We start from the raw sequence: 53,006 nt of genomic DNA on the forward strand, positions 1-53,006 counted from the left end.
ATACATGCCAAGAACCCAAGGTCAAAAGATGGAAGAAATCCTTTCAAAGAGGACAGCCTACCATGGGCAGCATGGATAATTGCCCGTCTACAAGGCTGGTGTGATATGGGTAAGGACACCAGGCCAGGCTACATCACCCTTAAGGAAGGTTTACGAGTATTTGAATACCAAGTAGCCTTCTATACAAGTCTTAAAAAAGATGTGTAGAAAGAGTAGCCCTTCTGGGGAGGGGAAGGGGGAGGGGCCAGCTGGAGAAGGGGGAGCGGCCAGCTGGGGACAGGGGAGGGGCCACCCCCATAAACCAAAAAAGCTGCCACCCGAAAGGGTGGCAGCTCTGTTCCGTTATAATGAGTGCTCACACGAAGGTGAGCTACACTAAATTTACTTTACTTTGTCAACAATAGCCTTAAAAGCTTCCTGATTGTTAACAGCGAGGTCAGCGAGCACCTTACGGTTAATCTCGATACCAGCCTTGTGCAATGCACCCATCAACTGACTGTAACTCATATCATAAAGACGAGCAGCAGCGTTGATACGCTGAATCCACAATGCGCGGAAGTTACGCTTCTTGTTACGGCGGTCACGATAAGCATAAGTCAAACCCTTCTCATAGGTATTCTTTGCTACCGTCCAAACATTTTTACGGGCACCATAGTAACCCTTAGTCTGCTTCAGAATTCTTGTTCTCTTTGCTTTTGAAGCAACATGATTGACTGATCTTGGCATAGTTTTTCTTTCCTTTTAATTTGTTTGACTAATGAATTAACGGAGATTGAGCAAGTCGCGTACCTGCTTCAAGTTTGTACCATCCACGAGCGTCTGGTGAACAAGATTTCTCTTCTGTTTCTTTGTCTTCTTAGTCAGAATGTGACTGTGGTAAGCGTGATGACGTTTGATCTTACCAGTACCGGTGAACGTGAATCTCTTCTTTGCGCCGGAATTTGTCTTCTGTTTTGGCATTTTTGTAAATTTTAAAATTGTTATTTATATTCATCTGTGGCAACGTATATACCAGGACGTTACGCACAGGGTTGCTCATCTTGCCCCTACCCTATCCTTTCAGAAAAGAGCTGGCTCAACAAGCGTTAGTCAATATTCAACTTCTTCAAAGCGTCTGCACCATTCTTGGCATTGGCAAACAGTCCACCGTCGGTTGCAGTCTCTTCAGCAACCTTCTCTGCAGCAGCCTTTACACCAGCCTCAGCCTCCTCACGGTCACGCTTCTGTTGGCTCTTCTTAGCAACGCCGGCCTTCTTAGGTGCAAGATAGAGGAACATCTTCTTGCCCTCAAGTTTTGGGAGTTGCTCCACCTTTGCGAGCTCTTCAAGGTCGTTGGCAAAACGCAACAACAAAACCTCTCCTTGTTCCTTAAACAGAATGGAACGACCACGGAAGAACACGTATGCACGTACCTTATTACCTGCGTTGAGGAACTCTTGTGCGTGCTTGAGCTTGAACTTATAGTCATGCTCATCTGTTTGCGGTCCAAAGCGAATCTCCTTCACCTCCTGTTTCACCTGCTTCTGCTTCATCTCCTTCTGATGTTTCTTCTGCTGGTAGAGGAACTTAGAATAGTCGATGATACGACAAACCGGTGGCTGCGCATTAGGAGATATCTCCACAAGGTCAACTCCTGCTTGATGAGCCAGCTCCAACGCTTTTCGCGTAGGCATAACTTCTGCTCCATCATCACTTACCACACGTACTTCCCGAACGCGAATCTGCTCGTTCACACGGTACTTCATTTTCATTTTGTCATTCTTCATTCAACTATTTTAAAGAGTATAATTTTGCTAAACGAGTGCAAAGTTACTATTTTACAACTGATTAACCAAGGATTTTATTGATATTTTTATCATCGAAGCATGAAAAAAACTTAATCCGAAAGGCTAATCAGTTCAGCTACTCATGAACATTACTTATTAATGGACATAACGAACATCAAATCCCGAAAACAACCTACCGAACGAACTAAAACACAAAGACTGACCTCAAAGAGATTTTGATTTTCCTGTCATATCTGTCATCTATTACGGGCACATAACTAATTAGTTCCCAGTGAGGTTACGTGAAATGTTAAAAGTGACAGCAAACTAAAATAAAAAAAAGTTCTGTATTAAGCCTATAAATAAGGTAAGTGAACATCTGTCATTCCTCTACTTCAATACACCTTGGGAGCAACACCTTTCGCAGAGAGGGATAATGGCATCTATCCGTATTTGCACATGTGCAAAAAACACAAAGGCAACACGAACAAACAAATCTACCTACCACCCTCGTTATTACCTAACAGGTGTATATATAAATACAATCGTTCTCTTAGTTGTTGTACGGTTCTACCATATCTATTCAACAACGTCTTTCTGTAAGTAAAAGGTTTGTTCCTCATTAAATAAAAAGCCCCATACCTTCGTAAGGTCTGGCAATCCTTAATTCAGAAAGAAACCAAAAAGTATCTTTATTCATTGATTGCACCACAATGCGGACACCTTCCTTTTCGATGAAGACGAACGCCACAGTTGCCACAATAATAAGTTTCACTACTCTTACGTAAATAGACACGGAAGGCGTAATAGATATAAACTATGAGAAGTGGATAACCTATATAATATAAGGTGAGCACGGAGAAAACGATATAATTGACGGCACACACAGCTCCTAACCCACAAAGATAAAGTAGGGTTTCGCCCGACTTCAATAATCTTCGGACATCATCAATCGTTGCGATACCAATAATGAGCATGGCCCATACCAATACTAAGAAGATATTAAGTAGGGGAGGCTGCGAGAAAGGATTAAGCGAAGGATGGAAATAGAACTCACGCCACGTCTCTGGTGCAAAGAGCTGTATACTGGCATAGAAGGCTGCGGATAGTGCCACAATAACGGCTAACAGCGTAGGATAAAGCGAACTAATATCATTGAAATGTACGATATGTGCGTTCTTCTTCAATATCTTACGTGCCAGATAGCCAACTCCCATAATGGAGATAACAATCAAGAAGATTAGCAAGTGGATATTTGAGAATGTAGAGATGAACTGGGAGATAGGGTCAGCTGGGTCTACCTGCTTTAAGAGACGGTTCTCATGAACCCACCCAAAGGCATAGTCCTCCGTAGCTATCTGCACCCATACAGAATCCTGCTTATCATTAGGAAGAATACGAATATCAGCCACAACGACCTCCTTTCCTTTCTTCACAGCAAAGGAATCTGTCTCCATCTTGTTGACAGCTTCCTCTGGTTGTTGACGAAGAAGCATCAGAGAATCAGCTGTCACAATAAAGTTAAACCCTTGTGAATAGTGATGTTTCACACGAAAAGACAAGGAGTCTACCCTACTCCGTGTACCACTCCATTCAATGTTATCAGTATCTTTCTCCTTTAAAATAGAGTCGCCCCCAGCCTCTATTCGTCGCGAGATTTGTGCCTCTTGAATACTGTCTGGCAAACGAAAGGAGGATGGAGTTTTCTTATGATAACAACCTGTTAGCAAAAAGCTAAGCAAGAAGAGAAGGAATACCCCCATTAGCCCATATCGTTGTAGGGTACAACTACTTGCCTTTTCTCTCGTAGAAAAGGCAACACGGAGCTCTCTTTTCAGGTTCACTTTATCCATAATCATAATGATTGGTAATGAATAATGACTTTTCATTTAAGTAGCATTTCGAACATTCATCTGACAGTTCTTACAATCAAACTCTAAACGGAAACGTCGCTTATCTGGTAGTTCGAGGAAGAGTGGTTCACGCCATGTGGGTTTCTTTCCCCCTCGTTTCACACAATAGCCGAGCGAATAACGAATACAATGACGACACTGCATCAATAGATGAGAGACGGCGTCTTTATCCCCCCGGATAGAAAACGACTTTCCTGTTGACTCTGAACCATTGTCTACAGAAGGATATTGAATTTCAAAAGCAGGCTCAGCTTTGGTCAGTCCCTGCTGCTCATAGAACTTACGGGCAACATCATTGGAGATGTTATACAGATAAGGCATTTGCTGATACTGGGCAGGATTTACCACTGTTATATGTGGCTTATGGTCAGACACCTTATCCACCGACTTCCGATGAATCGTCATACGCTGCCTATCCAGTATCTGTTTATCAAGTTCCTCTACCACCATACGGCGAAGTTCTGCAAGAATACTGCTTGGAATAAAGTACTTATCAGCCCCGTCAACTATCTCAACCTCTGTACAATCATATACCGTATTGCCCAACTTAGTGAGCTGGCGTATGATGTTATCACGTTGGGGTTTTTGGGCAAGTTGGAGACCTCCCCCATCCCCTCCAAGGGGAGGAGAGAGCCTAACGGGATGTTCGTTGGATATTCGTTTGTTAGATGTTTGCTTTGGAGTAGCACTTCCTATCACCTCTGCTTTTGCCCATATTGTCCCACGACAATCCGTTAGGCCCCCCCCTCCTTCGGAGCGGTTGGGGGAGGCCTCAGGTGAGGCTCCAAACCACATCTTTATCTTAATCTTACGTTCAGCAGTCTTACTGCTCAACTCCTTATCAAAGGCTTGGTCTTGATTACGATACAAACTCATCCCTGCTTTTAGGCCTTTTGGCATCTTAAACGGATAGAGTCGATTACCTACAGCACGGTTCACACGAAATCCCTCCAACCGTGTAGACTGATTGACTGGGTCACGTGAAAGAAAACAGAGTCCGTCACCATTCGCAAAGTTTGCTGTACTGGACACATTAAAGCTGTCTCGTCTTATCTCTTTTACCCTACCAACAAACTCACCCAATGCCTTTGGTGTATCAGGTGAGAAGATATCTGCCTGCCTGCCTTTGAGGAAGTAATTGGTATAACCACGGTTGAATATCTTCTTCAAATCTGGCGTAAACGAATAACGGACACGTCCCAACGAAGCACGACGGAACTCATCAGGATGCTTACTGATTATCTCATCAATGCGCTTACTATAAGCTAACACAACATTCTTCACATAGTTTATATCCTTCAATCGCCCCTCAATCTTAAAGGCACAAGCCCCAGAACGCATCAGCGTCTCAAGGTTATCAATCTGACTCATATCCTTCAATGAAAGAAGATGACGCTGGTGTTCGATGGTCTTTCCATCTGAATCCTTCAAATCAAACGCCAATCGACAGAACTGTGCACAGGCACCACGATTGGCTGAACGACCGAAACTATACTGGGAAACATAACATACACCACTATAACTTACACATAAAGCTCCATGTACGAAGGCTTCTAACTCAAGGTTTGGCAACCGCTTATGAATATCGCTTATCTCTTCAGCAGACAATTCACGAGCAAGTACAACACGATCAAAACCCTGCTGACTCAGCCACTGGGCCTTCTCCCATGTACGTGTATCACATTGTGTACTGGCGTGGAGTGCTACCGTATCAGGCACTATCTCCCTCACCTTACTCATCAGACCCATATCCTGTAGAAGGAAAGCGTCTACCCCAACGTCCACCAACTCACGCACCAAGGCAAGTGTATCGTCGAACTCATCATTATAGATAATCGTATTGATGGTCACATGAACCGTGGCACCATAGCGGTGAGCATATTCGCATAGCTTACCAATATCCTCCACACTATTACCTGCAGACTGACGTGCTCCAAATCGAGAAGCACCAATATATACGGCATCTGCTCCGTGATCAATAGCTGCCATTCCACATTCAAGATTCTTGGCTGGCGCAAGGAGTTCTATAGTAATGGGTGATGGGTGATGGGTGTTGGGTGATGATGATTGCATATTGTTGGGTGATGGGTGTTAATTGTTGGGTGATGATGAAGTGTTTATAGGGTGGTGAGTGATGATTGATAGGTGGTGATTGTTAATTGTTGGGTGATGATGATTACATTTTGTTTGAGTGATAGATGCTAAGCAAAATAACCATTCATCACCACCTATCATTCACCACCTAACACCCAATTTACCCAATTCATAAATAGTAGATTAGCGTGTGAACGCCAAGTGACAAGCGGACCTTTCGCTGGATTATCCTCACGGTAATAATACTTTGGGACTTCAACATCATCACGCTTACCAAGGTCACGGTGATATTCTGTGTCGAGTGTGTTGGGGGCATACTCCAAATGACCAGTGATAAAAAACTCACGTTTACTACGTGATCTTACGATAGAGACTCCACTCTCCTCCGATTCAGCAATGATTTCGAGGTCGGCGACTCGTTCAATATCCTCACGCCTTATCTCTGTATGACGGCTCTGAGGCATACGGAAGACATCATCAAAACCACGGAAGATAGGCAGTTCGGGCTTTAGAGGAATCGTAGGGAAGATACCAAACATCTTCTTTGGTAATGGATACTTAGGGATATCATAGAAATGATAGAGTCCTGCCTGTGCTGCCCAACAGATATAAAGCGTTGAACGCACATTCTCACGAGCCCAATTGAATATCTCTTGTAGCTCTTTCCAATAATCCACCTCCTCGAAAGGCATGTCTTCAACAGGTGCGCCAGTGACTATCAACCCATCAATCTTCTCCTTGCTTAGCTCCTCTAATGTATGATAGAATCGGTCGATGTGTTCCGCTGAAGTATGGCGGGAGACATGACTCTTGAGTTTCATGAAGCTGATATCTAACAGTAGTGGACTATTAGAAAGAAGACGTATGAAATCAGTCTCCGTCGTAGCCTTGAATGGCATAAGATTGAGTATGACAATGCGAAGCGGACGTTTATTATCCTCCTTAGCAAGCATATCCTCTATGTTGATATTCTCACGCTTCAGCATATCAATGGCGGGAAGTCCGTCAGGTAATATCAATGGCATATCCTGTTTCCTTTATCTTTAATGGTCGTATAAGCATACAACCCCACTTTTCTCTACTATAAATAAGCTACAAAGATAGTAATTAATAAGAGATTGCACAAGTCTTATCTACACAAAAGTATGACAACGAATACGAATAGACACCCCACCTATCCTTCCCACAACAATATCTTCCTCTATAAGAATAAACACAAAAGGCTCACGCTAACCATTCCTATCAACATCATATCTGATAAGAATGATTAGTCGTAAACCTTTTATTTTATAGATTTATTGGTATGGGAAATATCGAACGACAGATGTAATAATCAGCTGAGTATCAAGCCATCAACACCCAACAGTCATCACCCATCACCCAATATTCAACACCCATCACCAGCCATTACCACAGCTTCAAGCGTTCATTCTCAGGGATAAAGAGCTTATCACCCTCCTTCACACCGAAGGCCTTATACCATGCATTGATATGAGGAAGAGCACCATTGACACGCCACTCACCAAGAGAGTGTGGGTCACTCTTCACACGACTACGGATTTCAGCCTCAGTGATATTGTTTGCCCATACACCTGCATAAGCGATGAAGAAACGCTGTTCTGGTGTGAAGCCCATAATGACCTTACCCTTCTTTGCCTCTGGTGTCTTCATGAAAGCATTGAAAGCTACCTCGAGACCACCGTGGTCAGCAAGGTTCTCACCTAATGTGAGCTTACCGTTAGCATGAAGGTCTGGCAACACCTTAATAGCACTGAAGAAGTCAGCATACTTACCTGTACGAGCCTCGAAGTTCTTTCCATCCTCTTCAGTCCACCAGTCTGTCATATTACCATCCTTGTCGTAATGGCGTCCTTGGTCATCGAATCCGTGTGTCATCTCATGTCCTATCACCACACCAATGGCTCCATAGTTAAAGGCATCATCCGCCTTCGGGTCGAAGAATGGGTATTGAAGAATACCTGCAGGGAAACAGATTTCATTCGTCGTAGGATTATAATAAGCATTGACAGTCTGTGGTGTCATCAGCCACTTATCCTTATCAACAGGCTTACCAGCCTTCTCCTTGATAGCATCCTCAGCCCAGAACAGCTGACAGTTCTGCACGTTCTCATAATAAGACTTTGTTGGGTCTATCTTAAGTTGGCTCAAGTCCTTCCACTTATTAGGGTAACCCACCTTCACATAGAAGGTTGAAAGCTTTTCAAGAGCAGCCTTCTTAGTAGCCTCACTCATCCAGTCTTGTGCCTTAATACGCTCAGCAAGACTCACCTCAAGGTTCTTGATGAGGTCTTCCATACGTTTCTTACTTGTAGCTGGGAAGTAACGCTCACAATAGATTCGGCCAAGCGCCTCACCCATCTGCTTCTCTACCTGTTGTGTAGCACGTTTCCAACGAGGGTAATCCTCCTTCGTACCACGCATCGTCTTACTGAAGAAGTTGAAATATTCTGCCCGTATGTCATCACTCAGATAGTTAGCTGAAGCAAGGATAGCGCTCCACTCCATACGTGCACGCAGTTCCTCTGTACTCTCTGTAGCCGTTAGTTTGTCAACACCAGCAAGGAAAGCAGGCTGACACACTACCATCGTCTGAATATACTCGCTCTTAATACCTTCGGCATTAGCCAACTGCTCGAGTGAGATATTAGGATATTTCTCCTTAAACTCACCAAGCGTCATCTTATTATAGTTGGCCTCAACGTCACGTAACTCCGTACGGCTCTTTGATATCAAAGCCAACATTGTCTCATAACGCATCACAGCATCACGTTTAGCCGCAGCCTGTGTATCAGAGAAGCCATAGAGGCGGAACATATTAGCGATAAACTGACGGAAGGCATTACGGATGTCTGCCGTAGCCTTGTCATTATCGAGATAGTACTCTTTCTGCCCAAGGCTCAATCCGTCCTGATAGATAAGAAGGATATTCATCTTCGCATTCTTCTCATCAGCCTCAAAGGAATAACCCATTGGAACGCCATAGCCAAAACTTGCATACTTCAACTGCAGAGCACGAAGGTCGGCCAGACTCTTTGCATTCTCCATCTCGTTGAGTAGCGGTTTAACCGGACTTACGCCCTCCTTGTTACGGCGCACTGAGTCCATGGCGAGCTTATAGAAGTCGCCTAACTTTCTCTCTGTCGACCCTTCCTTACCCTGTTTCTTGAGCAAGTCAGTGAGGATCGTGTTGATACGCTTGTTGTTGTTCTCTTGCAACTGGTCGAACGAGCCAAAGCGTGAGAAGGCTCCAGGAAGCGGGTTAAGCTTCTGCCATCCACCCGTGGCAAACGTAAAGAAGTCGTCAGCCGGGCGTACCGACTTGTCGAGATTCTCTGCCTTGATACCTGCCTGACCCTGTGCCATAGCAGTGAAGGGCGCAGATGCAAGGAGCATCATTGGTAAAAGTGATTTAATACGCATAGTAATATATTTAATAAATAATAACCTCCCCCAACCCCTCCGAAGGAGGGGAGTGCAGGAAACAGGCCTGCTTAACGTAGTTGATTTAGGACCTCCCCCAACCCCTCCGAAGGAGGGGAGTGCAGGAAACAGCCCTGCTTATCGTAGTTAATAAATAACTTTAATCTTCTAACAGAGAGTAATGTAGAATACTTATCATCCACAAACTATCGTGAGAATCATCCACTAACTATCGTGAGGAACACCCACAAACTAATGTGAAGTTAACATCCCTATCACAAGTAGCCAACCTATCCAGACGTAGCTGGTTTGGGACCTCCCCCAACCCCTCCGAAGGAGGGGAGTGCAGGAAACAGGCCTGCTCATCATAGTTAATATATAACTTTAACCCTCTATCAGAGAGTAATATAGAAAAATTCTCATCCACAAACTATCGTGAGGAACACCCACAAACTATTAAAAAGATAACATTCCCATCACAAGTAGCCGACCTATCCTGCCATAGCAGGTTTGCGGCTCCCCTCCTTCGGAGGGGCTGGGGGAGGTCCCCTACTCCTTCATCCCCTCCAGCTCTTCCGACAGTATGAGCCATCGGTCGTTCTCCTCATCAAGTTCACGCTGAAGGTTGGTATATTCCGAAACGAGTTCCATATTCGAGGCATTCTCAGGTGCCATAAGGAGCTCGTCGAGTTCGCTCTTACGTGCTTCCAGCTTTGCTATCTTAGCTTCCGAGTCGTCAACTGCGCGTTGCGCCTTACGTATCTTCTTCTGCAGTTCCTTACGTTCAGCGTATGACAAGATCTCGCCTGAGGTCTCAGCTGACCCTTCCGAAGGGTGGGGGGTAGCATTTTTATTATTATTAGATGTCAGTGAGACAGTCTCCGTACCCTCCCCCTTTCGAGCAAGTTGGAGGGATTCACTGGTGCTTCTAAGCCAATCATAGATACCACCCAAATGTTCTCTCACCTTACCACCACCGAACTCATAGACCTTACTTACCAGTCCATCGAGGAACTCACGGTCGTGGCTCACGATGATTGCCGTACCGTCAAAGGCCTTAATAGCTTCCTTCAACACTTCCTTTGAGGCTATGTCGAGGTGGTTGGTAGGCTCATCAAGGATAAGAAGGTTTACTGGTTCAAGCAATAGCTTAATCATCGCTAAGCGCGAACGCTCACCTCCTGAGAGTACTTTAACATACTTCTCTGACGTCTCTCCACCAAACATAAATGCACCGAGGAGGTCGTTTATCCTCAGACGCATGTCTCCTGTAGCCACCCTATCGATAGTTTCATAAATCGTAAGGTTCTCGTCTAACAGTTGTGCCTGGTTCTGTGCGAAATAACCAATTTGCACGTTATGCCCTATCTTCAGCGTACCGTCAAATGGTATCTCACCCATGATACACTTCACGAAGGTAGACTTTCCCTCACCGTTCTTACCGACGAAGGCCACTTTCTCACCTCTTTTAATAATAAGGTCGACACCCTCAAAGACCGTCTGACCCGGTCCGTCACTATGCAGTCTACTTGGATAAGTCTTCCCCAAGCCCTCTGCAATGACTGGATAGTCTCCACTTCTCAGACATGGAGGGAACTTCAGACGCATAGCCGAATTATCCACCTCGTCCACTTCTATGGGTACTATCTTCTCCAACTGACGGATGCGTTGCTGCACCTGTACGGCTTTCGTGGCCTGATAACGGAACCGTTCGATAAACGCCTTGGTGTCGGCAATCTCCTTCTGTTGGTTCTCATAGGCACGAAGCTGCTGTTCGCGGCGTTCTTTCCTAAGGACAAGATACTCGTCATACTTCACCCGATAGTCTTCTACATGGCCACAGGTTATCTCAAGCGTACGGTTCGTTACATTATTAACAAATGCTCGGTCGTGACTAACCAGTACTACAGCCTTAGCACTTTGGGCAAGGAATTGCTCCAACCATTGAATTGACTCAATGTCAAGGTGGTTCGTAGGCTCATCAAGTAAGAGTACGTCTGGACGGCGGAGGAGTATCTTTGCTAACTCAATACGCATACGCCATCCACCAGAGAACTCACGAGTAGGACGGTCGAAATCGTCTCTCGTAAAGCCAAGACCCGTCAGTGTGCGCTCTATCTCAGCCTCATAATTCTCACCTCCCATCATCATATAGCGTTCATGCTCCGTCGTAAAGCGCTCAACGAGTTCGGCATATCCGTCACTCTCATAGTCGGTGCGCTCGGCCATCTCCTGCTCCATCTCCTTGAGTTTGGCCTCCATCTTCGTCTTGTCAGCGAAGGCCTTGCGCGTTTCCTCCTTCACGGTCGTATCGTCAGAAAGCTTCATCACCTGCGGCAGGTAGCCTATTGTCGTATCATTCGGTACAGAAACGGACCCGCTCGTAGGCTTCTGCATCCCACAGAGTATCTTCAGCATGGTTGACTTTCCCGCTCCGTTCTTACCCACTAAGGCTATCCTGTCTCGCTCATTGATGACGAATGAAACATCCTTAAACAATGGCTTCACGCCAAATTCCACCGTCAGTCCGTCTATTGATATCATGTTCTAATCTCTTTCCTAAATGTTCTTTGCAAAGATAAGATTTTATTTTCAATAAGAGAAATCCGTCTTTTGTACATTTCGTTACGCTATTCCGTCTCTCTCATCTCCCATAAAACCTATCGGCATATACCTATTTTGTTTATTTTTCTATGTTATTTTTGCAATTTGACAAAGATAGTAATAATAAACTAAAAAACCAATGAAAAGGTGAATTAATACACAACATTCTCGCTAAAAATACTTTTCTGTACCGATGTACACCTATCCTTCCATGCCATAATACGATTTCTTCTATTATTACACAACGCCTATCGGATGCTTGAAATTATTTTACATTAATCCCAAAAAGAGTCAGTAAACAGCAAGCCAGACACACACTATAATCAAGCTTACAACTAACAGTGATTCAGATGGTTATAAACAGCAATGAAGAAGACGCCCTTCAAGCATTAAGAAGGGCATGTTCAAGGGGCAAGAAGGGCATGTTCAAGGGGCAAGAAGGGCATGTTCTCCAAAGCTAAACATAACATGCTGATTTATTGAAGCTTACTGCTTTAATTATAAGACGTATCATACACCTATCAAGAAAGTGTCAAGCTCATCGCAATGTAATGATTTTTCATACTCTTATAGAGTCTTCTGAAGTGTGGAGTATTTTGTTTTGCTTGCTATCATCTCAGCTTTTTTCATTCATCAGCAGTGGGCTGTTTAGTTACGAAATCATAACACATAGGAGGAAAGACAGCAAACTCCAATGAGACTAATCAACCTACCTTTTGCACCTAATCACTCAAGGTTCGCTTATTATAGCAGTAGAGCAACATTGGTCGAAAGCTCCTTTTTATTCATTAATAATCAACTGCTTGCATGCTATATTCCTAATAAATGAGGATTGCGCCGTGTCTTTTTTCTTCCTACCTTTGCCATCGTTAATTAAATACAAAAATATTAGAAATAAGATTATATGGTTAAGTCTAAATTTGGTATTGCTCTTCTGATGGCGACATCTTTGCCTATGGCAATACAGGCCAACAACATTATCGAGAAAGGAGATACTTCCAGAGTCTATGACATAGACGAGGTTGTCGTCATCGACCAGCCTAAGGAGGCTTTCCGCCTGCGTCAGCAGCCATTGAGTAGCACCTCTTTTAATGGCGATTTGATACGCGACCTCAACGTACAGGATGTACGTAACCTCTCAGTCTTTGTACCTTCATTTGCCATGCCAGAGTATGGAAGCCGTTATACCTCTTCTATCTATATGCGTGGAATAGGCTCACGTGTCTACTCACCTGCCGTGGGTATTTACGTAGATGGTATGCCTATCTTGAACAAGAGTGCCTTTAATTTCCATACGTATGACGTCGACCGTGTTGATGTTCTGCATGGTCCGCAGGGTACACTCTATGGGATGAACACCGAGGGGGGACTGATTCGCCTTTATAGTCGTAATCCTTTCCAGTATCAAGGGACTGATGTTCAACTCTCTATCGGCTCGAAACTCTATCGAAAAGCAGAGGTTAGCCGCTATAAGAAAGTCAATGATAAGATGGCATTCGCCGTTGCTGGCTTCTATGGAGGGCAGAATGGGTTCTTCCGTAATCAGTATGATGGCTCACATGCCGACCTCATCAATGAGTTTGGAGGTAAGGGACGACTCCTGTGGAGACCAACAGACAGACTGAACTTCGACCTCATTGCCGACTATCAATATACTCGCCAAAATGGCTTCCCATACGGTCAGGTGGTCACAGAAGACGAACTTGCTGCTGCTACCATCACCTCTCCTCTCTATGGATTGAAGGCTGGTACGCAACTACCTAACCAAAATCGACAGAGCAATTATCGCCGTAATATCATCAACACAGGACTGGGCATTAAATATGCGGGTAATGGATTTGACATCAATTCGATGACTTCTTGGCAGTACTTACGCGACTACATGCTCATGGATATAGACTATCGTCCACAAGACTTCATGCACCTTACGCAGCGTCAGTTGGGTAACACGGTGACGGAGGAACTGTCTGTTAAGAGCAAAAATGATAGTAAGTGGCATTGGACCTTCGGCGCTTTTGGGTCTTACCAGTGGTTGAAGACGACGGCACCTGTCTACTTTGATCAGGATATGAACAGCTATCTGTCTAAGAAGATTACTGACTATGCCTACAACGGAATGCTTAACGCCATGGCTGCACGTGTGGCTCAAAGGATGATAGCAGGCGGTATGTCAGAGGAACTCGCCAACAAGACGGCACGAGCAAGCGTCGCTGCAATGATTGCTGGGGCTGGTGGTGTCAACATCAACATGACGATGGACCCTGTCCCAGGTGTCTTCCATACGCCAACACTCAACTTAGGTGTCTACCATGAGAGCAACATCGAACTCACTGATCGCCTTATGGCGACCCTTGGTTTACGCTATGATTACTCACGTGTAAACATTGATTACGAGACTTCAGCACGTGTTGCATTGCAGGAGAGTGTGATGGGTGTAACCATCAACCCTGTTATCACCTCTGCTCTGAAGCATAGCGAGCATGACAGCTTCAAGCAGCTTCTTCCAAAAGTGGGCCTGACCTATCGTCTTCAGAACGGTAGTAACGTCTATGCAACATGGTCAAAAGGCTATCGAGCAGGCGGTTATAACTTCGAGATGTTCTCTGATGTGCTGCAGACTGAGACCTCTCAGGCAGCTAACAAGGCTCGTGCTGATGTCGACATCGCACATGATGAGGCTTACTATGAGCGTATCGCAAAGACGATTGAGTATAAACCAGAGACCAGTTGGAACTATGAGGTGGGAGCACACCTAAACCTCTTCAACAACCAAGTACACCTCGATCTCGCTGCTTACTATATGCAGATTCGCAATCAGCAGCTCTCTGTGATGGCGGGTAACTATGGCTTTGGTCGTGTGATGACGAATGCTGGTCGTAGCCATTCTTGCGGCTTGGAGGCAACACTCCGTGGTGTTGCACTCGACAATAAACTAACTTACGGACTCAGCTATGGCTTTACAAGTGCACAGTTCGATGAGTATAAAGACTCTATCGCAGGCGTTGGTATGGTTGATTACAAGGATAAGCGTGTACCTTTCGTACCGCAACATACACTCGGGGCCAATGCTGACTATCGTATAGATGTTGACCCTGCAGCCTTGCTTGATGCGTCTAATCGCTTCCACTTGCGTAGTGTCACGGTGGGAATGAACCTCTCCGCACAGGGTAAGACCTACTGGGATGAGCAGAACACTATCGGTCAGAACTTCTATGCAGTAGTAGGTGCTCATGCCGATGCCGACTTCGGTCCGCTTCATGTCAACCTCTGGGTGCGTAACTTAACAGATACTAAATACAACAGTTTCGCCGTTCAGAGCGCTGCTACTGGTACTCGCTACACCTTCGCACAACTTGGTAATCCGTTCCAAATGGGCGTGGACTTTAGGGTACACTTCTAATGATAAGGGGGTAAAGGGGACCTCCCCCGACCCCTCCGAAGGAGGGGAGAGCCTAACGGGACACGGTTGGGTGCGGGGGGATAGATAAGGCGTAACGCACGAATAAGACGTATTCACGGGGCGAGAATATAAGGAAAGAATACTTAACTATAAGTTCTGTGGGGACGTGAATATAAGTTCTGTGGGGACGTAAACATAAGTTCTGTGGGGACATAAACATAAGTTAGTGAAGGCGTAAATACAAGTTAGTGGAGACGTAAAAATCAGTCGAAGACTTGTAAATAGCTGTCTACTACTTATCAGTTATATATATTAATGTAAGGAACTTATCTCAATTAGAGGACCAATATGTATATATCATGACCTACAACTAATGTGACGTAGCTCGCACATTAGTTGTAGGTCATTTCTTTTACTCGTCCGATAGATGGAATAATAAGAGCTTGCGGGGTGGTAGGTGTTGAATGTTAGGTGTTGATGATGTGCTTTGTGGGATAGTAGGTGTTGAATGTTAGGTGTTAATGATGTGCTTTGTGGGGTGGTAGGTGTATGATGTTAGGTGTTGATGAAAGGGTTTTGTGGATGGTAGGTGAATAATGTAAAATAGTGAAGAAGAGCTGTTAGTCATAGAACAACGATTACCAACAAGTACTAATATCATACGCTATCTCATAGCAGGTTAGGCTCTCCCCTCCTTCGGAGGGGCTGGGGGAGGTCCTCGGAGGGGCCGGGGGAGGTCCTCACTTTTTACTCTCCTCAATTCCACCACACGGTCTTCATGATTGAAGAAGACGCCCTTCTTCGTTCGAGAACATGCCCTTCTTGCACGTAGAACATGCCCTTCTTGGGGCAAGAAGGGCATATTCTTCAACACTATTTGTAACACTCTGATTCCTTGATGGTTACAAACTCAATTAAAGAATAGATTATTCCCCTGTATTAAGGGCATTTAGCTCACTATTATGTGATGATTTTTCACAGCCTTACAGAGCCTTACATTGTGTAAAGTGATTGCCAAATTACTCCTATAAACATACTAAGAAAAACAAAAAGGTGCGTCCTTTTTCTTGCATTATAACACTGAAAAACATATTATCCCCATACGCACAGAGACCTCATTAGGTGCAAGAACTCACAAACTATAAGCCTAATGATAGTAGAGAAGTGCCGTGACACCTGTCGGTCGGAGGCCCCTCGTTGACTTTACATGTGTGCCAATAGACATCTATATCACCTGTACTACTGACAAGAAAAAGAACTACTCAACAACTGGTAGTACATGGAGAAAGGGTTGAGGGACATTCGCACAACTGATTAAAACTGTTTTCGCAACTTAAAATGACTACTAACGCCACTTAAAATCAGCATTCACACCACTTAATATCAGCGTTAACACCACTTGGAGGAAGCATTATCACCACCAGAAATGAGCATTGACAAGTCAACAACAATAGTCATACAAGACTCGAAAGTATCACAACATGAAGCGTAGAAGAACGAGAGATAGCACATAAATCACAATTATAAAGCATAGAGAATCCACACTGAGGGAGCCCTCAATGTGAATTCAACTAATACGCCTAATTATGTCAGTCCTATTCTATTAACGCTTTACTATCTTACAAGTTGTTGTACCTGTACCGATGAGATAGACACCTGCTGGCAGGTTGGCAACGCTGATAACATTGTCGCCAGACTTAACGTTATACTTGCTGATAAGCTTTCCTTGTACGCTATAAATGCTTACAGTGCAAGCCTTTGCGGCTGTGAGAATAACGTTATCCGTCACAACGCCCGATGAAACAGACAGCTCTGTACCACCAACGGCAACCTCGTCAATACCCAATGGGATACTTTCTCCATCAACTTTATTACCAATTGATTGGAAGTGTTCACCATAGAATGGAGGGGTGTCAAAGTCAAAGGTTGGACCAAGTGTTGGTTTGTTGCTGAATAAGTTAGATGGGTCAGGTTGGTTGAAAGCGGCATAGACATTGAAAGGAACGACATCTGTTGGGTAATAAAGCCATGTTGCACCTCCATTGTTATAGAGGATATTCATGTAATAACGCCCCTTCGATAGGTATCTCGTAGGTAGTGATACCTCGATATAACCGTTACTATTTGGCTTTAACGTGATGGTTCGTGTCTCTGTCATGTTGCTATTGAGAGGCTTAGAACTCAACTGTGCATTGGTGACATAGAACTTCACGCGACCTTCAAAGCCATTCACTGACTTCAAGTAAACGCGAGCAGTAAACTTGCTGTGGGCAGTTGACACGTAAGCATTGTCTGATCCAAGGTAGCTACTACCCTGATAGAAATAGATAGTCTGCAACTTCAAGTCATGAACAGTCTGTGAGTTGTTATCATCATCATCAGCCGCATTAATGGTTAGTTCGCCTATCTTCCATACTTTCGCATCTGTTTTCACCTTGACAGCAACCTCTTCACCATCAACATCATACCCTGCAAGCAGGTTATACTTGCCTACCTCCAAGCGTCCGAAGTTGTCGTTCGTATAGAAAGAGAACGTTACACGCTCGCCTCTGGCTATCTTTGCGTTGCCTTCAGAGATGAGGGTGGCTGCCTTAACATCATTTGATTCAGCTGGAAGAGCGTAGAGCTTCAAGCTACCATTGTAGTCAGTATTACCTTCATTGGCAAGAGTTGAGACAATCTTCGTGTTCTGTCCCTTCTTAACATACTCCGTTATACGCTGTACAGCATACAGTTCAGGCTGCTTAACAACTGGATCTGGCTCTGGATCCGGGTCTGGATCAGCCTTACCAATGGCAACTGTTCCGGCAACGGCATCGATGGCCTTGAAGCCTGAACCCTTGGCATAATTGACAGTAAGATGATAGGTTCCAGCCTTGACGTTGGCGAGGTTGGCATAGAAAGTCACCTTCTTCGTTGACTCAGCACCGACAGAAGCCGTTGTTGTAGAGATTATCGTAGAGTAAGCATCATTCTCCTCTTGATAGAGGGCAAGGGCTAATCGACCTGAATAAGCTGACTCGCTGTTCTTATTACCAATAGTGATAGTGACTGGGACAGAGTTCTGCTGTGCTAAAGCGGTCTGTTCGCACTTAGCTGCAATATACAGGTTAGTACCTGTTTCAACGTCGGGCTGTGGGTCAGGCTTTGGTTCTGGATTTGGATTAGGCTCTGGGTCAGGGTCATCGTTACGGTCAGGTTTCAGATAACGTAGCATCTGCTGATCAGAACTATAGCCTCCACTACCGCCACCAATACCTTCTTGTCCTGGGCGCAACACGTTGAGTTTATGCCAACCATTTGATGAATAGTTCCATCCCCAATCGACATGTACGAAGCCATTTGACGCATAACCATCGAGTACAAAACAGTGGCCACCACCGCCAGAGAAGCCTGCATAGACTACAGGACCGTAATCTCTCAACTCATCATGTATCTCTCTTAGCCAGCTCTGCTCGTAGTAGTTGCTGCGTTGGAGGAACCTTACGCTGCTCTTATAGCCGAAGTTACGTGTGAGAACGGCTGGGGCATTGTAGACGTAAGCACCCGATCCACCTGCAGAAGCAGGATTATAGTCCATCTGAACAGCATAACCAATGTCGCGCAAAAGGCGTCCGATGTTATCAGCCTGTAATGCTGTAAGCTCACGACCAGTTGTTCTATCGCGCCCATACCTATCTACTCCGGCTGGCATCTGGCTCCAATCGTATGCTGCATTCTCTGATCCTTGACCGTCAAAGTTCAATGACATGTAGTTACGCTTCCAATAGTAACTCACTGAACCATGTGCTTTACGTGGCCACTTATGCCATCGTAGAACGGTACAGATGGCTGTTGCCACACAACCCGACACTGTTTCGTAGGTCTGACCATTGTAACGGTAGTTCGGCGAATACTGGTTGAAAGGCCAACTCTGGCCCCAGCTGATAGGTGTTGCGAGTCTTGTCCTGCGGTCAGTAGCATATTCGAGAAGTGGACTAATCTCTATCTGATAGTTACTTGCACGCACAGTCGATGCCTGCATGAACTCTGGTGAGGGCGTGTCAGGAGTGTTCTCGATGGCCCACTTTATCTGATTGCGATACTCATCATATAACCACTTGATAGAAGGGTTCGCTTGTATGTCACTCTCTGAAAGGCTTCCTTTATCTGAGAAAGCGATGACAGGAGAGACACGGTCGTCTGCTGCAACAACGACATAACCCTGATCATTACCACGATTGAAGATATAGTATAGGTTCTCCTCAGCCTTTCCTGTACGGGAAGCCTTGTAGGGTGCCTTATACGCCATGCTGAGTTGGCGTGTTGTGGTGCCTTGTCCAAAGAAGTTTGAAGCAATCTTCAACGCTCGAGCCTGGTCTATTGGACCAGCCACAGAGAGCTGACAAAGTAGGCACAATACGGCAAAAAGCGTAGAAACTCTTTTCATATTGATAGTCTTAAATTCTACTTTATGATAATAAATGTACTGCAGCTTTTATCGACGCCATGGTGTTGACGCCGATAAAACTGCAATAGGTGTCTTTTAATTAAAGAACTTAAGGTCCAGAATCTTTACGTAAGTGTGAATCTTAATATGCTTATAGTTACTTTCTAAGACGACAACTGGGTTATCACTCTTATACTTAGAGAAGACGGTACCAAGGGTGTGGTTGAATTGTGTTCGACCATAGTTATACTTATAGATACCGTTTTCTGTATGCAAATCAGTGATGAAAGATATCTTTTGATGGTCTACAAAGTCCTCTAAACTCTCGTTCTTATCTTTGTCAAACTCGACATTGACGATACCACCAAAGCCTATTGGGTGCAGTGTTTCTTCCTTCTCTCGATAGTCAAACCAGAACGGATTAGACTGAGCAATGCCTACAAGCTCATGCTCTTGACCGTTGACTCCTACCATGACCTTACCCCAGATGTTAGCATCCTTATCTAAGTTAGGAAGTGGACCACTGTGTTGTCCTGAGAAGCCAAGCACCTGTAACTGCATACGAACCTTCTTGAATACAGGAACAAAGTCGCGTTGTGTAACGGTGAACTCACTACTTGACACTACACGAGCCTGTGAATTATCAACAGCATAACGCAAAGAGAAACTAATAGGGTACATCTGCTCCATTGGAATATCAGCCGCAAGGAAACGCTGGAAAGAGTCAATATCACCCTTCAAAATCTCTTGTTGGATAGTCTTACCACCTCCAAGGACTGTGATATGTACGTCGCTTTTAGCCAACATCTTACGGTAGTTGACTGCTTGGTCAGCCGATACGTTAACATCAACACCCTTGATTTTGTTCAGTGCGAACTCAATAGCCTCATTGATGTTGCGTTCCTTCTCATCAGTCTCAATTGAAAGATAGATGATACGACCGTAGTTAATGCTGGAGATGTAGACTGGCTGATAACCGTCGAGGGCATCTTTGTCGATAGACTCAAAGATAGTACCCTTCTTAGGAGCGTCAGTTGAGACAGTAAAGTGCTTCTGTATGAGACGAGCTAAGATATGGTTCTTCTTCTTATTGAAGTTAAATCCGAGGTTAATGGAGCCATTCGCAACCGGAGCAGTTACTGCCACACCCAACTTAGTGACAAGTTCTTCCTGCGAGTTAATCTTCTCCACACTCTGAATAGTTGTCACTGGCGACTCCTTCCAATCCATTGTCGCCCACTTATTCCACACCTCTTGATACTCGCTCTTACGGATGTTAGGAACAGTAGCAGAGGTCTCGTGTGCCTTGCTTGGATCAGCAGGAGACAAGCTGATAGAGAAGGTCACGTCCCCAGTCTTGTGTGAAGTAATCATTGCATAAGTACCATTAGCGATCGTACCACCCTTTAGTACGCATCCAGGATACACCACATCGCTCGTAGGATCAAAGAGGAAATTCTCATCGAAAGTCTGTTTAATCTTATAGTGTCGGGTTGTCTTCACCCAATTACCAGGTATTCCATCGAGAACACCCTGCGTCTCAACGACCGGGTCTTCCTCTTCAACAGGTAGAGGAGTACCATTATCAGGAGTTATCGGACCATTAGCACGTGTCATCATAGGTGCTAACGGCAACGTCTTCAGATAGTTCCGTATCTCCCTTGGGTTACTCAACACACTCTCTTCACTTTGTTCTTTGGTTTGCGTCAAAAGCTCATCTTGTGAGCAGGAAGCAACCGCAACGGCACAAACTACCATTGAAACAGGCAATACTGCCTTGATTAGAAACTTCTTCATCTTCGTTAAAAATTAGGTTATAATAATCGGTTTAACATACATGACTGCCTTATCACAGCCAGAATGGGCATCTGTCAGTTTAAGTTCTAATAAATGGTATAAATAGGATTAGCTGTTAGCCGTCATTCTTCTTACTTGTGCCCGGGTATTATATCACGTCTAAATCTTATTAACCTCATAGTATATGTACGTCCCTCTTTCGCTCAACAGGGATTGCGCAAAATGTCAACATTGTTCGGCAAAGTTAGTAATTAATTCATTACGAAGTCTTCTGTAGATTTTAAAAAATGATAAATTCAAGCGCTTTTAGTATAAAGTTATGTTTATATTAACAAACTAAACTTAATTAATAAGGCCTCTTTACACATTTTACTTAAATAAAGTAAAGTTGCCTAAAAAGTCACAGCACTTTCCCTTAACATAAATGTCTGTTAGATTAAAGAGCGTGTAAACATAACACAAATGACGAAAAAAAGACCCGAAAGAGTGGTTAGCAACCTACTTATATAACTGCAATCGACCTACAACTAAGGTGGGTAATCACCACACCTTAGTTGTAGGTCAATTCATATAGCAGATGGTGTAAGTTTATCCTAACAACCTCTTCCTTCCGCCTCAACCCCCAATTCTTTTCGTCACATCCCTATATAATAATGTGTAAAGCTCCCGCCATCCTGCAAGAAAAGCGAAAAACAGAAAGCGCACAAACCGTTATCATCTCAGCACCTAAGCATTATGACCGAATTAAAGGAGCGTTATGATCACATCATCCGAGCGTTATGATCAACACTACATGAGCGTTATAACCACATCATCCGAGCGTTATGACCACACACAACAATCATCATGACCATAAGTAACAAACATCATGACTGGTATGCGAAGTATTTTTCTCCGCCTCAAAGCCCCTCATTCGTTCCACCTTTCAGCAGCGAGCATTCCGTTAGGCTCTCCCCTCCTTCGGAGGGGCCGGGGGAGGTCTCAAACCCTAATCTTCCCCACCAATTTCCTTTGCAGTCCTTCTCCAATGATAGGCGCATGTGCATCTTCAGGGAAGAAGACGGTGAATTGTCCTGGTTCTACCTTAAGATACTCCTTTGCCGCTTGCCTATAGAAGCCACAGTCAGTAGTTGGATTGTAGGCAATATCAGGCTTACCCAAGTCAGACAAAGCAGTCCATCCCATCGTTTCTGACTGTAACAAAGGTACTTGTACGTCTATATAGCCCTTGTGAAACTCTAATCGTTGTTCCTCCTTAGGCTTCAACTCCACTTCATCTAAGTTGATAAACAAGTCATCACCATCGAGGGTAATACGTCCCGCCATCAGTCGACTGAAATCATGTTGGAGGATATAATCCATCATCACCTTCATCCTTGGATGTAGACCATAGTACCGATGGCATGCACTTAAATCTGCTATTATCATCTTCTTAGCTTTACTTAATGTTATAGAAAACAGTTGCAAACATACGTATTTATTTTCTGATAACAAAGAGAACAGCCGTAAATAACATTCATGAGATGGTGAACACTCACTCTCCTACAGCTAGTTCACCATCAAACAACAGCTGGCCCAGCACCAAACAACGGCTGCCCCCTCCCCCTACTCCATCCCCGCAGGGAGGGGGCGTGATTAGTGAGGTTACCCCTGCAAGACTGCTTGCCCGCTTAGTGTTAGCCTTCTATTAGTATCAAATAAAACCATTTCGGCAATCACGATCTTATCCATCCGAAGACAGAGCGTGGGTGAACCTCCCTACCTATGGACTCTCTCTGTGCGTAAAGAGACACATTACTCTATGACAGAAAGAGACACCGAACAAGCCAACTGAGATGATTTTCTATGAGTAAAAGTGACCCAGAGCAAACCAATCTACGTGACTTATTATAAGAGAAAGTAACTCCCAACGAGCCATAATACACAGAAAGAGAGAGAAAAGGCTGCGGTGTCTCAATCATTTTCATTCCATATAAAGATGTAGTCGCTATTGTCTTAACTCCCTTTCACTCCTTATCACTCCTTAACTCCTCATACAACATCTCCCTTTCACTCCTTAACTCCTTAACTCCTTATACATCTACTCCTTAACTCCTTATACAACTACTCCTTAACTCCTTATACAACTACTCCTTAACTCCTCCCCATCTTCTTGTAAATTATTTTCACCCTTCTCGAATCCTGTACACGCCCTTCAACATTGAAGAGAAGGCTCTTCTTACTTCAAGAACATGCCTTTCTTGCCTCAAGAAGGGCCTCATCTACATGCAAGAAGGGCATGTTCTCAAACGCTGTATATAACACATTGACAGCTTGCAGGTTATAGACTCGATTGCAGGTGAGGCTATACTCCTATCTTGAGGGTATTCTGCTTGATGTTATGTAATTATTTTTTACGTACTTAAAGCATCCTCTGAAGCGTAGAGCGATTGCCGAGATAGTTGAATGGAGAAACTGACCAAAGCAATAGCATACGTTTAACGCTCACAGAGTAACACAGGAATCTGCACAAAAGTAGCACATCAGACATGCCCGAAACACGTTCGTGTAAATTGTGTGTTGGTTTAAGTTCGAGATTACGACATACCATTCTTTGAAGCAGAGAATGGCTGTCAACATGGATAAAGAGCTTGAGTGTCATAAAGATAAAGCCACAAAAAAGGGCACACAAAGCGTGTGCCCCCTTGTTATAGGAGACTTGCAGACTGAGATCACATCGTTATATGACGAATTCAGAACAAGCTGTATCAGTCGTCACAGAGCCAAAACAGAGGTTGGTCCGTGCCCGATACTATTTTTCCCAGCCGTATTTAGCATACTTGGGATTGACAGAGAACTCCCCTGCCCCTATGTCAAGATCCCCACAGATCGGCACTCGGTATTGTCCCCACGCACATGGTTTTGCCTTCCTTGTACTGTTACTTCGCCATGAGCCAGCATACTGGTTGTTGCAAAAGGAGTCCGAATAGTCATCAATGTCGTCATAGACAATCCTGCCATCGACAGTCTCGTACCAATAAAACAACAGATAACCAGAGAACACACCACTACTCTTTTGACGGGTATCTTCCATCAACTTGTATTTTGCAACACTACATCCACGTCGTCTGAACCGCCCCTTCATAGCGTCGTCTACACCATACGTAGGATGGATAAACCGCCTATTATCAATGATGTTGATAGTCCCACGGAAGTTACAACGGTTGTTGTTGACAATGGTAACACCACTGACACTATATCGGTTGGCGCTCGTTCGATGCACTCTCTGAAAGGTTATCGAGAGCTTCTGATAGTTCGCTCCAATATACCCAACGTAAGGGACACGCCTATCTAACAGTATGTTTGAGAAATCAGTATCAACCATTGTCTTCTTACTCTCCCTTGTCAAAGACTGAATCCACCTCTGAATAGTATTCTCAGCAGGTTTGCGTTGGTTACTCGTGAGCACCACCCCCATCAAGAGTAGTACAAAGTAGCTGATTAATCTCACAATAACATCCCGTTAGATTAGCGTTTATAATATTCTAACTCCTTATCAGAGGAAATGTACCTGGCCAATGAAATAAAGGAGGACGTAGCCCAACACGAGGGAAACGACACCACATGTCAGACCCACCTTCAGCATATCATTCTGCTTGACAAGACCTGTTGAGTAGGCAATAGCATTCGGTGGCGTAGAGATAGGGAGGCACATAGCAGTAGAGGCAGCTATGGCAATACCGATGAGAACCGTACTTGTCCCACCAATACCATCGAGATTATGATCCATACCACGGCAGACAACAGCGAGGATAGGTACCAACAAGGCTGCAGTGGCAGTGTTTGAGATGAAGTTAGAGAGGAAATAACAAATCAAGCCAGACACAGCAAGGATGACAATAGGACTCCAATTGCGGAATGGAATACTCTCAATAGCAGCATCAGCCAAGCCCGATCCGTTCATACCTAACCCAATGGCAAAGCCTCCAGCAACCATCCAGATGACACTCCAATTTATATCTTGCATATCCTTAGCAGTAATGACTCCCGTGATAGCAAATACTGCCATTGGAATCATGGAGACTGTGTTAGTGTCAATACCAGTGACCTTCTTTGGAATAACCCATAGAAGGATTGTGACAATGAAGGTAATGATTACCACCCACATTCGCCATCCACGGTGTACCTCACCATCAATCTTCAAATGAATAGTCTTCTGTGTGAATGGGAAGAAATAGAGGATAATTCTCCAAGAGAGAAGGAGCAAGATGATTACAAGCGGAGCCATGAAAGCCATCCAGTGCATGAAGTCAATCTTCATGTCGAGGCCTGCAGGGTCGTTAAGATACTTGAGTGCTATGAGGTTAGGAGGCGTTCCAATCGGTGTTCCCATACCTCCGAGGTTGGCAGCAACAGGGATAGACATTGTCAAAGCAATGCGTCCTTTACCATTAGCAGGCAGGGCTGCAAAGACAGGAGTTAGGAAGGTAAGCATTAAAGCAGCTGTGGCAGTGTTCGAGATGAACATAGAGAAGAGTCCAGTGATAAGTAGGAATCCCAAAAGAACATTCTCACTCTTGTTGCCAAAAGGTTTGATAAGGTTGCGTGCCAATAGTGTGTCAAGTCCCGACTTCGACGCAGCAATGGCCAGAATAAAGCCCGCAAGGAAGAGCATAATGATTGGATCAGCAAAGGATGCCATTATCTCCTCCGAGTCGAGTAATTCCCCTACTCCATCACCTTTGAATATCCAGAAGGAGTTCTTCGATACGGTGACGCACATGATAGACATGATGCTCAGCGAGGTTGCCCACGCTGGGATACACTCTGTTAGCCACGAGAGAGTGGCAAAGACAAAGATTGCAATGATGCGTTGTTGTACTACTGTTAACCCATCAATACCAAAGCACGTGGTGGGTAAGTTCCATACAATGGCTGTAACCACGATGATTACTAAAAGTTCCCAGACCTTTTTCATCTCGACATGGCTACCAAGTTTATTAGACTGTTCTGCTGCCATAGTGTTAGTTGTTTAGATTAATTAATGTAGGTAATAATATAGATTCGTGGACGAAAGTATAAAAAATATCGTTACCAAGCAAAGGAATCTGTGTTTTTTTGTATTTTTGCATGATAAAACTGTGCTTATGCGCCCATTAATAGTATTTCTTCTCTCTGTTTTAACACTTTTGTCTTGTGGCAACACCCATAAACAACAAGTCGTTAAAGGTAGTCAATCTGAACTGCAGTATGCCCACAACATAACTATTGAGCATACTAAAGATTATGTGACCGTACGCCTCTTAAACCCCTGGAAAGAGGGGAGCATCCTGCATACCTACTATCTTGTAAAGCGTGGAACACAGGTGAATGTGCCCGATGATGGTACTAAGGTTGTTGTCCCACTACAAAGGAGTGTTATCTTCACGACGGCCCATGCCAATCTTGTTGAGATGCTAAAAGCACCAAGAGCCATAGCGGGTGTGGCCGACCTAAGGTATATGATTATCCCAGACGTGCAGCGACGTGCCCACACAAAAGGGGGGATAGTAGACTGTGGTGACGCTATGAAGCCTGATATAGAGCGTATTATAGACTTAAGAGCAGACGCTATTCTACTCTCTCCGTTTGAGAACAGCGGTGGTTATGGGCGTTTAGAGCAGATAGGAGTACCCATCATAGAATGTGCTGACTACATGGAGACCTCTGCTTTAGGGCGTGCTGAATGGATGAAATTCTATGGTCTTCTCTATGGAAAGGAGCACGAAGCCGACTCATTATTTACTGTTGTCGAACAGAACTATAAGTCTTTAAGCAAGCAGGCAAGCCACAGTAAGATAACACGTAGCGTACTGCCAGACAGGAAGGTGGGTGCTGTATGGTATTTACCAGGCGGAGAAAGCAGCATAGGCTTGCTTTACAAGGATGCTCATGGACGGTATGCTTACTCCAACGATAAGCACAGTGGGAGTCTTACGATGCCTTTTGAGACCATCTTAGACAAGTTCGGACAAAGCGACTTCTGGGTGTTGAGTTATAATGGGGAGTTCAATCTCCGACGTTTGTTGGCTGAATATCAAGGCTATGCAAAGCTTAAACCTTATCAAACAAAGGAGGTTTATGGCTGTAAAGTGGATAGTAAGCCCTACTTCGAGGAGGTCAGCTGGCGTCCTGACTGGCTCTTATCCGACTTGATACAACTCTTCCATCCCGACTTACACATCGCTCCTTTGCGTTATTATCATAAGTTAGAAGAATGATAAACACAGTCCCCAGATGATGAGACGAGCCCTCCTTATATATATAGGTATAGCAGTTAGCATCCTACTTCTGTTCGGATTGAATCTTACAACAGGTTCAGTTCAGATACCCTTTGCCGATGTCTTGGATATTCTCTGTGGTCGTTTTGCAGGAAAAGAGAGCTGGCAATACATCATATTAGAGAACCGCTTGCCCCAAGCCCTTACTGCCCTACTCTGCGGAGCATCCTTGTCAGTCTGCGGCCTAATGCTTCAGACCGCCTTTCGAAACCCTTTGGCAGGTCCAGATGTGTTCGGTATCAGCTCCGGAGCAGGCTTAGGAGTAGCCTTAGTAATGCTGTTATTAGGTGGAACCGTGTCCACTTCACTGTTCACAGTGTCTGGTTTTCTTGCCATTCTCACCGCCGCCTTCCTTGGAGCAATTACTGTTACAGCCCTCATCCTATTCCTCTCTACCTTAGTACGAAATAGTGTCTTATTGCTAATAGTGGGTATCATGGTGGGTTATGTCTCCTCTTCAGCCGTCTCCCTCTTGAACTTCTTTGCCTCAGAAGAGGGTGTAAAGAGTTATATGGTATGGGGTATGGGCAACTTCGGAGGCGTCTCAATGAGTCATATTCCCCTATTCTCTCTCCTTTGTTTAGTGGGTATCACGGCCGCATTACTATTGGTTAAGCCCCTGAATATCCTCCTTTTAGGACCCCAATATGCCGAGAGCTTAGGGATAAGTACACGTCGACTACGCAACCTACTACTACTTATCGTAGGTCTGTTAACGGCTATTACAACCGCATTCTGTGGTCCTATCTCGTTTATCGGCTTAGCTATTCCACACATTGCGCGCCTTCTCTTCCGCACAGACAATCATCAGGTACTCCTTCCAGGAACAGTCTTGACGGGTGCTGCCATAGCCCTTCTCTGTAACTTTATCTGCTTCCTTCCAGGCGAGATGGGCGTCATCCCACTGAATGCCGTCACCCCACTTATCGGTGCTCCAGTAATCATCTACGTCATCATTCAGCGTCGATAACGGTTAGACTCATAGGCTATTAGCAAGGAGATGTAAGTTTTCTACATTTGTATTAAATCCTTTCTATTCTTTGTTAGTTATCAACTTTTTTCTTAACTTTGCACCCGAATTAACCCAGAAAACTCAAACTACGGCAATACTCTACATGATGTAACGGCCACTAACGTGTTATAATTAACTACAGTTTAGGTATGTTTGGTTGATAGAACGTAGTAAGAAAGAGCAAAACAATTAATTCGTTTAGATTGATGAGTAAGCAGAAAGAATTAGTACGTAGCGTGTACATTAAGCCAGAATGTAATTTATTGAATACTTATACGGAGACTCTTATGGTCAATGTAAGCGGCAACGCTGGTGGAATCAATGCTGGAGAAGGTGCTGGAGACGCAAAGGAAGCATTCCACTGGGACGATGAGGACGTAGCGAGTGTAAGTCAGAATTGGAGCGAATAGACGCTTTATTGATAAGGTAAAACACACTTAACGAACAAGATATATATGTTTATAAAGACTTTACGATTACTTTCGTCATGGGTAGGTTGTGCTTTGATAGGTGCAGCAGTAACAACGAGTTGTTCAAATGATGACCTTCTGCAGAACGCTAAGGAGAGCCATCGTGTTGTGGAGGGCTCCATGACCTTCAGTGGTGTCTCTCAAGAAGAAGCACCGACACGCACGATTATCTACGATCATACCAAGGGTAGCGGGGCCTCTGTTATATGGAGAAATACTGACAAGATATTGGTGAAAGACAATGCTGGTCAGTGGCGACAGAGTGCTACAGCCACCTTCCCTATTGCCTCAAAGAAGTCGAACGCCGTGTTTACCGTTGCTGGTAGCTACACCAGTCCGACGCATGCTGTTGTCTATACCAATAAAGGGATCACAGGCTCACAACCACAAGTAGAGATAAAGAAGGCACAGACTCAGACTGCGCCTAACAACTTCGACCATGCAGGCGAGTCGGGTGACTGCGGTGTTGCAACTGCCCAAAAGGTAGGGAGCGACTATAAGTTTACACTCGAACACAAGGCTTCTTTCATCTGTCTCATCCCTCGTTCAAGTAATACATACGTACAGCATAGTAAGATTACCAAGATTGAGATTTCATCAGAAGACAATATAGCAGGTGTTTACAACATTGCTTCTGATGGCACGCTCACCCTTGCTTCGGGTGGTTCGAAGACTATCACACTCACGACTGGGAGTGGGTTTGCTATCGACAACACTACCACTGACATGAGTAAGAACGCTTCCTACGCAGTGATAACACCGGGTAGGCATAGTCTGCGCATCCGTTACTGGCTTCGCAATACGACTGATAATCCGAAGGGAACTATCGAGGGTACTGTAACTAAGTATGTTACCCTCACCTTTGTTCCGGGCTCAATTCATGACGTGACCGCCAACCTCTCTATCAATGACTATGGTGGTACCAACTATTATATGTGGGATGCAAAAGCGAACTATTGGAGTGGGCACGAATGGAACAGTGCTGATCCATGGCAGCCAACGAAGTTCTTAACAACCAGTAGTACGAACTATCCAAAGCCAGGAAGCGATAGTTATAATCGTCCTCGTACAGCCGCTGGTCCGCTTGAAGCCTCAACCTCTCACTTTGCAGCCCTCCCTAATGCTAACGAGATGGCATGGTATGTGATGAAGGGCGACCCACGCTACGATGCTGACGAGCTTTGGTCAACTATGGGCTACCTCTATAAAGGGGGTACATGGTTTAAGAAGAGAGCTTATATCACGGGCTTCTCTGATAGTCATCAGCCTGATGACGCTTCAACCGACCTACGCAACACAACTAAAAAACTATTAAAAGCAGTTTCGAATACGCTCCCTGCTACCACAGAGATGGACCAGTATTTCTATCTTCCACTCTTAGGTTATTATAGTACAAGCCCGAATAACTATAAATTCAATGCTGCTGGTGTGACAGGTTATTACTGGTCTTCAAGCGCAGTATCATCTAATCAAACGGGTAGTTACGCTCTAACAATTAATAAAAATACAGCTACTCTACAAGAACTTGCTCCTTCCAGCGGTATGATTGTCCGTCCGTTTGAATAGACAATAGGAGCGACGGCCTCACAGACAGCCACCTCGGGCCTCACCCCCAAGCCACCTCCGGCCTCACCCCCGGCCCCTCTCCGAATGGAGAGGGGAGTGATTACCGAGATACCCCTACGCTTTTCTACGAACGTGAGGGAGCATTTCGTATTCGAGAAATTCGCATCATTCGTAGTTCTTTTCAGCTCAATCTTTATCCGTTTTACGATTTCCCTATTCGAGTAATTAGCGTCATTCGTAGTTCTGTTCAGTCTATTCTTCGTTCATATAACGCATTTCGTATTCGAGTAATTCGGGTAATTCGTAGTTTTATTCAGTCCATCCTTGGTCCGTCATGTACATTCTTTATTCGCTTAATTAGCGTCATTCGTAGTTTTATTCAGTCCATCCTTGATCCGTCATGTACATTCTTTATTCGCTTAATTAGCGTCATTCGTAGTTTTATTCAGTCCCTACTCAGTCCGTCATGTCCATTCTTTATTTGCTTAATTAGCGTCATTCGTAGTCATGAAAAGTTATTACAAAGACACATGTAAACATCTGGTAAGGAAGGAGTATGGCACATAGAGAATAGCAGCACATAACCCGCACGAAATCAGTAGGTTATAGACAGCAAAGAAGAAGACGCCTTTCTTGCCTCAAGAAGGGCGTCTTCTACATGCAAGAAGGGCATGTTCTTGAATGGAGAAAGGCATCTTCTTCATCGTTGAAGGGCATGTCGTCGAATCAAGAGGAGCGAAAATAGTTTACAAGGGAGCGAGGAGTTTTCTTTAAGAAGATAAGGAGATAAGGAGTGAAAGGGAGTTGTTGTATGAGGAGTTAAGGAGTGAAAGGGGTTGAAAGGGAGTTATTGTATGGAGGAGTTAAGGAGTGAAAGGGAGTAAAAGGGAGTTAAGACAACAGCGAATACAACCTTTGTTAGGAATGTAAGGGGAGTAATGAGGAATAAAGCCAGTGATATTTATTTTTCTATCTGAATGTTTTACTGGTCGTTGAGAAGGGATAAGGCGAGGGGAGTTTATAGGAAACTATCAGAGGAGATGAGGGTTAGGAACAGGAAAAAGAAAACCCTCTCCGAGTCTGGAGAGGGTTTTGTATAGAGAAAATAAATGATTAAGCTAACTCCTTAAGTTGGTCAGCAACCTCAGCATTGATGCGGTCTGCGAAGGCTTCCATAGTCATAGTAGCCTGCTCGCCACCACCCTGCTGGCGCATTGAGACAAGTCCTTCGGCAGCTTCCTTCTCACCCACGATAACCATGTAAGGTACACGCTTGAGCTCATTGTCACGTATCTTACGACCAATCTTCTCGTTGCGATCGTCCATGATAGAACGTACGTCGTGTGCATCGAAGTAGGCTTTCACCTTACGAGCATAGTCGTTATACTTCTCAGAGATAGGTAGGATGGCCACTTGGTCAGGTGTCAACCAGAGAGGGAAGTGTCCTGCTGTGTGCTCAATGAGTACGGCTGTGAAACGTTCGAGCGAACCGAATGGTGCTCGGTGTATCATCACTGGAGTCTTCTTAGAGTTGTCCTCTGCCGTGTACTCAAGCTTAAAGCGGTTAGGAAGGTTATAGTCAACCTGAATAGTACCCAACTGCCAGCGGCGACCGATAGCATCCTTCACCATGAAGTCGAGCTTAGGACCATAGAAGGCAGCCTCTCCTAACTCTACACGAGCCTTGAGTCCCTTCTCCTCACAAGCAGCCTTAATAGCAGCTTCACTCTCTTCCCATACCTCATCAGAGCCTATATACTTCTCTTTATCGTTAGGGTCACGGAGTGAAATCTGTGCCTCGTAGTTGTCAAAACCAAAGGTCTTGAACACCTTAAGGATAATGTCGATATTGTTCTCGAACTCAGCCTTTACCTGATCTGGGCGTACGAAGATATGTGCATCATCCTGTGTAAACGTACGAACACGGGTCAGTCCATGCAACTCACCACTCTTCTCATAGCGGAAGACAGTACCGAACTCTGCGATACGCAGTGGGAGGTCTTTATAAGAACGTGGCTTATAAGCATACACCTCACAGTGATGAGGACAGTTCATAGGCTTGAGCATGTACTCTTCATCCTCTTCTGGCGTGTGGATAGGTTGGAAGGCATCCTTGCCATAGTGGGCATAGTGGCCAGAAGTTACGTATAGGTTCTTACCACCAATGCCTGGTGTGATGACCTCTTGATAGTTGTAAGGACGAAGAAGACGACGCAGGAGATCCTGCAAGCGGAGGCGCAGCTGGGTTCCCTTAGGTAGCCAGATAGGTAGTCCCTTACCCACTCTATCAGAGAACATAAACAACTCCATCTCCTTACCAATCTTTCTGTGGTCGCGTTTCTTAGCCTCTTCAAGCATCTCAAGGTACTCGTCGAGCATCTTCTTCTTAGGGAAGGTGATACCATAGATACGTGTCATCTGCTCGCGCTTAGCGTCACCACGCCAGAAAGCACCAGCCACACTCGTAATCTTAACAGCCTTAATAGCACCCGTAGAAACGAGGTGAGGACCACGACAAAGGTCGGTGAAATGTCCCTGTGTATATGTTGAGATGGTGCCATCTTCGAGGTCTTCTACGATGTGCTCCACCTTGTATTCCTGTCCGTCAGCAGTGAACTCCTTTACAGCATCAGCCTTTGAGACATCATGACGAACGACCGGCTCGTTCTTCTTAGCCAGTTCGCGCATCTTCTCTTCAATCTTTGGAAAGTCGTTCTCAGAGATTGACTGCCCCTCAGCAGGCATCACATCATAGAAGAAACCATTCTCAATAGCAGGTCCGAAACCGAACTGTATGCCTGGATAAAGCTCCTGTAAAGCCTCAGCAAGGAGGTGGGCAGAGGTGTGCCAGAAGGTGTGCTTGCCTTCTTCATCCTCAAACTTGTACAGCGCAATAGTAGCGTCTTCGTTGATGGGACGGTTTAATTCTGTTGTTACGCCATTTACTCCGCAAGATACAACGTCACGGGCGAGAGCCGGCGAAATGCTCTCGGCGATTTGAAAACCAGTCACGCCCTGCTCGTATTCACGAACGGAACCGTCTGGGAAAGTGATTTTAACCATACTACAAATTAGTTTTATAAATCAAATATTGCGGCAAAGGTAACACTTTTAATTCACAATCTATCATCTATCCAGAACTTTTGGTGTCGATTTATCAAAGTTCTATAGATGAATAAGAACTAATGAAAGGAGGAATGGGGGTTACTGACAATAATCTACAAAGCGGATTATTGTGACAAACGTAGTATCGGCTTGTTTTTCATGGGGTTCTGGTTATTATCAATGCGCAGGGATGGCAACTGATAAATAGGTGGGGTGTTCGATTTCACGGGCTGCTGCTTTGGTTTTCTGCCTGCTAATATGTCAGAACGCAGTTGGGCAGCTGCATCGAACGATTTCCAGCGCTTCAAGATATATGCCAACTGTTGGAGAGCAGTCTTACTATCACCTATCTGATAGAGACAATAGGCCCGATTAAACCAATAGTCACGATTATCAGGCATGATGTCAATGGCATGGGTGTAGGCAGTTACCGCACTGTCATAACGCTCAAGACGAATGTTTGTCATGCCGTAAAGTTCGTAGATGTCAGCAATATAGGGTTGCAAGTTCAAAGCACGACGACAATCATCATCCGCACCCTTGTAGTCTTCGAGGCGATACTTCGATAATGCCATCAGATACCAAGCCTCATAGAGGTTTGGTTTGAGCCCAACAATACGGGAGAAAATCTGCATGGAGGTAACGTAGTACCCCTGATCGAGCGTTCGCCTACCCTCCTCCATCATCTTCTTGATGTTATACTGGGCTGCAGACGGTAATGCCAATAGGCATAGCAAGGATACTACGACACCACGCAACATACTTACTTACGTGGAGCCTTCACACGATAATGACAGCGAACCTTACCCTGCAAGAGAGCTTTCAACTTACTATTAATCATCTGTTTACGGAAGGGTGAGAGGCGATCGGTAAATACTCTACCTTCAAGATGGTCGAACTCATGCTGAATGACACGGGCCAGATAGCCATCAATCCACTCTTCATGCTCAACAAGGTTCTCGTCGAGATACTTCACATAAATGCGCTTTGCACGTGTAACACTCTCGTGAACACCAGGCAAAGAGAGGCATCCCTCTTCCAAAGTCTCCGTCTCAGAGTCATCGTATTCGAGGATATGTCCATTAATGAAAGCATGTCGGAAGCCCTTATACTCTGGGAAGGTATCAGAGAGAACATCCAAGTCAATGACCACGACACGGATAGACTTGCCTATCTGTGGGGCCGCCAATCCAACGCCATCACTGGCAGTATTGGTCTCAAACATATTCTGTATCAGCTCTTGAAGGTCTGGATAGTCGAGAGGAATATCCTCAGCTACCTTACGCAACACCGGCTGACCGTATGTGTAAATAGGTAATACCATAATCTAATATTTAATTAAACGTATTGGTCTTAATGGTCTTCTCCTTATTATATATCTATCATCAACGGGAGTAATGACCATCAAACATATTGGTTAAGATTTCTACCAACGGAAATAGTGACCATCAAACGCATTGGTTACATATATTACCAACGGAAGTAATGACCTTCAAACATATTGGTTAAGATTTCTACCAACGGAAATAGTGACCATCAACCACATTGGTTAAGATTTCCACCAACGGAGATAATGACCATCAAACATATTGGTTAAGATTTCCACCAACGGAAATAGTGACCATCAAACACATTGGTTAAGATTTCTACCAACGGAAATAATGACCATCAAACATATTGGTTAAGATTTCTACCAACGGGAGTAGTGACCATTAAACACATTGGTCCAACGGGCATAATTGAATAGTATCAAAGCCCTTTGGACCGCATATAATCCTGAAGTATAATCGTTGCAGATATCTCGTCAACAAGTCCTTTATCCTCCCGTCGTGTCTTCTTCTTCACCCCTCCGGCAAGAATAGCTTGATGAGCAATGACAGAAGTAAACCTCTCGTCGTAGTAATCAATCGGCAGTTCAGGATGCACCTTACGCCAACGATTAACAAACTGTTCGACACGTGCGAGGTTCTCACTCGGTTGTCCATTAGGCTGCAAAGGCTTTCCAATGACCAGCTGACTGACCGATTCCTTCACAACATACTGTGTTAAGAAGTCGAAAAGTTCAGACGTAGCAACAGTCGCCAACCCATTGGCGATGATACACAATGGGTCGGTGACTGCAAGTCCGGTTCGTTTCTTTCCGTAATCTATAGCTAAGATTCTTCCCATCTATCGAGAAAGCAACCACGCATCAGCGTATGTAGCGCGCAGCTGATTGCGACTCTGGACAGCAGAAGCCTTACTATCGTATGTAGAAGCGACAACACGATACATATTATTACCAGCATTGTAAGCTACTTGTGCATCGTAACCAGCATTCTTCAAACGCTGCTGTAAGCCCTCAGCATTAGCCTTTACGCCGAAAGAACCAACGACAACACTATAAGCCTTCAAGCCTGCACCATTCACAACAGAGACTGTCTCACGGCGAACAGGTTCGTTGTCGTAATTGTCAACAACAGGCGCCTGTGTCACAGGCTGAGACTCTACAGGAGCGACAACAGCTGCCTCTTGAGTTGTAGTAGTCTCATCTGTAGTTGAAGGAGCCTGCTCCTGAGACTTAGCTTTCTCATAGGCCTTCTTGTATGCACTCTCGCTTGACTTACAGCCAGTGAACGCAACCGCTACACAGAGCGCTGCACTCAACACCATAAATTTCTTCATAATCCCTTAGTTTTTATTTATTATACTTTTAATCCACACTGTTCTTTATCGTGCGAAGTTACAAAATAATACGAAGAAGCAAGAAAATAAGGCCAATAAAGTTTGTTAAATAAAGCATTTGAAAGATTTTTAACACAAAAAGACGCCGTATCTATTGGTGGTATGCGAAACTTTGACTATATTTGCCAATGATTAAGAATATAAGTATTCACTAAAAATAAGAGATTATGAAGACATTAGGTTACATTGGCGCATTCCTCTGCGGTGGTCTTGCAGGCGCTACTCTCGGTTTGCTTTTGGCTCCAGAGAAAGGTACAGACACACGTTCTAAGATTTCTGAAGCAGTTGATGATTTCTGCAAGAAACACGACCTTAAGCTCAGTCGCAAGGAGACTGACGAGTTCGTTGAAGACATCAAAGACGCAGCTTCTGACGTTATCTAAATCATAGAGGATGTTCTCGAACGATAAGAACGTAGAAACAATAGCACACTTAATAGAGGTGCTAAAACATTATATCGGGCTTCAGTCAGAGTACGTGAAGCTCGATGTAATAGAGAAGGTAGTACGACTACTGACGGTAATTACTATCGTGGTAGTGTTCTGTACTATCCTCTTAATTTCCTTAATTTACTTCTCCTTTGCTGCAGCCTTTGCTTTGCAGGCATTGGTAGGGTCACTTATATGGGCTTTCCTCATTGTTGCTGGTGGCTATTTGCTACTGCTCTTCGTCTTTATCTTACTACGTCACAGACTGATTGAACGCCCATTGGTAAGATTCTTGGGAAGTCTTTTAATGTCAAAATAAGCTTATGACTGAACAGACTACGCACTCTGGACCTCATTATAGGACGTTGGACGACATAAGACTGCGTAAGGCGCAGCTCCTTACTGACATCACAAAGGATAGCAATAGGATAGCTGGACTGTGGAACGAGCTTATGCACAAGCCTAAAGACAAGAACTCTCCTACCCAGAGATTCTCTGGTGTTCTTAGCACAGGAGCTGGGGTCTTGGATGGTCTTATCCTTAGTTGGAAGCTCTATCGCATGTTTGGTGGTAAGCATCCTACTGGTCTTCTTAACAAGAGATTTGGCTTTTTCAAAAAGAAGAAGAATAAATAGATGAGTTGACGACTTACCGAGTTGGAAGGTCGACAAACGTTTTCTGATAGACATTATCGCTTTAATTATGATTAGAGGCTGCGTTAGTTCATCCTCTAAGTTTGCTTCTGATGGTAGCTTCTATGGAGAGTTATCGAACGACACATCGGTTCAGAACACAGAAAGATTAAAGGGACAATGTCCTTTTTTTTCGTATTCTCGTTTATAGTCTACGCCCTTCTCCATTCAAGAAGACGCCTAACAGCATTGAAGAAGAGCCTTGGCAACACCCTTGACAACGCCCTTCTTGAAGCTTACCAAGCATGTTCTTAAACGCTCTTCATAACCTTCTGATTCTCTATTAATTATAAAGACACATAATGACCTTACCCCTTGACAATCATACACATGCTACAAAGGGTTTTTATAAAGATATTTCCAAACCTTTACAGTACTAAGTTTATTGGATTGTCACAAATAAAAAACTCCCTACAAATCCGAAGACTTATAGGGAGCGAACGGTTCTTGTTCGACGAACTAACTATTTCAAATACTTTTTCAATCGCTTTTCGAGAAGCATATAATGCGCTTTAAGGTCGGGTGTAGACACATGTGGAATGGTCGTTTCTAACAGAGACAGCAGCTTTTGCGCATACTCTAATTGGAACTCAGAAGTGCGGTTAACCGTTGTTCCCCACAGCGGTTCTGGTTCACCATAGCCATTACCGAAGTTGAGGAAATGGGTGTCCTCACTTAAACCTCGTTGCTTGTCGGTCAGATAACAAAATGCCGTCTGTTCTACGTCAGCCTCTTTCTGCTGTAACAGACTGGTAATAATATTATTAGCCGACACCACCCCCGACTGAAGATTATGCACATTAGGTGCTTGCTTCATGTCAGAGACGCCCTCTTGTAATAGGTCGACATAGAGACGCTGCATGGAGAGGTCGGCCACAGAGAGGTTTTCCTTCCCTGCAATCGTCTTACCAAAGACATCTTGATAAACATCCTCCATATATTCAATTGGCGAATAAGAGGTAGAGTCAAGATAATAAGAAATAGCGAGCTTTGACGTTGCCATCATAGCAAGCGACTGCACATCACGAGCTAAAATCTTAAAAGGCTTGTTGGCTCCGAAAGGTAGTTTCTTCTCAATCGTATCGTTACCTAATGTCGCAAACGTACGAGCCTGCTTCAGAAGCCACTGTACAGACTCCTTTTGTTTAGCCTTTGGTACAACCTTATAGCGAGGTAAGCCCGACTTCTCACTTGTCTGATAGAGATAGATACCAGGTACGTTGACACTGACATTACGCACATAATGCATGGCTTGAGACAAGATCTCGTTGTATAACTCAGCTTTTCTGCTATCGCCATCCTCATCGCCAATCCAGTGGTCGAGGTTCTTGAGAATCATCCTAAGGTTCTGCATACCATAAGTAGACGACTTCACAGGGTCGTCACCAAGGTCTTCCTCGATGGCTGAGGGGTCATACTTCGTACCCGTCTGCTGTAGGCCATAACGATAGAAGGGGTCGCCTTCATGCTTATCAGCCAACAAGCGCAGCTGCTTAGCGTCATCCTCGAAGCCCTTTGAGCCTGGGAAAAGTTTATAAGCCCACTCAACAGCATAGTAGTCATAGACCCCAAGACGTGGAGGAGTAAGTTTAACGCCATGGTCAGAAGGTTGTGCTACATAATTGAAACGAGCATAATCCATGATAGAAGCCGTTGTACCATACTGCTGTGTGAAGGCCACAGAACGCAAGGAGTCGGTAGGGAGTGCCGCCGATGCCGCCATATTGTGCATGAAACCAAGCGTGTGACCCACCTCGTGCGCAATGATGTATTCCAATGTCTCCTCTATTATACTATCAGGCATTTGTGCTCCTCGAGCACGAGGGTCAATCTGTGCCGTTTGTACAAACCGCCAGTTATTAATCGTATTAACAACGTCATTATAGACAAGTACGGTAGCGTTGATCACTTCTCCCGTCCGTGGGTCAGTCCAAGAAGGTCCCATAGCATTCTCGACATCCGTAGGTAGGTATCTGATACATGAATACTTAAAGTCATCTGGGTCGAAGTTAGGATCGTTTGTAGGGAAGTCTGCCACCTGCATAACATTCTTAAAACCAATCTTCTCGAAGGCCTTATTCCACCATAGAACACCCGCTTTAATAGCTTGTTTCCAAAGAGGAGGGAACGTGTTCTCTACATAATAGACGATAGGCTTAGTCGGTTCGCATAGTTCACCAGCAAAGTAAGCAGTCGTATCCTTCGGTATAAGGCGCCAACGCTTGACGAATGTTGCCTTATCAATAGACCCATCTTTCTTAAGGACATCCTTGTTCATTAGGAACATCCCCACACGTGTATCACTCAAACGAGGTGTCATCAAGTCGTTAGGCAACAGTGCTAACGTGAAGTTTACGCCTATGGTTACAGGATAGTTCGTGATAGGTGAGCCCTTTTTACCAGACAGGCTAATAATGTAATGTCTGTCCATTCCGACACAGGCATTCGTGTCGAACACCTTTAATTTCGTCACTCTCGTGAGGTTCTCTTTAAGCGAAGCGTTCACAGAGTACGACCCCACGTTCTTAGCAATTACTGGGAAGAAGCGGTTCTCTTTGAGGACAAACGACGAAGCATCGAAGAGTACGGCCCCAGTGGAGTCGTTATGCGCCTTTATAGGGAATGAAAAGAAATCGAGATTATCGTAGTTCAATCTTGCAGCAAGCTTTGCTGAAGGTTGGTTCTTAGGCACATATAAATCGGTGTTGACGACCTGCATCACCACAGAACTATCTTTCTCAATGAAGCGTACATGCACTAAATTGGAGTTCTTAAAGCCTAAGTCGCCCATCTTTGGATTGGAGACAGACGAAATAGTGACGCCAATAAGCATGTCACGACCCAACGACTCTTTCGGAAGCTCCATCAACAAGCGTCCATCTGTCTTATGGAACGAAACGAAACTACCCCGTACTGACTCCGTTAGTTGCTCAGTAAGGGCCCGTTCGTAGGCTGATTTCTTTTCGGTCTGACTGCTCTGTGCCTTCTTCTTACGTTTCATCAACGGGAAAGCCGACCCCGATGTGGCTGCCAGAGAGAAGAGAAGTAGAAGTAATAATATGCGACGCATTAACTTATTAGCTATTAATGAATATTTCATTGACCATCCTCCAAAGCTTTGTTCACCTTAAAGAGTAACATAGAATAATGTGAGTGTGCCTCAGGAGAGAGCTTTGCTTTGACACACGCCTCTAACATTGGCTTCAACTTCAACAGTGAGGTGTAGAAGTAGATAGCCGAACCATCTAATAAGGCCGCATCCACTGTTGGTGCGAGTGATGCTGTAGGATTCCCAAAAGCTGCGCTATTAGTCTGATTACCAGTAACCATTGTAGACTGAAGAGCTGCTGGTCCGTTGCCGCCTTGTTTGTTAGCTTTGTCAATCACCGCACGTGAATAAGTAAGATAAGCACGTTGCAGCACACGCTCTTCCTGTGATGGTGCCTTACATAATTGTGCACTATGGAAGAGAGAAGAGAAGAGGTCGTCGAAGTATTCCTTCTGACTATAACTCTGTGCAGACAGGTGTGACGCTACAGCCAAGCGTGTACGAACACCAAAGAGGTCATAGCCAATAAACTCTAACAACTGGTCATAATAGCTTATAGCCATGAAGCCCTTACGTTCAAAGCCTGGGTTGGCATATTGCTTAAAGTGTTTAGCCTGGTTCAAGCACCATAACATCGCTTGACGCTGACGTGCCTTAGATACGACCTCATAGCGAGGAACACCCGAAGAGACTTTCATGTCGTTCAGGAAGATACCTCCGACATTACTCAGCACACGCTTGAAGAAGGCATATCTCTGCTGAGAGATTGTCAGATACAAGTTCTCTTTAATTCGACTATCATCATCGTCTTTCACCCAGTTATAAAGGTTGTTCTCAACGATTTGCATGTTACGCAATCCGTATTCACTTGCTTTAATCGCATCATTACCCAATGCACCCTCCTGAACACGTGGGTCCCAAATCAAAGAAGAGGTACGGAAGAAACGATAACGAGGATTTTGTACACGCTTATCTACCATCTTTTCGAGTGTAGAGGTCTCTTCGCTTAAACTTGTCTTTGCTGGGTCAAAGTAACGATAAGCCCATTCAATGGCATGCTTGTCATACTGTCCGATATTCTCTGGCATATAGACAACACCCTTATCGCTCGGTTGAGCAACATAGTTAAAAGGTGTGTTAGCCATGATAGAAGCCGCCAGATTGTTTGCACGTGTGAATGTGCTGTTACGGAGAGAATCGACTGGATAGGAATAAGAAGCCCCTATATTGTCGAGCAGACCAAGACTTCTACCAACCTCACGTGCGACAAGATACTTCAATCCTTGGTTGAACTTGTCTTGTGGAAGATGGGAGGTTCGCATGGAGACATCGGATGCTGCTGAGCCTAAGAACAGCCAACGATAAATCTGATTACCAACGTTAGCCGGAACAAAGACCGACGCATTGATAATCTCTCCCGTCTGTGGATTGGCTAAGAAAGAAGAGCTAACCTTATCAGAGGTACTTGGCACATAGCGGATACAGGAATAAGCAATATCGTCTGCATCAAAGTTACGATCATTCTTAGGGAAGTCTAAGGCCTCAATAGCCTTTTGATAACCCGCTTGTTCGAAGGCTTTATTCCATAGCTCCACCCCTTGCTTTATTGCATTCTTCCATTCAGCAGGGAAGGCGTCATCGATATAAAAGCATATAGGCTTTACTGGTTTAGAGAGCTTTCCCTGCTCGTAAGCCTTAATACTCTGTGGTACAAGGTTCCAACGTTGTGCTATGAAGGTCTGCTTACTTTTAGCAATATTATTATTAAAGGTGAGCTTTGAAACGGATGCTATACCTACTCGCGAATCTGTTATACGCTGGCGCATCTTACTATCTGGCAACAATGCTAAACTATAGGTTACTCCTACGGTTGTCGGAATTTCACTGGCTACAGGTAAGGACATGAGTGATGCTGTGAGTAGATAGTTGAAGTCAACATTCACAACAATGTTGTTGTCAAAGCTTTTAATTGCTCTAACAAAAGACATCTCACTCTTAGGTGAAGCGCTCAATGCCAAGTCGCCCGACTTCTTTGGGATAACAGGTAACATACTGTTAGGGCGTGCTAAGAGGTCGGTTACATCAATTACAAGAGCCGTACTGTCGTTGTTGTAAGCCGCAATCTTAAATCCCATCAAGACAGGATCACGGTAGCTAATTTTCAAAGCCTCTTGCATCTCGGCACTTGCACTACCATCTGAATAAACGACACTGTTAGGCGTCTTCATCACAAGACTACTGTCTTGTACCTCAAAGAAGAAGTGGAGAGGAGTGAAGCTCTTGGTACCGATGGTCAGATAAGTTGGGTCGGTGGTGGAAGAGATACCACCTCCTAACAACATCTCTTTATGCAAGTATTTGACAGGAACCTCCAAGTAGAGTTTCCCATCACACTTATGTACAGTGATAAACTTACTACTTACGGTCTCTTTCTTCTTGTCTTTGAATAGTTTATCGTATTTGGTCTCCTTCTTAGCCTTCTTGTCTTCGTCGCCTTTCTTATCATCGGCAAAGGCCTTAACATTAACGCACAATAGTAATAAGGCTATTCCTATTGTGCGTATGGTAGCTATTAGATTGTTTGTTTTCATGTTGGAATTATAGTTTGAATGTGGCATGTAGTCATCTTACATGCCACTTTCATTATTGTCTGTATGTAATGCTCTTGATACGTCCGGTAATATTCTTCTTCTGCCAGAGCAGCTTGTTATCATTCAAATCGTAGCAGTAGATACTTCCTACAAGCTGTCCTGTAGCTGCGTTTGTGGCAACATAAAGTTTATTGCTCCCTTCTGAGATGAGCATGTCGGCGATGGTCTCGCCTGCATCACCAAATGTTGTCAAGGCATTCTGAGGGAAGTTACCACCAGACAACACGTTATAAGCATACAGCTTATTACCTGCAGAATAGTATACTAAGTTCTTCTCTGCAGATACGCGTACAACTGACTGTGTGGTCAAACCCGCAGTGGCTGGTACGACTGCCTCGTCTTTTACAACGGCAGCCTCAACCTTTGTAGCTGTAGAAGGATAGAAACCTGGGAAGATATAGTAACACTTAAACTTTGATGAGGCCGCATTCCATGTGAGCAAAACGATGTTACGCTCGTTGTCTACAGCACCCATGCCAACCAGTGTCTCACCTGTAAATTTCCCTTTCAAAAGTTCAACAGGTACCTTACCAGTAGCCTGTACCTTCTGTGCGACCAATCGTCCTTCAGCATTATCAAACATTACGTAGCCTTGTACATAACGTAGGTCTTGCTGCTTCCAAGCTGTAGCAGCATCAGCTAAAGATATGTCGGAACCTAAAGCATCCTTTATTGACTTACCTAAGTTGAAGGGTGTTGTCTCAGAGAGTGTCAATCGGTTTGGAACATGATTTACCATTGTCAGCATTGACTTAGGATAGGTCAAGGCACTCTTCCTAAGGTATGACACGTCGCCTGTACAGGTAGTTGTGAAGCGCTTAACCATCAGATTGCCATCAAACTCATAAATAGTACTTGGACTACCCACCGCTACAAACAAGAGTGGGGTCTTGTTATCACGAGCCAAAGCATAGTCAATTCCCTTAGGTTCGCCTGTGAAATCAATGCTTGGATTGTTCTTTTGCAGCACATCTAAGTCAAAGGTCTTAGTACTACCAGCCTCTGGCAGATAAGAGACGATTGTCTTTCCGCCATTACTTGCTAATATGTAAAGACCGTCAACATAAGAGTATTGTACGTTAAGACCGAACTCGTAATATTGAATATTGTCTCCATTGCTCACCTTTAATCGGCATGGAAAAGAGCCAAAGTCCTTACATACATATTTAAGAGAGGCATCAGTCGATACGACCTTACCATTTATCTCCCATTCATAGTCAACTTTCTTTTGCTCGTTTGTCTGTACGACATTAGGCGTGATCTTCAATGTATCCCATCTATTGAGCGTATATTTCTCCTGTAAGTCCTGTGCCAATGATAATTTTGACGAATTGCCTGAAGGACCGTAAGAATCGTCTTTTATACATGACTGAAATGACAATACCACTAATGGGAGTGCCAAAAGAAGATATAAATATTTCTTTATCATCTTATTGCTTATTTATCTGTTTACCATTATTCTATTATTATAAGGTATGTCTTAGGCTATCCACACGAAGGTTGTTGATAAACCGCATGATGAAACAAAAGAACAGACCTTAACACAAGTAGTGTCTCCTACCCTATCCTTATAGCTCATCTGGATGAGCTGCAAAATAGGCAACAACCTCTTGCACATGCTGATAGAGATAGCCTTGTGCCGTAACATCAGAGCCTTCAATGATATCTCTGATCGTTGCCTCATTGCTATCATAATACGAAAGGAGCTTACGATACTTGTTTTTGGTAAATGGTCCTAACCCCCAATAACTCTCCATTACCACCCAGAAGTCTGGCTTTGAAAGTACATTATTAAAGGTTATCTTTACCGTGTTACTCTTGGTAAGTCGTGTACCCAGCGTCCCCTTTCCAACTAAGTTTAATACTAAGCGGATTGAGTCGTCCTTATCTTCTGATAAGTTAGCACGTATCAGCGTCACAGGGACATAGGTGCGATAGGCATTAGGAGCGAAATGTAAGGTGTCAGCATTCAGTGTGTAATGCTTTCCAGCAATAGCTGTTGTCCCTTTACCTACCTCTACGCTGAATGGTTGCGCCTCTGCAGAAAGGTTACCAACGAGCTGCACAGGGAGGTAGACGACATGCGTAAGCGTATCAACAGGCTTCACTCCAAATGAATAGTTCACAGTGGTATCGCCTGGCTGTGCATAATAGAAACGAACTTGGTTTGTCGGTTCAAACATACCGTCAGAACTGTGCTCACCATCATAATCAACGTTGCTGCATGCTGCAAACAAGGTTACACCAGTACAAACAAGTAGTATATTTCTTATTGCTTTTTTCATCTTCATAAAGTGTTTAATTACTTACTGTCCTCCGAACTCTTTCTCCGTATCTGGCCAAGGCAAGACGAAGATGGAATTAGATGGCTGACGTGTGGTAATACCTCTAAAGTCGGTAAATGGTTTGTTGTAGTGCTTCAACGCATAGAACGTTTGTCCTTCACCAGGCATCTCACGCATGCGCTCACGCAACATCTCCTTATTGAAGGCCTCTCTTGTTGCTACCTTAGCACTGTCAACATCCTCCAAGCCACGGCTCTTCCTTACCTCATTGAGTAGTCTAACAGCCTCTGTCTTATCGCTATCGTATGTACATTCACTTAAGATATAATACATCTCTGGCAGACGGATGAGTGTCAAACCTTGTAAAGGATTACTGCTTACCTGTGCATCGCTCTCTAAGAATCTCACAAAAGAGTAGCTTTTCAAACCGTCTGATGTGGTATTCTGTCTGTAATAAGCTGTATAGCGCAGGTCGGTACTTGTGGCTGAGAAGGCTGATGTCTCATACAGATTCTCAAGGTCTCTACGTCCTTCAGTAAATGTTCCACGTGCTGTTTGTGACAGGAAAAGCGTAGAGATAGTGCTTGAAAGGGTGTTATTATACAAGCCGAATATCAACTCTCCTGCTGCTGGGAAGCGTTTTACATCGCTCAATGAACTATATTTCTTCAGCGAGAAATTATTGGTTGCATCGATTACTTGCTTAGCATACTTAGCTGCATTAGCCTCGTCGCCCATAGAATAGTAGACTCTTGCCTTCGTAGCGGCCACAGCATACTTATTAAAGAACACTGCACGTCCCTTTAGATAATCGCTGGTAGCTGTTGTCTCAACATTTACTACATTATCATTCTTGAGGAGTTCTTCTGCTTTATCAAGGTCGGACAATATCGCTTCATACGTTTTATGCAAAGTCAATAATTGCTTATTGTTGAGGTCGAAAGTCGTTGAATAGGGTATACCACGTGTTGCCTCATTGCTTTGACCATAATCCTCAGCAAAAAGACGAACGAGGTCGAAGTGCATGAAAGCACGTAAGCCGTAGCACTCACCACGCATCAAAGGCAGCTCTGCATGCTCAAACTTAGCATGCTCTGTTTGATAAATTATATTATTGACGTATGCTATTGCTTGATATTGCTTTGTCCAAATAGCATCAACAATAGTACGTACATCACTGCGCATATAATCGTATTGACCTACGAAGTAGCTTGTCTCTGACGAGTTATCGTAACCAAACATTTGTCCTAATTGGTCAACAAAACCAAAGCCTAAGTTTCCACCATATAAGTCTGACGTTGCCATGCTACCATAAGCACCATACATCGTATTACGGAAACCACGGATTGATGAGAATTGCTCATCCTCATCAACTTGTCCTGCTGGTTGAACATTGATAAAGTCACTGCATGATACCACCAACAGCACCATCACAGCACTTATCAACAGTTTAGGGTAATATGTTATTTTCTTCATCTTCTTTTTTATTATTGTTACCTAATAGTCTTTCTACATTATATTAATGTGTCTGCTATCTACCGGCTTAAAATCCAAGTCTGACTGATAACTCTACGCTACGTTCGTATGGATAACTTAATCCGCGCTCACGTTTTACTGATGAGAGATAGAAGAGGTCGTTGGCCAACATCTCAAGATGTAAACGCTTAAGTCCATATCTTTGTATCAATGTCAATGGTACTTCGTAGGCAAGTGAGAGACTGCTCAACGTGATATAATTATTTGTCTCAACAAATCGAGAGGTCTGCATTGGTACACTTGAATCGCTGATACGCTTGTACTTAGCCTGCTGACCTACTTCTTTCCATCTGCTGCTAAATACGCGTTCGTCAGCATTATAGCGTGGGTCGGCACCCTCTACCTTTGTTGCCAATGTCTGATTGTAAACAGCTCCACCGAAGGAATAACGCATAGACATTCCCATTGAGAACTGCTTATAGGTAAGATAAGAACCGATTGAGCCCATACCGAATGGTGTGGTATCGCCATATACGACCTTATCGTTAGGGTCGTAGACGAATGTAAGGCTACCGTCACGCTTAATGAAGACTTCATCACCCGTAATAGGGTCGATACCTGCTGAAGAGACTACCTTCAATGCGGTCAACGACTGACCTTCTTCATAGATAGGCAATGGGACCACACCGCCCTTTGCTTGGTTCTTCTCGTTTTGTTCGCGAAGTGCGTTACTGATCTTCTTAATCTTATTCTTGTTGTAAGCATAATTAAGACTTAACGACCACTCCCAGTCCTTGTTCTTGATAGGAATAACACGTGTCTGGAACTCGAAACCATGGTTTTCTACCTCTCCTACATTCTCACGGGAGGTAGTAATACCCAATGATGGGGCCTTAGTGATGTCAAGCAACAGATTGTCTGTGTTCTTCCTATAGACATCAGCCGAGAAGTCCCAACGTCCCTTAAACATTGTGAGGTCAAGACCGACGTTCGCACTGAGCGTTCTCTCCCATTTAAGGTTCTTGTTTCCGATACCCATTGGGATGGCACCAATACCTTTTATATAGTTAAGTCCTGCCAAGCTGGTGTACATAGTCAATGCCTGATATGGCTCAAAGGAGATGTTACCAAGGTAACCCACACTTGCACGGAGCTTTAACAGCTGAAATGGTGAACCCTTAAGGAACTTCTCATTGTGAATATTCCATCCTGTTCCCACACTCCAGAAAGGTGCAAAACGAGAGTTCTTACCAAACTTAGACGATCCTTCATAACGATAGATGACATCTAAGAAATAACGATTATCCCATATAGAGTTGAGGTTCACGAAGAAACCTGCACCATTATACTTACTATCAACACCACCTGGTTTACCCGTTGGATAGTTGCCTGCCAACAATGGGTGGGCTACATTATCTGAATAATAACCTACTGAACCATACGTACTACCATCGACTGAATTTGACTCAATGGATGTACCGGCCATCGCTGTGAGGAATAACTTACTAAAAATGTAGTTATTGTATGACACCATCAACTTACCCTGATAAGTAGTTGTACTGGTGAAAGTCTCTGTCAGTCGTCCTCTACGTGACACATCGGCTACGTTCTTAATCTGATCTGCTGAGAATGGTGACACAAAGTTACGTCCCTCGTATTTTGTCTTTTGTATAGAGAAATCGCCATCAATTCTGAATTTCTCGCCTAACCACACCTGTAATGTTGTTGTGTTTAACACATCAAGCGTGTTACCTTTGTTGAAACTGCCTAAAGACGCTTCATATAATGGGTTAGAGAGGTCGTAGTTCAACTTTGGTTTCAATGCTCCATATTCATCGTATGGATACTCGTATGGATTCTGCTTCACCCAATCTGAGAAGTCACCGTATGGTGATTGATTTGATTTCACTGATGAGATGGTAGCCGTGTTACTGATAAAGAACTTACCAGAAAGGTTATAGGAGAGTTTGAAATTCGTTGACAAACGCTCACGACTCGAACCTTTCATTACACCTTCTTCGTCTCCATAACGCACACCTAAATTATAACGTGCATGCTCGTCACCACCATCAATACTTAAACTGTGCTGTGAAGAAAGTGCATTACGCAATGGTTTCTTAATCCAATCGGTTGTTACACCGTCTTGAATCTGGTTGTAATAGTATGCGTACTTGTTTTGTAATGTATATAGTTCAGCTAAGTCGGTCGCTGTATAAAGACCTGCTAAACGCTCATACTCAAGCTTTTGTGATGCTGAAAGCAACTTATAATCACTCAAATCAGGGGTTGACAAACGCATAGTACCGCTGTAATTAAATCTCAACTTACCTCCCTTGAGCGCCTTTGTTGTGATAACGATAACACCTGCAGAAGCCTTCGCACCATAGAGGGCAGAGGCAGAAGCATCTTTGAGTACGGTTATCGACTCTATATCGTTCATATCCATGTCATTGACATAGTCTACCTTTACCTGCGAACCGTCAACAACGAAGACTGGTAAGTTGGCTTGACCAGAGAAGGTTGCGCGTCCACGAATATTGATATCAGCTATCTTATTTGGGTCAGATCCGCCGAGGTTGTCTTCTAACACACTAAGACCTGGCACAAAGTTAGCCAAACTTGTAAGCACATTCTTTGTACCCACTGACAAGAGTTCGTCCTTCTTTATAGATACTTGTGAGCCCGTAAAGCTATTTCTGTTCTTTGTAGCAAAACCTGTTACAACGACTTCGCCTAACTCACCAACGTCTTCTTGCATGGTGAAATTACCTGCCGTTCCGTTCTTCACCTTTTTCTCTAAAGGTTTATATCCTATATAATTAAAGGTGAGCGTAACCTCTGGCTGGTCGGTATTTATCTCATACTGACCATCTAAATTCGTTATGTAACCACCATTAAAACCTTTCATTCGGATGGTCACACCTGGTAGAGGCAGACCGTCTTTATCGGTTATCTGCCCATACACTCCCTTTCGCTTCTCCTGCGTAGGTTTACGACTAAGTTTGACATTGTTGCCTTCAATACTATAACTGAAGCCTGACTTATTGAACACTTGCCCTAAAACGGCACGAACAGGCTGTCCCTGTGCCTCAATGCTTACCTTCTCCGCTTGAGACAAGAGGTCGGGAGCCACATCAAACTGCAACCCCGTTTGCTTAGACACCTCGTCTAAAAAGGTCTTTAATTCTGTTTGCTTCATAGACAGCGTCACCACCATCTTATCGACATCCTGCGTTTGTGCCGAGACGGTTGACCCTATACTAAGCATTAACATCAGAGCCAGTACTGCCCAAAGACGCAATACAAGATTACTTTTTTGCATTTCTTTTCTCATTTCCCTCTGGTACTTTAATGTTTAGATTTACTCTAATGAGTAAAAAGAATAATATTGCTTATTGTGAGAATAAGGTTTCATCACTCGCTTTTTTAACAGCGAATTTGCAAAAATACATAAAAATTAAAAACCTTGCAAATAATTATGTGTATTATCCGACATTTCGAATGATATTACAGCACTTTGTAGTAAAAGTGATACATGTACGTGATTATTACCGTTAATCTCTCACAGGACGCAAGGACAAAATATACAATAGACAGGATAAATGGCTTTAGGCAGGGTATGGAAAGACAGAGTAACAAAGTGAACGGATTGTAGACAGGGTACGAGAAGACAAAGTAACAGGGTTAACGCCTTTTGGCGGAGTAACAGATTTATATAGCCTATTTAATACTGTAAAGGGTGAGTAGACTAATCTATTGCCATCTATCTTTTATATGTCACCAACTCATACTGCCTAACAAAAAACTTGCCCCCAAAACGCTACAGGAACGTTAGAAGGCAAGAAAACGAAAATTAAATTACCGAATTGTTATATTATACCTATAGAAAACAACATTATACAACATATAATATTTATGAATTATGCAGTCTATTCAACAAACATAAGTATAAAACCTCATTTACATTATTCAAAAAGATTATAGGCAGCATAGAAGCCATAATATCTTTCATTAGGATTCATGATCTCTACTCCATCCTTGTTAAAATATAAGTCATATGCAAACTCACTTACAGTAGGATGTGCACTTGATGTCCAATAATCCCCTGCAGTCCCTAATTCATTTAAATGACCTTGCCAATAATATCCCATTGCAGGAAGGAAGAAATAGTCATTTGTATTTGTAGGTCGAGACTTTGTAGAAACCTTCCAAAAACCATAGTAAGTTGTTCTATAGTCTGTTCCACCATATTGCAGTTTATTAAAACCAGGTATATTATTCTTCTTTTTAAACCACATACCGCCATGGTAAAGATGCCCCATAAGACTCCACAAAGCATCAGCTTCCCAATGTGGATCACCTTCCATGAGATACCATATTGCTTCATTTATATTAGGTAGAGTACTAAAAAAAGGCTGTGTAGCAGATGTTGCTATACCAGATCCATTAAATGTAGGATTATACCAACGAACTGGATCTACAGTTGCATTTTGAGGATAATTGGTATTATATCCATGTAATACAGTAGGTTGTTCATGAGCAGCAGCATTCCATTCATGTCCATGCCAATAATTTTGCTGAGCATCCCACATATAATAATGATGTCCAGGATAGTCCATAGGAGTAAGGTTAGCAGTAATATCATTTATCTTACCCTCCTGACAATTATAGCTTGAAACAGTCTTTACGATATCGCCCTCAACATTGGTTGTAGGGTCCTTAATCGTATAAGTAATTGTAAAGTTATACGTACCTGGCGCAACAACCATATAAGCTCCATTGGTAGCGAGAGATGAGGTGGTTGTGTTTAGTGAGAAGTTGCTTGTGTTAAGCGTAACGGTGTTTGAATAAGTTTCACCTGCCTTCTGTGTAAGGCTTCCTGTTGAGAAGTCATACTTACCTGCGATAGGCTGGTCGGCTGTTACCTTAATCTTTGTCAACTTGATATTTGGACCAAGGTCGGTATTCATACAACGTGGGACGAAGCAGAGGTAACTTGCCTTATGGTTGAGCGTAAAGGTGTAATTACCATTGCTCCCTGTTGCTGTTGCAGTACCGCAATCGCCTGATGTACCAAGATGGCTAAAGTCGTTGGCTGTGGTCTGTGTCTGTGTGCTTGCAATGGTCACAGTGTTAGCGTCTGTTCCATTCTCACCTGTATAACGCACCTCACGGTTGTTCAATGTAAATGAACCAGAAGCGAGGCTGAATGTTGCTTTTGCCTTATTGGATGGGTTATAAAGGTTTGCAGCATTACTCTGATGGAAGGTATTGGCATCGTCCTGTACGAAAATCTTGTCAGCTGATGACCAGAACACCTTAGCATCACCACCAAGTGTATAGGTAGCTGTTGTACGTGTCAATGCACGTGTGTCATTCACTGGCTGTGAACCGTCAAAAGTAGCAACACCCTTAGCGGTATTCTGTTTAGCATTGTCCTGCTGTGCGCTGTCTTCACTTGAACAAGCCACAACAGACAGGGCAGCTATTGCACACGCAGCAAATTGCGTTAGTTGTTTCATTGATTTATTCATAATTATAGTCTTTTTGTTTCTTTAGTTACTTAATTTATTAATCCCATAAATCGCTTCTTCTTGTTGAGACCCATGAAGACTTTTCTTCTTCCTCATCCTCTTCATTGTCCATCCAGACAGGTGCCTGCTTGGCATCGCCAGCCTGACTACCATGACCAATAGTTCCTGCAGAACCGCTTGCCTGATTCATTAAAGTCTCAATTTCTGTGCAGACAAATCCACACGCAGGCTGTGCGTAAGCCCTCTTTACCTTTTCCATAATTTTCATTTG

The 53,006-nt window shown here is 44.0% G+C and carries 34 protein-coding genes and 1 pseudogene; 9 read left to right on the plus strand and 26 right to left on the minus strand.

Annotated features, from left to right (window positions below; all coding sequences use genetic code 11):
- A pseudogene (locus CHB62_RS14680) lies at positions 1–207 on the plus strand (hypothetical protein); the annotation flags it as partial.
- A 174-nt stretch (positions 208–381) separates the two neighbouring features.
- On the opposite strand, the gene rplT reads toward CHB62_RS14680, so the two are convergent.
- The 8 genes from rplT to CHB62_RS10680 form a co-directional block, all read right to left on the minus strand.
- Positions 382–726, minus strand: a complete 345-nt coding sequence (gene rplT / locus CHB62_RS10645; RefSeq protein WP_004383393.1) for a 50S ribosomal protein L20 — start codon at positions 724–726, stop codon at positions 382–384.
- A 36-nt stretch (positions 727–762) separates the two neighbouring features.
- The gene (gene rpmI / locus CHB62_RS10650) at positions 763–960 is read right to left on the minus strand and encodes a 50S ribosomal protein L35 (RefSeq protein ID WP_004360280.1); all 198 of its coding nucleotides are present in this window, start codon (positions 958–960) and stop codon (positions 763–765) included.
- Positions 961–1,085: 125 nt separating this feature from the next.
- Positions 1,086–1,766 carry a translation initiation factor IF-3 gene (gene infC / locus CHB62_RS10655; protein WP_089366830.1) on the minus strand — a complete coding sequence of 227 codons (681 nt, stop codon included), beginning with the start codon at positions 1,764–1,766 and terminating at the stop codon, positions 1,086–1,088.
- A 692-nt stretch (positions 1,767–2,458) separates the two neighbouring features.
- Positions 2,459–3,529 carry a zinc ribbon domain-containing protein gene (locus CHB62_RS10660; protein WP_042856147.1) on the minus strand — a complete coding sequence of 357 codons (1,071 nt, stop codon included), beginning with the start codon at positions 3,527–3,529 and terminating at the stop codon, positions 2,459–2,461.
- 126 nt (positions 3,530–3,655) lie between these two features.
- Complete coding sequence (locus CHB62_RS10665) at positions 3,656–5,752, minus strand: peptidase U32 family protein (RefSeq protein ID WP_089366831.1); 2,097 nt, start codon at positions 5,750–5,752, stop codon at positions 3,656–3,658.
- 158 nt (positions 5,753–5,910) lie between these two features.
- The gene (locus CHB62_RS10670) at positions 5,911–6,798 is read right to left on the minus strand and encodes a homoserine O-succinyltransferase (RefSeq protein WP_089366832.1); all 888 of its coding nucleotides are present in this window, start codon (positions 6,796–6,798) and stop codon (positions 5,911–5,913) included.
- A 382-nt stretch (positions 6,799–7,180) separates the two neighbouring features.
- Positions 7,181–9,214 (minus strand): M13 family metallopeptidase, encoded by a 2,034-nt coding sequence (locus tag CHB62_RS10675; protein ID WP_089366833.1) that lies wholly within the window; start codon positions 9,212–9,214, stop codon positions 7,181–7,183.
- Between the two features lie 549 nt (positions 9,215–9,763).
- Positions 9,764–11,758 carry an ABC-F family ATP-binding cassette domain-containing protein gene (locus tag CHB62_RS10680; protein WP_089366834.1) on the minus strand — a complete coding sequence of 665 codons (1,995 nt, stop codon included), beginning with the start codon at positions 11,756–11,758 and terminating at the stop codon, positions 9,764–9,766.
- Positions 11,759–12,722: 964 nt separating this feature from the next.
- On the opposite strand from CHB62_RS10680, the gene CHB62_RS10685 reads away from it, so the two are divergent.
- The gene (locus CHB62_RS10685) at positions 12,723–15,218 is read left to right on the plus strand and encodes a TonB-dependent receptor (RefSeq protein ID WP_089366835.1); all 2,496 of its coding nucleotides are present in this window, start codon (positions 12,723–12,725) and stop codon (positions 15,216–15,218) included.
- Between the two features lie 1,603 nt (positions 15,219–16,821).
- On the opposite strand, the gene CHB62_RS10690 is transcribed toward CHB62_RS10685, so the two are convergent.
- From CHB62_RS10690 to CHB62_RS10710, 5 genes are all read right to left on the minus strand, one after another.
- Positions 16,822–19,647 (minus strand): C10 family peptidase, encoded by a 2,826-nt coding sequence (locus tag CHB62_RS10690; RefSeq protein WP_089366836.1) that lies wholly within the window; start codon positions 19,645–19,647, stop codon positions 16,822–16,824.
- Between the two features lie 96 nt (positions 19,648–19,743).
- Positions 19,744–21,444 carry a thiol-activated cytolysin family protein gene (locus CHB62_RS10695; protein ID WP_089366837.1) on the minus strand — a complete coding sequence of 567 codons (1,701 nt, stop codon included), beginning with the start codon at positions 21,442–21,444 and terminating at the stop codon, positions 19,744–19,746.
- Positions 21,445–22,425: 981 nt separating this feature from the next.
- Entirely contained in the window at positions 22,426–22,872 is a 447-nt protein-coding gene (locus CHB62_RS10700) for a NanQ anomerase/TabA/YiaL family protein (RefSeq protein ID WP_089366838.1), read from the minus strand.
- Positions 22,873–24,235: 1,363 nt separating this feature from the next.
- The gene (locus tag CHB62_RS10705; protein ID WP_089366839.1) at positions 24,236–24,934 is read right to left on the minus strand and encodes a hypothetical protein; all 699 of its coding nucleotides are present in this window, start codon (positions 24,932–24,934) and stop codon (positions 24,236–24,238) included.
- Positions 24,935–24,979: 45 nt separating this feature from the next.
- The gene (locus CHB62_RS10710; protein WP_089366840.1) at positions 24,980–26,443 is read right to left on the minus strand and encodes an SLC13 family permease; all 1,464 of its coding nucleotides are present in this window, start codon (positions 26,441–26,443) and stop codon (positions 24,980–24,982) included.
- Positions 26,444–26,570: 127 nt separating this feature from the next.
- Between CHB62_RS10710 and CHB62_RS10715 the strand changes: the two genes are divergently transcribed.
- The 4 genes from CHB62_RS10715 to CHB62_RS10730 all read left to right on the plus strand — a co-directional run bounded on the left by CHB62_RS10715 (position 26,571) and on the right by CHB62_RS10730 (position 30,791).
- The gene (locus tag CHB62_RS10715) at positions 26,571–27,683 is read left to right on the plus strand and encodes an ABC transporter substrate-binding protein (protein WP_089366841.1); all 1,113 of its coding nucleotides are present in this window, start codon (positions 26,571–26,573) and stop codon (positions 27,681–27,683) included.
- A 19-nt stretch (positions 27,684–27,702) separates the two neighbouring features.
- Entirely contained in the window at positions 27,703–28,713 is a 1,011-nt protein-coding gene (locus tag CHB62_RS10720; RefSeq protein WP_089366855.1) for an iron chelate uptake ABC transporter family permease subunit, read from the plus strand.
- 248 nt (positions 28,714–28,961) lie between these two features.
- A complete protein-coding gene (locus CHB62_RS10725) occupies positions 28,962–29,165 on the plus strand; it encodes a hypothetical protein (RefSeq protein WP_089366842.1) in 204 nt (67 codons plus the stop codon).
- Positions 29,166–29,210: 45 nt separating this feature from the next.
- Positions 29,211–30,791: a hypothetical protein gene (locus CHB62_RS10730; protein ID WP_089366843.1), complete on the plus strand. Its 1,581-nt coding sequence runs from the start codon at positions 29,211–29,213 to the stop codon at positions 30,789–30,791.
- A 1,113-nt stretch (positions 30,792–31,904) separates the two neighbouring features.
- Here CHB62_RS10730 and thrS read toward each other — a convergent pair.
- The 5 genes from thrS to CHB62_RS10755 all read right to left on the minus strand — a co-directional run bounded on the left by thrS (position 31,905) and on the right by CHB62_RS10755 (position 36,560).
- On the minus strand, positions 31,905–33,854 hold the full coding sequence (gene thrS / locus CHB62_RS10735; protein ID WP_089366844.1) for a threonine--tRNA ligase: 1,950 nt from the start codon (positions 33,852–33,854) through the stop codon (positions 31,905–31,907).
- A 167-nt stretch (positions 33,855–34,021) separates the two neighbouring features.
- The gene (locus CHB62_RS10740) at positions 34,022–34,657 is read right to left on the minus strand and encodes a tetratricopeptide repeat protein (protein ID WP_009011738.1); all 636 of its coding nucleotides are present in this window, start codon (positions 34,655–34,657) and stop codon (positions 34,022–34,024) included.
- A 2-nt stretch (positions 34,658–34,659) separates the two neighbouring features.
- Entirely contained in the window at positions 34,660–35,220 is a 561-nt protein-coding gene (def, locus tag CHB62_RS10745; RefSeq protein WP_009011737.1) for a peptide deformylase, read from the minus strand.
- Positions 35,221–35,645: 425 nt separating this feature from the next.
- Positions 35,646–36,065, minus strand: coding sequence for a Holliday junction resolvase RuvX (gene ruvX, locus CHB62_RS10750; RefSeq protein ID WP_089366845.1), 420 nt, complete (start codon positions 36,063–36,065; stop codon positions 35,646–35,648).
- Complete coding sequence (locus tag CHB62_RS10755) at positions 36,066–36,560, minus strand: SPOR domain-containing protein (protein WP_009011735.1); 495 nt, start codon at positions 36,558–36,560, stop codon at positions 36,066–36,068.
- Between the two features lie 227 nt (positions 36,561–36,787).
- Between CHB62_RS10755 and CHB62_RS10760 the strand changes: the two genes are divergently transcribed.
- Genes CHB62_RS10760 through CHB62_RS10770 form a run of 3 tightly spaced genes read left to right on the plus strand, consistent with a single transcriptional unit; the run spans position 36,788 to position 37,683 of the window.
- Entirely contained in the window at positions 36,788–37,003 is a 216-nt protein-coding gene (locus CHB62_RS10760) for a YtxH domain-containing protein (protein ID WP_089366846.1), read from the plus strand.
- Positions 37,004–37,013: 10 nt separating this feature from the next.
- Positions 37,014–37,367: a phage holin family protein gene (locus CHB62_RS10765; protein ID WP_089366847.1), complete on the plus strand. Its 354-nt coding sequence runs from the start codon at positions 37,014–37,016 to the stop codon at positions 37,365–37,367.
- Positions 37,368–37,371: 4 nt separating this feature from the next.
- Positions 37,372–37,683 (plus strand): hypothetical protein, encoded by a 312-nt coding sequence (locus CHB62_RS10770; RefSeq protein WP_089366848.1) that lies wholly within the window; start codon positions 37,372–37,374, stop codon positions 37,681–37,683.
- A 520-nt stretch (positions 37,684–38,203) separates the two neighbouring features.
- Here the strand turns inward: CHB62_RS10770 and CHB62_RS10775 are convergent.
- The 8 genes from CHB62_RS10775 to CHB62_RS10810 form a co-directional block, all read right to left on the minus strand.
- Complete coding sequence (locus CHB62_RS10775) at positions 38,204–40,840, minus strand: zinc-dependent metalloprotease (protein ID WP_394341640.1); 2,637 nt, start codon at positions 40,838–40,840, stop codon at positions 38,204–38,206.
- Complete coding sequence (locus tag CHB62_RS10780) at positions 40,837–43,380, minus strand: zinc-dependent metalloprotease (RefSeq protein WP_089366857.1); 2,544 nt, start codon at positions 43,378–43,380, stop codon at positions 40,837–40,839. The genes CHB62_RS10775 and CHB62_RS10780 overlap by 4 nt, the downstream gene beginning before the upstream one ends.
- Positions 43,381–43,432: 52 nt before the next feature.
- The gene (locus CHB62_RS10785; protein ID WP_089366849.1) at positions 43,433–44,869 is read right to left on the minus strand and encodes a PKD-like domain-containing protein; all 1,437 of its coding nucleotides are present in this window, start codon (positions 44,867–44,869) and stop codon (positions 43,433–43,435) included.
- 139 nt (positions 44,870–45,008) lie between these two features.
- Positions 45,009–45,725, minus strand: a complete 717-nt coding sequence (locus CHB62_RS10790; RefSeq protein WP_240616325.1) for a DUF4843 domain-containing protein — start codon at positions 45,723–45,725, stop codon at positions 45,009–45,011.
- A gap of 21 nt (positions 45,726–45,746) precedes the next feature.
- The gene (locus tag CHB62_RS10795; protein ID WP_089366851.1) at positions 45,747–47,201 is read right to left on the minus strand and encodes a RagB/SusD family nutrient uptake outer membrane protein; all 1,455 of its coding nucleotides are present in this window, start codon (positions 47,199–47,201) and stop codon (positions 45,747–45,749) included.
- 67 nt (positions 47,202–47,268) lie between these two features.
- Positions 47,269–50,535 carry a SusC/RagA family TonB-linked outer membrane protein gene (locus tag CHB62_RS10800; RefSeq protein WP_089366852.1) on the minus strand — a complete coding sequence of 1,089 codons (3,267 nt, stop codon included), beginning with the start codon at positions 50,533–50,535 and terminating at the stop codon, positions 47,269–47,271.
- Between the two features lie 631 nt (positions 50,536–51,166).
- Positions 51,167–52,735 carry a hypothetical protein gene (locus CHB62_RS10805; protein ID WP_089366853.1) on the minus strand — a complete coding sequence of 523 codons (1,569 nt, stop codon included), beginning with the start codon at positions 52,733–52,735 and terminating at the stop codon, positions 51,167–51,169.
- A 37-nt stretch (positions 52,736–52,772) separates the two neighbouring features.
- A partial coding sequence (locus tag CHB62_RS10810; protein ID WP_217899701.1) for a hypothetical protein occupies positions 52,773–53,006 on the minus strand: 234 nt, incomplete at its 5' end.

This window comes from Prevotella jejuni, assembly GCF_900187995.1.
In the GTDB taxonomy this organism is placed as follows: Bacteria; Bacteroidota; Bacteroidia; order Bacteroidales; family Bacteroidaceae; genus Prevotella; species Prevotella jejuni.

Coding starts and splice junctions, on each gene's coding strand:
- rplT (WP_004383393.1), bottom strand. CDS start 726: ATGCCAAGATCAGTCAATCATGTTGCTTCAAAAGCAAAGAGAACAAGA.
- rpmI (WP_004360280.1), bottom strand. CDS start 960: ATGCCAAAACAGAAGACAAATTCCGGCGCAAAGAAGAGATTCACGTTC.
- infC (WP_089366830.1), bottom strand. CDS start 1,766: ATGAAGAATGACAAAATGAAAATGAAGTACCGTGTGAACGAGCAGATT.
- CHB62_RS10660 (WP_042856147.1), bottom strand. CDS start 3,529: ATGGGGGTATTCCTTCTCTTCTTGCTTAGCTTTTTGCTAACAGGTTGT.
- CHB62_RS10665 (WP_089366831.1), bottom strand. CDS start 5,752: ATGCAATCATCATCACCCAACACCCATCACCCATCACCCATTACTATA.
- CHB62_RS10670 (WP_089366832.1), bottom strand. CDS start 6,798: ATGCCATTGATATTACCTGACGGACTTCCCGCCATTGATATGCTGAAG.
- CHB62_RS10675 (WP_089366833.1), bottom strand. CDS start 9,214: ATGCGTATTAAATCACTTTTACCAATGATGCTCCTTGCATCTGCGCCC.
- CHB62_RS10680 (WP_089366834.1), bottom strand. CDS start 11,758: ATGATATCAATAGACGGACTGACGGTGGAATTTGGCGTGAAGCCATTG.
- CHB62_RS10685 (WP_089366835.1), top strand. CDS start 12,723: ATGGTTAAGTCTAAATTTGGTATTGCTCTTCTGATGGCGACATCTTTG.
- CHB62_RS10690 (WP_089366836.1), bottom strand. CDS start 19,647: ATGAAAAGAGTTTCTACGCTTTTTGCCGTATTGTGCCTACTTTGTCAG.
- CHB62_RS10695 (WP_089366837.1), bottom strand. CDS start 21,444: ATGAAGAAGTTTCTAATCAAGGCAGTATTGCCTGTTTCAATGGTAGTT.
- CHB62_RS10700 (WP_089366838.1), bottom strand. CDS start 22,872: ATGATAATAGCAGATTTAAGTGCATGCCATCGGTACTATGGTCTACAT.
- CHB62_RS10710 (WP_089366840.1), bottom strand. CDS start 26,443: ATGGCAGCAGAACAGTCTAATAAACTTGGTAGCCATGTCGAGATGAAA.
- CHB62_RS10715 (WP_089366841.1), top strand. CDS start 26,571: ATGCGCCCATTAATAGTATTTCTTCTCTCTGTTTTAACACTTTTGTCT.
- CHB62_RS10720 (WP_089366855.1), top strand. CDS start 27,703: ATGAGACGAGCCCTCCTTATATATATAGGTATAGCAGTTAGCATCCTA.
- CHB62_RS10725 (WP_089366842.1), top strand. CDS start 28,962: ATGAGTAAGCAGAAAGAATTAGTACGTAGCGTGTACATTAAGCCAGAA.
- CHB62_RS10730 (WP_089366843.1), top strand. CDS start 29,211: ATGTTTATAAAGACTTTACGATTACTTTCGTCATGGGTAGGTTGTGCT.
- thrS (WP_089366844.1), bottom strand. CDS start 33,854: ATGGTTAAAATCACTTTCCCAGACGGTTCCGTTCGTGAATACGAGCAG.
- CHB62_RS10740 (WP_009011738.1), bottom strand. CDS start 34,657: ATGTTGCGTGGTGTCGTAGTATCCTTGCTATGCCTATTGGCATTACCG.
- def (WP_009011737.1), bottom strand. CDS start 35,220: ATGGTATTACCTATTTACACATACGGTCAGCCGGTGTTGCGTAAGGTA.
- ruvX (WP_089366845.1), bottom strand. CDS start 36,065: ATGGGAAGAATCTTAGCTATAGATTACGGAAAGAAACGAACCGGACTT.
- CHB62_RS10755 (WP_009011735.1), bottom strand. CDS start 36,560: ATGAAGAAATTTATGGTGTTGAGTGCAGCGCTCTGTGTAGCGGTTGCG.
- CHB62_RS10760 (WP_089366846.1), top strand. CDS start 36,788: ATGAAGACATTAGGTTACATTGGCGCATTCCTCTGCGGTGGTCTTGCA.
- CHB62_RS10765 (WP_089366847.1), top strand. CDS start 37,014: ATGTTCTCGAACGATAAGAACGTAGAAACAATAGCACACTTAATAGAG.
- CHB62_RS10770 (WP_089366848.1), top strand. CDS start 37,372: ATGACTGAACAGACTACGCACTCTGGACCTCATTATAGGACGTTGGAC.
- CHB62_RS10775 (WP_394341640.1), bottom strand. CDS start 40,840: ATGAAATATTCATTAATAGCTAATAAGTTAATGCGTCGCATATTATTA.
- CHB62_RS10780 (WP_089366857.1), bottom strand. CDS start 43,380: ATGAAAACAAACAATCTAATAGCTACCATACGCACAATAGGAATAGCC.
- CHB62_RS10785 (WP_089366849.1), bottom strand. CDS start 44,869: ATGATAAAGAAATATTTATATCTTCTTTTGGCACTCCCATTAGTGGTA.
- CHB62_RS10790 (WP_240616325.1), bottom strand. CDS start 45,725: ATGAAAAAAGCAATAAGAAATATACTACTTGTTTGTACTGGTGTAACC.
- CHB62_RS10795 (WP_089366851.1), bottom strand. CDS start 47,201: ATGAAGAAAATAACATATTACCCTAAACTGTTGATAAGTGCTGTGATG.
- CHB62_RS10800 (WP_089366852.1), bottom strand. CDS start 50,535: ATGAGAAAAGAAATGCAAAAAAGTAATCTTGTATTGCGTCTTTGGGCA.
- CHB62_RS10805 (WP_089366853.1), bottom strand. CDS start 52,735: ATGAATAAATCAATGAAACAACTAACGCAATTTGCTGCGTGTGCAATA.